Source organism: Actinoallomurus bryophytorum, from assembly GCF_006716425.1.
Taxonomy (GTDB): Bacteria; Actinomycetota; Actinomycetes; order Streptosporangiales; family Streptosporangiaceae; genus Actinoallomurus; species Actinoallomurus bryophytorum.
In genome coordinates this window covers 114,420-171,509 of record NZ_VFOZ01000001.1, presented here as the reverse complement: position 1 = coordinate 171,509, position 57,090 = coordinate 114,420, and the positions used below count along the sequence as shown (strand labels likewise).

Annotated in this window: 54 protein-coding genes and 3 pseudogenes (2 of these 57 running past the window's edge); 36 read left to right on the top strand and 21 right to left on the bottom strand. The window is 71.9% G+C overall.

Features of this window, described 5'->3' with window-relative positions:
- A protein-coding gene (gene aroF, locus FB559_RS00830) for a 3-deoxy-7-phosphoheptulonate synthase (RefSeq protein WP_141952186.1) crosses the window boundary here: on the bottom strand, positions 1–832 show its 5' portion. The gene continues 191 nt to the left of window position 1, outside the view; the window shows 832 of its 1,023 coding nt (coding positions 1–832); its start codon is at positions 830–832; its stop codon lies beyond the left edge, outside the window.
- A 254-nt stretch (positions 833–1,086) separates the two neighbouring features.
- Here aroF and FB559_RS00825 point away from each other — a divergent pair, with 254 nt between their 5' ends.
- Complete coding sequence (locus FB559_RS00825; protein ID WP_141952184.1) at positions 1,087–1,680, top strand: molybdopterin-dependent oxidoreductase; 594 nt, start codon at positions 1,087–1,089, stop codon at positions 1,678–1,680.
- Positions 1,681–1,782: 102 nt separating this feature from the next.
- On the opposite strand, the gene FB559_RS00820 is transcribed toward FB559_RS00825, so the two are convergent.
- Positions 1,783–2,139: a hypothetical protein gene (locus tag FB559_RS00820; protein WP_141952181.1), complete on the bottom strand. Its 357-nt coding sequence runs from the start codon at positions 2,137–2,139 to the stop codon at positions 1,783–1,785.
- A 42-nt stretch (positions 2,140–2,181) separates the two neighbouring features.
- On the opposite strand from FB559_RS00820, the gene FB559_RS00815 reads away from it, so the two are divergent.
- The 5 genes from FB559_RS00815 to FB559_RS00790 all read left to right on the top strand — a co-directional run bounded on the left by FB559_RS00815 (position 2,182) and on the right by FB559_RS00790 (position 8,366).
- Positions 2,182–3,381: a histidine kinase gene (locus FB559_RS00815; protein WP_141952179.1), complete on the top strand. Its 1,200-nt coding sequence runs from the start codon at positions 2,182–2,184 to the stop codon at positions 3,379–3,381.
- Between the two features lie 62 nt (positions 3,382–3,443).
- Positions 3,444–4,202 (top strand): LytR/AlgR family response regulator transcription factor, encoded by a 759-nt coding sequence (locus FB559_RS00810; protein ID WP_141952177.1) that lies wholly within the window; start codon positions 3,444–3,446, stop codon positions 4,200–4,202.
- On the top strand, positions 4,199–4,537 hold the full coding sequence (locus FB559_RS00805) for a DUF485 domain-containing protein (RefSeq protein WP_141952176.1): 339 nt from the start codon (positions 4,199–4,201) through the stop codon (positions 4,535–4,537). The genes FB559_RS00810 and FB559_RS00805 overlap by 4 nt, the downstream gene beginning before the upstream one ends.
- A 37-nt stretch (positions 4,538–4,574) precedes the next feature.
- Entirely contained in the window at positions 4,575–6,266 is a 1,692-nt protein-coding gene (locus tag FB559_RS00800; protein WP_141952174.1) for a sodium/solute symporter, read from the top strand.
- 1,236 nt (positions 6,267–7,502) lie between these two features.
- Positions 7,503–8,366 (top strand): deoxyribonuclease IV, encoded by an 864-nt coding sequence (locus tag FB559_RS00790; RefSeq protein ID WP_185791990.1) that lies wholly within the window; start codon positions 7,503–7,505, stop codon positions 8,364–8,366.
- Positions 8,367–8,670: 304 nt separating this feature from the next.
- Here FB559_RS00790 and FB559_RS00785 read toward each other — a convergent pair whose 3' ends face one another.
- From FB559_RS00785 to thiO, 6 genes and pseudogenes are all read right to left on the bottom strand, one after another.
- A complete protein-coding gene (locus tag FB559_RS00785; RefSeq protein ID WP_141952170.1) occupies positions 8,671–9,081 on the bottom strand; it encodes a hypothetical protein in 411 nt (136 codons plus the stop codon).
- A gap of 513 nt (positions 9,082–9,594) precedes the next feature.
- A pseudogene (locus tag FB559_RS00780) lies at positions 9,595–9,789 on the bottom strand (hypothetical protein); the annotation flags it as partial.
- 82 nt (positions 9,790–9,871) lie between these two features.
- Positions 9,872–11,842 carry a Stk1 family PASTA domain-containing Ser/Thr kinase gene (pknB, locus tag FB559_RS00775; protein WP_141952167.1) on the bottom strand — a complete coding sequence of 657 codons (1,971 nt, stop codon included), beginning with the start codon at positions 11,840–11,842 and terminating at the stop codon, positions 9,872–9,874.
- Positions 11,843–11,922: 80 nt separating this feature from the next.
- On the bottom strand, positions 11,923–12,699 hold the full coding sequence (locus FB559_RS00770) for a thiazole synthase (RefSeq protein WP_141952165.1): 777 nt from the start codon (positions 12,697–12,699) through the stop codon (positions 11,923–11,925).
- A 2-nt stretch (positions 12,700–12,701) separates the two neighbouring features.
- On the bottom strand, positions 12,702–12,902 hold the full coding sequence (gene thiS / locus FB559_RS00765) for a sulfur carrier protein ThiS (protein ID WP_141952163.1): 201 nt from the start codon (positions 12,900–12,902) through the stop codon (positions 12,702–12,704).
- A 9-nt stretch (positions 12,903–12,911) separates the two neighbouring features.
- Positions 12,912–14,024, bottom strand: coding sequence for a glycine oxidase ThiO (gene thiO / locus FB559_RS00760; RefSeq protein ID WP_141952160.1), 1,113 nt, complete (start codon positions 14,022–14,024; stop codon positions 12,912–12,914).
- A 166-nt stretch (positions 14,025–14,190) separates the two neighbouring features.
- Here thiO and FB559_RS00755 point away from each other — a divergent pair, with 166 nt between their 5' ends.
- The 4 genes from FB559_RS00755 to FB559_RS43555 all read left to right on the top strand — a co-directional run bounded on the left by FB559_RS00755 (position 14,191) and on the right by FB559_RS43555 (position 16,735).
- Positions 14,191–15,366, top strand: a complete 1,176-nt coding sequence (locus FB559_RS00755) for an NAD(P)/FAD-dependent oxidoreductase (protein ID WP_141952158.1) — start codon at positions 14,191–14,193, stop codon at positions 15,364–15,366.
- A gap of 67 nt (positions 15,367–15,433) precedes the next feature.
- Positions 15,434–15,811 carry an Rv2175c family DNA-binding protein gene (locus FB559_RS00750; RefSeq protein WP_246121282.1) on the top strand — a complete coding sequence of 126 codons (378 nt, stop codon included), beginning with the start codon at positions 15,434–15,436 and terminating at the stop codon, positions 15,809–15,811.
- Between the two features lie 39 nt (positions 15,812–15,850).
- Positions 15,851–16,552, top strand: a complete 702-nt coding sequence (gene thiE / locus FB559_RS00745) for a thiamine phosphate synthase (RefSeq protein ID WP_141952156.1) — start codon at positions 15,851–15,853, stop codon at positions 16,550–16,552.
- 18 nt (positions 16,553–16,570) lie between these two features.
- Entirely contained in the window at positions 16,571–16,735 is a 165-nt protein-coding gene (locus FB559_RS43555) for a hypothetical protein (RefSeq protein ID WP_185792632.1), read from the top strand.
- Between the two features lie 2 nt (positions 16,736–16,737).
- On the opposite strand, the gene FB559_RS43550 is transcribed toward FB559_RS43555, so the two are convergent.
- Positions 16,738–16,932, bottom strand: coding sequence for a hypothetical protein (locus FB559_RS43550; RefSeq protein WP_221639849.1), 195 nt, complete (start codon positions 16,930–16,932; stop codon positions 16,738–16,740).
- A gap of 92 nt (positions 16,933–17,024) precedes the next feature.
- Positions 17,025–18,083, bottom strand: coding sequence for a polyprenyl synthetase family protein (locus FB559_RS00740; RefSeq protein WP_246121281.1), 1,059 nt, complete (start codon positions 18,081–18,083; stop codon positions 17,025–17,027).
- Positions 18,084–18,132: 49 nt separating this feature from the next.
- On the opposite strand from FB559_RS00740, the gene metF reads away from it, so the two are divergent.
- A complete protein-coding gene (gene metF / locus FB559_RS00735; RefSeq protein ID WP_141952152.1) occupies positions 18,133–19,047 on the top strand; it encodes a methylenetetrahydrofolate reductase [NAD(P)H] in 915 nt (304 codons plus the stop codon).
- Positions 19,048–19,316: 269 nt separating this feature from the next.
- Positions 19,317–20,891 carry an immunity 49 family protein gene (locus FB559_RS00730; protein WP_141952150.1) on the top strand — a complete coding sequence of 525 codons (1,575 nt, stop codon included), beginning with the start codon at positions 19,317–19,319 and terminating at the stop codon, positions 20,889–20,891.
- 161 nt (positions 20,892–21,052) lie between these two features.
- Here the strand turns inward: FB559_RS00730 and FB559_RS00725 are convergent, their stop codons facing one another.
- From FB559_RS00725 to FB559_RS00705, 4 genes are all read right to left on the bottom strand, one after another.
- On the bottom strand, positions 21,053–21,640 hold the full coding sequence (locus tag FB559_RS00725; protein WP_246121280.1) for a GNAT family N-acetyltransferase: 588 nt from the start codon (positions 21,638–21,640) through the stop codon (positions 21,053–21,055).
- Between the two features lie 5 nt (positions 21,641–21,645).
- Positions 21,646–21,963: a hypothetical protein gene (locus tag FB559_RS00720; protein ID WP_141952148.1), complete on the bottom strand. Its 318-nt coding sequence runs from the start codon at positions 21,961–21,963 to the stop codon at positions 21,646–21,648.
- A gap of 115 nt (positions 21,964–22,078) precedes the next feature.
- A complete protein-coding gene (locus FB559_RS00715; RefSeq protein ID WP_141952146.1) occupies positions 22,079–23,155 on the bottom strand; it encodes a hypothetical protein in 1,077 nt (358 codons plus the stop codon).
- 558 nt (positions 23,156–23,713) lie between these two features.
- A complete protein-coding gene (locus FB559_RS00705) occupies positions 23,714–24,247 on the bottom strand; it encodes a CGNR zinc finger domain-containing protein (protein WP_141952144.1) in 534 nt (177 codons plus the stop codon).
- 84 nt (positions 24,248–24,331) lie between these two features.
- On the opposite strand from FB559_RS00705, the gene FB559_RS00700 reads away from it, so the two are divergent.
- On the top strand, positions 24,332–25,456 hold the full coding sequence (locus FB559_RS00700) for an epoxide hydrolase family protein (RefSeq protein ID WP_141952142.1): 1,125 nt from the start codon (positions 24,332–24,334) through the stop codon (positions 25,454–25,456).
- Positions 25,457–25,463: 7 nt separating this feature from the next.
- Here the strand turns inward: FB559_RS00700 and FB559_RS00695 are convergent, their stop codons facing one another.
- Entirely contained in the window at positions 25,464–25,928 is a 465-nt protein-coding gene (locus tag FB559_RS00695; protein WP_141952140.1) for a YbaK/EbsC family protein, read from the bottom strand.
- 356 nt (positions 25,929–26,284) lie between these two features.
- Between FB559_RS00695 and FB559_RS00690 the strand changes: the two genes are divergently transcribed.
- Together FB559_RS00690 and FB559_RS46995 are read left to right on the top strand one after the other, a co-directional pair.
- Positions 26,285–26,734 carry an SAV_6107 family HEPN domain-containing protein gene (locus FB559_RS00690; protein WP_246121279.1) on the top strand — a complete coding sequence of 150 codons (450 nt, stop codon included), beginning with the start codon at positions 26,285–26,287 and terminating at the stop codon, positions 26,732–26,734.
- A gap of 129 nt (positions 26,735–26,863) precedes the next feature.
- Positions 26,864–26,959, top strand: a pseudogene (locus FB559_RS46995) (tRNA adenosine deaminase-associated protein); the annotation flags it as partial.
- Between the two features lie 1,025 nt (positions 26,960–27,984).
- Here the strand turns inward: FB559_RS46995 and FB559_RS00685 are convergent.
- Positions 27,985–28,383: a zinc-binding dehydrogenase gene (locus tag FB559_RS00685; RefSeq protein WP_246121278.1), complete on the bottom strand. Its 399-nt coding sequence runs from the start codon at positions 28,381–28,383 to the stop codon at positions 27,985–27,987.
- A gap of 530 nt (positions 28,384–28,913) precedes the next feature.
- Positions 28,914–29,408, bottom strand: a complete 495-nt coding sequence (gene bldD / locus FB559_RS00680; protein ID WP_141961424.1) for a transcriptional regulator BldD — start codon at positions 29,406–29,408, stop codon at positions 28,914–28,916.
- 492 nt (positions 29,409–29,900) lie between these two features.
- On the opposite strand from bldD, the gene pyrR reads away from it, so the two are divergent.
- The 9 genes from pyrR to pyrF all read left to right on the top strand — a co-directional run bounded on the left by pyrR (position 29,901) and on the right by pyrF (position 40,153).
- Positions 29,901–30,437, top strand: a complete 537-nt coding sequence (pyrR, locus tag FB559_RS00675; protein ID WP_141952136.1) for a bifunctional pyr operon transcriptional regulator/uracil phosphoribosyltransferase PyrR — start codon at positions 29,901–29,903, stop codon at positions 30,435–30,437.
- Entirely contained in the window at positions 30,434–31,381 is a 948-nt protein-coding gene (locus FB559_RS00670) for an aspartate carbamoyltransferase catalytic subunit (protein ID WP_141952134.1), read from the top strand. Before pyrR ends, FB559_RS00670 begins: the two co-directional genes overlap by 4 nt.
- The gene (locus FB559_RS00665; protein ID WP_141952132.1) at positions 31,378–32,661 is read left to right on the top strand and encodes a dihydroorotase; all 1,284 of its coding nucleotides are present in this window, start codon (positions 31,378–31,380) and stop codon (positions 32,659–32,661) included. The genes FB559_RS00670 and FB559_RS00665 overlap by 4 nt, the downstream gene beginning before the upstream one ends.
- Before the next feature lie 37 nt (positions 32,662–32,698).
- Complete coding sequence (carA, locus tag FB559_RS00660; protein WP_141952130.1) at positions 32,699–33,805, top strand: glutamine-hydrolyzing carbamoyl-phosphate synthase small subunit; 1,107 nt, start codon at positions 32,699–32,701, stop codon at positions 33,803–33,805.
- On the top strand, positions 33,802–33,999 hold the full coding sequence (locus FB559_RS00655) for a hypothetical protein (RefSeq protein WP_141952128.1): 198 nt from the start codon (positions 33,802–33,804) through the stop codon (positions 33,997–33,999). The genes carA and FB559_RS00655 overlap by 4 nt, the downstream gene beginning before the upstream one ends.
- Positions 33,999–37,334, top strand: coding sequence for a carbamoyl-phosphate synthase large subunit (gene carB, locus FB559_RS00650; protein WP_141952126.1), 3,336 nt, complete (start codon positions 33,999–34,001; stop codon positions 37,332–37,334). The genes FB559_RS00655 and carB overlap by 1 nt, the downstream gene beginning before the upstream one ends.
- Before the next feature lie 13 nt (positions 37,335–37,347).
- Positions 37,348–38,220 carry a dihydroorotate dehydrogenase electron transfer subunit gene (locus FB559_RS00645; RefSeq protein WP_141952124.1) on the top strand — a complete coding sequence of 291 codons (873 nt, stop codon included), beginning with the start codon at positions 37,348–37,350 and terminating at the stop codon, positions 38,218–38,220.
- Between the two features lie 239 nt (positions 38,221–38,459).
- Positions 38,460–39,458: a dihydroorotate dehydrogenase gene (locus tag FB559_RS00640; protein WP_141952122.1), complete on the top strand. Its 999-nt coding sequence runs from the start codon at positions 38,460–38,462 to the stop codon at positions 39,456–39,458.
- Positions 39,455–40,153, top strand: coding sequence for an orotidine-5'-phosphate decarboxylase (gene pyrF / locus FB559_RS00635; protein ID WP_141952120.1), 699 nt, complete (start codon positions 39,455–39,457; stop codon positions 40,151–40,153). Before FB559_RS00640 ends, pyrF begins: the two co-directional genes overlap by 4 nt.
- A gap of 1,261 nt (positions 40,154–41,414) precedes the next feature.
- Here pyrF and FB559_RS00630 read toward each other — a convergent pair.
- Positions 41,415–42,008, bottom strand: a complete 594-nt coding sequence (locus FB559_RS00630; protein WP_141952118.1) for a hypothetical protein — start codon at positions 42,006–42,008, stop codon at positions 41,415–41,417.
- A 375-nt stretch (positions 42,009–42,383) separates the two neighbouring features.
- Here FB559_RS00630 and mihF point away from each other — a divergent pair, with 375 nt between their 5' ends.
- From mihF to FB559_RS00575, 12 genes and pseudogenes are all read left to right on the top strand, one after another.
- Entirely contained in the window at positions 42,384–42,710 is a 327-nt protein-coding gene (gene mihF / locus FB559_RS00625) for an integration host factor, actinobacterial type (RefSeq protein ID WP_141952116.1), read from the top strand.
- Positions 42,711–42,768: 58 nt separating this feature from the next.
- Positions 42,769–43,353 (top strand): guanylate kinase, encoded by a 585-nt coding sequence (gene gmk / locus FB559_RS00620; protein WP_141961423.1) that lies wholly within the window; start codon positions 42,769–42,771, stop codon positions 43,351–43,353.
- Between the two features lie 11 nt (positions 43,354–43,364).
- Positions 43,365–43,631 (top strand): DNA-directed RNA polymerase subunit omega, encoded by a 267-nt coding sequence (gene rpoZ / locus FB559_RS00615; protein WP_141952114.1) that lies wholly within the window; start codon positions 43,365–43,367, stop codon positions 43,629–43,631.
- A gap of 77 nt (positions 43,632–43,708) precedes the next feature.
- The gene (gene coaBC, locus FB559_RS00610) at positions 43,709–44,941 is read left to right on the top strand and encodes a bifunctional phosphopantothenoylcysteine decarboxylase/phosphopantothenate--cysteine ligase CoaBC (protein ID WP_141952112.1); all 1,233 of its coding nucleotides are present in this window, start codon (positions 43,709–43,711) and stop codon (positions 44,939–44,941) included.
- Between the two features lie 115 nt (positions 44,942–45,056).
- On the top strand, positions 45,057–46,250 hold the full coding sequence (gene metK / locus FB559_RS00605) for a methionine adenosyltransferase (protein ID WP_141952110.1): 1,194 nt from the start codon (positions 45,057–45,059) through the stop codon (positions 46,248–46,250).
- Between the two features lie 202 nt (positions 46,251–46,452).
- A complete protein-coding gene (locus FB559_RS00600) occupies positions 46,453–47,664 on the top strand; it encodes a cytochrome P450 family protein (RefSeq protein WP_246121277.1) in 1,212 nt (403 codons plus the stop codon).
- Positions 47,665–47,715: 51 nt separating this feature from the next.
- The gene (locus FB559_RS00595; protein ID WP_246121276.1) at positions 47,716–48,105 is read left to right on the top strand and encodes an MmcQ/YjbR family DNA-binding protein; all 390 of its coding nucleotides are present in this window, start codon (positions 47,716–47,718) and stop codon (positions 48,103–48,105) included.
- 532 nt (positions 48,106–48,637) lie between these two features.
- A pseudogene (locus FB559_RS46530) lies at positions 48,638–49,030 on the top strand (primosomal protein N' family DNA-binding protein); the annotation flags it as partial.
- A gap of 375 nt (positions 49,031–49,405) precedes the next feature.
- Positions 49,406–51,550: a primosomal protein N' gene (locus tag FB559_RS00590; RefSeq protein WP_425455101.1), complete on the top strand. Its 2,145-nt coding sequence runs from the start codon at positions 49,406–49,408 to the stop codon at positions 51,548–51,550.
- A gap of 46 nt (positions 51,551–51,596) precedes the next feature.
- Positions 51,597–52,142: a peptide deformylase gene (def, locus tag FB559_RS00585; protein ID WP_141952105.1), complete on the top strand. Its 546-nt coding sequence runs from the start codon at positions 51,597–51,599 to the stop codon at positions 52,140–52,142.
- Complete coding sequence (fmt, locus tag FB559_RS00580) at positions 52,142–53,068, top strand: methionyl-tRNA formyltransferase (protein ID WP_141952103.1); 927 nt, start codon at positions 52,142–52,144, stop codon at positions 53,066–53,068. The genes def and fmt overlap by 1 nt, the downstream gene beginning before the upstream one ends.
- Positions 53,068–54,468 (top strand): RsmB/NOP family class I SAM-dependent RNA methyltransferase, encoded by a 1,401-nt coding sequence (locus tag FB559_RS00575; RefSeq protein ID WP_141952101.1) that lies wholly within the window; start codon positions 53,068–53,070, stop codon positions 54,466–54,468. The genes fmt and FB559_RS00575 overlap by 1 nt, the downstream gene beginning before the upstream one ends.
- On the opposite strand, the gene FB559_RS00570 is transcribed toward FB559_RS00575, so the two are convergent.
- The 3 genes from FB559_RS00570 to FB559_RS00560 all read right to left on the bottom strand — a co-directional run.
- Positions 54,465–55,283: a class I SAM-dependent methyltransferase gene (locus FB559_RS00570; RefSeq protein ID WP_141952099.1), complete on the bottom strand. Its 819-nt coding sequence runs from the start codon at positions 55,281–55,283 to the stop codon at positions 54,465–54,467. The two genes, FB559_RS00575 and FB559_RS00570, sit on opposite strands and share 4 nt — an antisense overlap.
- A 41-nt stretch (positions 55,284–55,324) precedes the next feature.
- Positions 55,325–56,221, bottom strand: a complete 897-nt coding sequence (bla, locus tag FB559_RS00565) for a class A beta-lactamase (protein ID WP_141952097.1) — start codon at positions 56,219–56,221, stop codon at positions 55,325–55,327.
- A 320-nt stretch (positions 56,222–56,541) separates the two neighbouring features.
- Positions 56,542–57,090: the 3' portion of a pyridoxal phosphate-dependent aminotransferase gene (locus FB559_RS00560; protein WP_185791987.1), read on the bottom strand. Its footprint extends 741 nt past the window's final position; 549 of the gene's 1,290 nt are visible here — the last part of the coding sequence; the start codon falls outside the window, past its right edge; the stop codon is at positions 56,542–56,544.

Genomic DNA, 57,090 nt, shown 5'->3' with positions numbered 1-57,090 from the left:
CCCGGTGCCCGCCCGAATGTGACGGGTCGATGATGACCGGCAGGTGCGACAGCCGCTGCGCGACCGGTACCGCCGAGATGTCCAGGGTGTTCCGCGTCGCCTTCTCGAAGGTACGGATGCCGCGCTCGCACAGCACGATGTCGAGGTTGCCGCGCTGTGCGATGTACTCCGCCGCCATCAGCCACTCCTCGATGGTCGCGTTGAAGCCGCGCTTGAGCATGACCGGTTTCCCGGCGCCGCCGACCGCCTGGAGGAGGGCGAAGTTCTGCATGTTGCGCGTACCGACCTGGAGCATGTCGGCGTACGAGGAGACCAGTTCAACGTCGTGCGCGTCCACGACCTCCGTGACGATCGGCATGCCGGTCTCCGCGCGTACGTCGGCCAGGATCCGCAGGCCCTTCTCGCCCAGCCCCTGGAAGGCGTACGGAGAGGTACGCGGCTTGAACGCCCCGCCGCGCAGCAGCGTCGCGCCCGCGGCCTGGGCCATCTGCGCGGCCCCCAGCGTCTGCTCCGGCGTCTCCACCGCGCACGGCCCGGCGATCAGCGTCATCGTGCCCGGTCCGATCGGCACGCCGCCGACGCGTACGACCGAGCGGTCCGGGTGGTTCTCACGGCTGACCAGCTTGTACGGGACCGAGATCCGTACGACGTCGGCCACCCCGCGCATCCCGCGCAGGTTGAGCGTGCCGAACTGCTCCACGTCCCCCACCAGGCCGACGATCGTACGGTTGACGCCCCGGCTCACGAACGCCTCACCGCCCGCCGTCTCGACGAGCGTGACGACGGCCCGGACATCTGCTTCATCGGCCTCGGCGGCCATGACGACGACCATGCTGCTCTCTCTTCCAGAAACGACGAATGCCCCGGGCCAAATGGCCCGGGGCATTCGTCAGCGGTTGCCTTTAGTGCAGCGTCTTCCTGGCAGCCGCCCGTGACCCGGGCCCGCCATAGCTAAAGGAGAAGACGTTGCTCACGCCGCACAGAGTAGCCGATTCCGGGCGGTGCGCGTGCCGGAGGGGTCGCCCGGCCGGCCCCGTACGCGGGTGGCAGGATGGCCCGCGATGAGGAAACGCCCGGAGATACGCGATGGCTCCTGACGGGCGACTCCCGCCGGGGCAGTACGCCCCGCGAAGCTGGCCGGTCCTGCACTACGGGCCGGTGCCGAAGTTCCGTCCCGAACGATGGGACCTGCGGGTGCAGGGTGCCACCGCCTCCGGGAGTGAGGGCCGGTGGACCTGGGCCGGGTGGGACGCGATGCCGCGGGACCGGGTCACGGCCGACTTCCACTGCGTCACGAAGTTCAGCATCAGCGGCGTCCGCTGGGAGGGCGTCCTCGCGACAACGCTCGCCCGGCTCGTCCCGCCGGCCCCCGACGCCACCCACGTCATGGTCTGGGCGGAGTACGGCTACAGCGCCAACCTGCGGATATCGGACTTCCTCGCCAAGACCACGCTGCTGGCCACCCACCGGGACGGCGAACGCCTCGCCGCGGAGCACGGGGCGCCGGTACGCATGATCGTGCCGCACCTGTACGCCTGGAAGAGCGTCAAGTGGCTACGCGCCATCGAGTACCTGGTCGCCGACCGGCGCGGCTTCTGGGAGGAACGCGGCTACCACAACGTCGCCGATCCCTGGCTGGAGCAGCGTTACTCCTACCAGGAGGACACCCCGCCCGCCTGAGCGCCAGCGCACTCCAGGCGCCGGAACGGCGAGAGGCAACCCTTCGCCGGCGATCGCGGGGAACACCGGACAGGAACGGCCCGGCGGCGGACGAGGTCGCACTCACGGCCCAACGCCGGCGCCGGCCGCGCCCACCGCCCCCGGCCGACGTGCCGTACGTGCCCGCCCACCGCCCCCGGCCGACGTGCCGTACGTGCCCGCCCACCGCCCCCGGCCGACGTGCCGTACGTGCCCGCCCACCGCCCCCGGCCGACGTGCCGTACGCGGCCGCGTGCCGCCCCCGGTCGGCGTGCCGCCCCCCGGCCGCGTGCCGCCCCCGGTCGGCGTGCCGCCCCCGGTCGGCGTGCCGTACGCGGCCGGCGTGCCGTACGCGGGCCGCGCCGCGGCGTCTCGATGTGGCGCCCCGGTGAGGGTACGCACGCCCCCGGTGACGGGCAGATGATTGACCGGAGAGCGCAAAGCCCCACGCTATGCGTGACCGAGGCATTACCGTCTGCTGTCATGCTCGTGACTTCCGCTACCGCACTGCTCGCTGCGGCCTCCGCCGTGATCGTCGGCGCCGCCGGCTGGTCGCTGTGCGCCATGCGGCAGCGTACGGGCCGCGGAGCGCTGGCCGACGAGGCGACGTTCGCCGCTCTGCACACCGTCTCCGTCGCCTCCACCTCGCTGCGGGCCGGCCTCACCGAGGACTCCGCCCGCAAGGCGGTCCGGCACCTGCGCGAGCTCCTCGGCGTCCCGGTCCTCGCGGTCACCGACACCGAACGCCTGCTCGTCTGGGAGGGCGGCATCGCCCACTCCGACTCGACACTCCGCCTCGCCGGGCCGGTCATGACGGCCGGCCGGCCCCGGGTGATCGTGCGCGACCTCGATCCGTGCGGCGACCCGCGCTGCCAGGTCAGAGTCGCCATGATCGCACCGCTGACGATCGACGGCCGGGTGGCGGGTGCGCTCGCCGCGTACGGGGACCGGGCGCGTTTCCAGCGGCTGCGGATCCTCGGCGAGGTGGCCCGCTGGATGTCGGGGCAGCTCGAACTCGCCGAGCTCGACTCCTCCAAGGCCCGGCTGGTGGAGGCGGAGATGCGCGCCCTGCGCGCCCAGATCTCCCCCCACTTCGTCTACAACTCGCTGACCACGATCGCCTCATTCGTGCGTACCGACCCCGAGCGGGCGCGTGAGCTCGTGCTCGACTTCGCCGACTTCGCCCGCTACTCCTTCCGCAACCCGCGCGACTTCACCACGCTGGCCGAGGAGCTCCGCTCGATCGACCGCTACCTGCTCCTGGAGCGGGCGCGCTTCGGCGAGGAACGCCTGCGGTTCAGCGTCGAGATCGCCCCCGAGGTGCTACCCGTCGCCGTCCCGTTCCTGTCGCTTCAGCCCCTGGTGGAGAACGCCATTCGCCACGGTATGGAGTGCGGCATGCAGCGCTTCCACGTACGGATCGTCGCGCGCGACGCCGGCGCCGAGGCGGCGATCAGCATCGAGGACGACGGCGTCGGCATGGACCCGGACAAGCTTCGCGCCCTACTCGAATCGGGTGACGGCAGCGGTCCGTCGCACGGCATCGGCCTGCTGAACGTGGACGACCGGCTGCGTCAGGTCTACGGCGAGGAGTACGGCCTGGTCATCGAGACCGCGGTCGGCGCCGGCATGAAGGTCAGTCTCAGAGTGCCCAAATGCCACACGGGGCTATCCCATGGGTAAGAGTCGAGTATCACTCCGTGAAATTAGTTGCATACGGAGAGTAAAAGGGGGAGTCTCCTGCCATGCTGCGCGTGCTCGCCGCCGACGACGAGGCCCCGGCGCTCGAGGAGCTCACCTACCTCCTCCGCCGGCATCCTCGTGTGCAGATGGTCCGCCCGGCGGCCGATGCCGCCGAGGCGCTGCGCGACCTCGGCCGCATGATCACCGAAGGTGACCGGCTCGACGCGGTGTTCCTCGACATCCGGATGCCCGGCCTCGACGGGCTCGACTTCACGCGCCTCGTCACCGGGTTCGCCGACCCGCCCGCGGTCGTCTTCGTCACCGCCCACGACGAGTTCGCGGTGACCGCGTTCGAGCTCGGCGCCGTCGACTATCTCCTCAAGCCGGTCGACCCCGGCCGCCTCAACGAGGCCATACGCCGCGTCGAGCACGCCGTCCACCGCGACGCCGCGGCCGACGAGCCCGAGCCCGACGAGATGATCCCGGTCGAGCTCGGCGGCCGCACCCGCCTGATCCCGCTCGCGGGCGTGACCCACGCACAGGCCCACGGCGACTACGTCCGGCTGCACACGCTCGACGGCAGCTACCTCGTACGGGTGCCGCTGGCGGCCCTCGCCGAAAAATGGGGGCCGGTCGGCTTCATCCGCATCCACCGCAGCACGCTGGTCGCCGCCGCGCACATCAACGAGCTGCGCTTCGACGACGGACGCGCGGTCGTCCAGGTCGGTGACCGGCCGCTGATGGTGAGCCGCCGACATACGCGAGAGGTCCGCGACCTGCTCGTCCGCCGATTCCGGCAGGAGGCCCGCGGCCCGAGATGACCCAGCGCGTCACCGTAACCGTCTCCCGCGCCCGCCGCCGAAGACCCCCCGACGAGGGCTACGAGCCATACACGGCGCAGGTCAGGTCCCTGATCCGAACCCAGGCCCGGCTGGCACTGGCAACCAGCGCGATCGTGTTCGCGCTCCTCGCCGGCCTGCCGATGCTGTTCGCCCTCGCCCCAGGACTGTCCCACGTGCGGTTGCTGGGCATACGACTGCCCTGGCTGATCCTCTGCGGAGGCGTCCAGCCCATCTGGGTGGTGGCCGCCCGCCGGCACGTACGCCTCGCCGAGCGCGCCGAGCGCGCCTTCGCCGGACCGGCACGGCCCGAGTGAGACCAACAGGGGCGCCGGGCTCCGACGAGGAGCATTCATGATCACCGCTGTGGCGCTCGCGCTGCTCATCGTGTCCCTGGTGGGCGTGTCCGTGCGGACCAGGCCCGCACACGCCTCGGACCTGTACGCCGCCTCCCGCGAGGTGTCGCACTGGTGGAACGCCTCGGCGATCAGCGGGGAGTACATCTCCGCGGCCGCCTTCCTGGGCATGGCCGGTCTCGTCCTCGCGTACGGCGCGGACATGCTGTGGCTGCCGATCGGCGCCGCCGCCGGACACGTGGTGCTGCTGACGCTCGTCACGGCGCCTCTGCGCCGCTCGGGCGCGTACACCCTGTCGGACTTCGCTGCATGGCGGCTCGACTCGCGCCCGGTCCGCCACGCCGTCAGCGGCTGCGTCGTCATCATCGGCTGGTTCTATCTGCTCCCGCAGTTCCAGGGGGCCGGCGTAACACTCTCGGTAATAAGCGGCCTGCCCGTGTGGACCGGCTGGGTCGTGGTCGTGCTCGCCGTCGCCGCGCTCGTGCTGGGAGGCGGCATGCGCAGCATCACGGGGGTGCAGGCCGTCCAGTTCTGGCTGAAGCTCATCGCCGTGGTGGTGCCCGGCCTGATCTTCCTGGCCGTTTGGCGGCTCCAGAACGACGCCGACGCCGCACGCGCGCCGTACTTCCACCGGCCGACGACCGTGACCGCTGGGGCCAGCGCGGGGATCCAGCTCACCGCGCCCGCCTACGTGGCCGTACACGGCGTTCTGGACGGCCGGCGGCACCGGGGTGAGCGGGTACGGCTGGGCGCGGGGACCCATCGCGTACGCGCCGGAGCGCGGCTGCGGTTCCCGGCCGGCGCCATGGTGCCCCACACGTCACACCTCACGCTGCTGCGCGGCGACCGGTGGGCGACGCCGTTCTCGGGCGGGCGAAACCATCCGCTCGCCGCGACCTACTCGGTGCTGCTCGCCGTGCTGCTGGGCACGATGGGCCTGCCGCATCTCGTCGTGCGCTTCTACTCCAACGCCTGCGGCCGGGCGGCGCGCCGTACGGCGAGCATCGTGGTCCTGATGCTGGCGGCGTTCTACCTGTTCCCCGCCCTGTTCGGCACACTGGGCCGGCTCTACACGCCCGAGCTGCTGATGACCGGGGAGACCGACGCCACGCTGCTCATGCTGCCGCACCGCATCCTGCCGGGGCTCGCGGGCGACCTGCTGACGATCCTCGTCGCCACCGGGGCGTTCGCGGCGTTCGCGTCGACCTCCTGCGGCGTCGTCGTGGCCGTGTCCGGGAGCATCTCGCAGGGGTTCGGCGGCGGCGTGAGCGGCTTCCGGTTATCCGCCCTGATCACGATGGCGGTGCCGCTGGTCCTCGCATGGCTGACCTGCGCGCCGCAGTCGACCGCCCTCATCACGCTGGCCTTCGCCGTCGCGGCGTCGTCCCTGTGCCCGCTGCTGGTCCTCGGCGTGTGGTGGTGGCGGCTGACCCCGCCTGGCGCGGTGGCGGGCGTGGTGGCCGGCGGCGGCCCGGCCGCCGCGGCGGGCCTCGCCCGGATCCTGGGCGGCCAGCGGAGCGGCTGGCTCGGCATGCTCATCGAACAGCCCGCCATCGTCACGGTCCCGCTGGGGTTCGCCGCGATGATCGGCGTCTCACTGCTGACCCGCACGACCGTACCCGCCCACACGGACCGGGCGATGGCGCGCATGCACGTACCCGAGGAGGTCAGTCCGGAGCGCCCTGAGTGAGGCCGCCGTTCGTCGCACCGGACCGACCGCTCGCGTTTCGATTACCGAACGCATACCGCTGACTACTAACCGTTTACCGAGGCGAGGGCCTTATGGGTTTCGCCAGTGGACACAGGGACCCTAGTGTTTCGGCACAGCAACGTTCTCGGGACGGCCGCCAGGCTCCGACTCGGGGGGGTGGAGGCCAGGCGGCGGCGCCTGGGTGCTGCTGAACGGTCGGGGGGTTGTTCAGCGGCACCCAGGCCTTTTTCATGCCCGGGGCCTGTCGTGCCGGCAGGGGCCGAGCCGGATCCGGTATCGGCGGGGTACGAAGATCGCCTGTCGACCGCGGCGCGCTCGATGGCCGGCCCGCCGCTGTCATGGGACCGGAGCGGCGTGAGCGGTGGGCCTGCGGTGCCGGTCCCCGGGTGGGTGACCAGACCGATCTCGAGCGTCCGCGGCGGCCCGGCCGCCGTACGTGCGAGCTTGTGCCGCGACGCAGGCCAGCCGTCCCTCATCCTCAAGGCGCTTCACCTCGGCCAGCGCCGCCTCCGGGCCCGCGACCATCGACAAGGCGACCGCGCGGTCAGCGCCACTTGTCCGCCTTCGCCTGGCCGTCGTACGTGCGAGCTTGTGTCGTGACGTAACGCGTGTCCGCCCTGGCCCGGCCGTCGTAGGACATCCGAGCTTGTGCCGCATGACACACGTTTATCCAGCCTCGTCCGTTCACCCGTGCGCGCTCATGGCGACGCGCGGTCACGGAGGTCAGTGGGAGGCGGTCGATGAATGGTCGACGCTTGCGGTCCCAGGACGGTCCATGCGCGCCAGGACGGCCTATGTCCGCCAGAACGGACTATGCCCGCCAGGGCAGGCGGGGACTAGTGCACGACCAGCTCGCGGGCGGGCACGTCCCGGTCTGGTTCGTGATGGACACCAGTGGGGACGGACCGGTGGGGATCGATCGGCGGGGACGGACCGGTGGGGATCGATCGGCGGGACCGATCGGTGGGGACCGATCGGCGGGGTTCTCGCCCACGTCGCCTGGTGCAGTGGCTACGCACCAGGCGGGCCTGGGCCTGGGCCCGAGCCCAGGCCCGGGGCCGGGTATGCGGCGGCCGTAACGGTTCGCCCGCGGCGTCGTTGGGGTCCCGGCATTCTGCCCATCAAGGACCTTCACCGTGCCGTCCGTTCGCTGAGCCGGTGGTCGTTCGGGCCGGTCGTCGGCGGCGGCCGAGTGGGCACTAGGCTGGCTCGGTCATGGGTGTTGAGCTGAAGAGCCCCGTCGGGGCGCATGTGCCGGTCGCCGGGGGGCTCGCCACCGGTGGGCTGCGTTATGCGGCGCAGGTCGGGGCGGAGGCGATCCAGGTCTTCGTCAGCAACCCGCGCGGGTGGGCGATGGCCGTCGGGAAGCCTGCCGAGGACGAGCGGCTGCGGGCGCACAGTGAGGACACCGGGATGCCGGTGTTCGTTCACTCGCCCTACCTGATCAACCTCGGGTCGCCCAACCCGGACACGGTCACGAACTCCATCGCCATGATCCGGCACTCGCTGACGCGCGGTGCGGCGATCGGGGCGCGTGGTGTGGTGGTGCACACCGGCTCGGCCGTGTCCCAGCCGCGCGAGGACGCCATGCGGCAGGTGCGCGAGCATTTGCTGCCGCTGCTCGACGAGATCCCCGCCGACGGTCCGGACCTCCTGCTGGAGCCGATGGCCGGACAGGGCGCGATGCTGTGCGCGACCGTGCAGGACCTCGGGCCGTACCTGGACAACCTCGACCGGCACCCACGGGCCGGGGTGTGTCTCGACACCTGCCACACGTTCGCGGCGGGCCATGACCTCGCGGCACCCGGCGGCGTCGCCAAGACCCTGGAGGCGCTGGCCGCCACCGCCGGCGAGGGGCGGCTCAAGCTCATCCACGCCAACGACTCCAAGGACGCCTGCGGCTCGGCCAAAGACCGGCACGAGAGCATCGGCGCGGGACAGATCGGAGCCGAGCCGTTCGCCGAACTGTTCCGGCACCCGGTCAGCCGCGGTGTGCCGTTGGTGATCGAGACGCCCGGCCGCAGCGCCGACCCGCACCGCGCCGACATCGAGACCCTCAAGGCGCTGCGCGACACCTGAGTCGTACACCGGGTCAATGACCCACCGTGCCAGGTGGAGAAGACGAGACGGCCGCCGGCGCGCCGGGATCAGGACGGTGCGCCCGTGTCCGACGGGGGGCAGGCATGGCACGCGGGGCCGCGTCCCAGCTCCACAGGGGTCACGACGGCATCTGGGCCGTGCCGCTGCTCCACAGCGTCACGACGGCATCCGGGCGGCGCCCCTGCTCCGCAGCGGCCACGACGGCATCCGGGCCGCGCCGATCTCCCACACAATCCGCGCCGCGATCGGCACCCGGGCTGCCATGCGCCCGGACGCGAGGGCCTCAGCCCGGACCGCGGATTCCGCACAGCACCCGCCGACGCAGGTCCAGAGCACCGTCCGCACGCCCGTCCGGCCTTGTCACCGTCCGGCCGACCAGGATCTCCACCACGACCACCAGACCGGGCTGCGGGCGTGGCGAGGAGGCCCCAGACGCTGCCCAGGTGGCAGAGGTCTCTGGGGAGCCGGAGTCCTGAAGACGGTCGCCGGGGTACCGAATCCGTACCTGGGGCAGGATCGGCTCGGCCGCGCTTCGGTACGGCGGCCGTACCGCCATCACCTGGGGCCGGGCCGCACCCAGGTTGAGCGGTCGGCAACGGCTGCGCCGGACAGTGACGCCCGGAGACGCGCCGGCGCGCTGCCGGGCGGGGGCCAGGCAGGCAGAGGCCAGGAAGGTGCCGGTGGATTCGTCCATCGCGCGGGCTCATCAGCACGCCGAGCCCTGCGGCCGGTTGCCGCGCTGGACATCACGCGCTCGCCGGGGCCCGGCGCCAGGCGGCCTCCCGCACAGGGGGCGGAACCGCCGGCCGGGCAGGCCGAACCAGTCGATCACGCTCTCGGCCGGTCCCAGGGCGGGACCACAACAAAGATCCATCTGGCGTGTGAGGGTCATGGTCGGCCCCTGTCGGCCGTGCTGACCGGCGGCAATGGCAACGACTACACCATGTCCGAAAAGGTCATGGCCGGGACCTGCATCCACGCGGCAGCGGCCGGGACGGGCATGGAGGCGGCCGATCCGCGTGCTCGCAGGCAAGGGCTACAGCCCCCGCGTGATCCGCACCCACCTACGTCGTCGCCGTATCGCCGCGGCCATCCCCGAACCCCGTGACCAGCAGGCCGGCCGACTGCGCCGTGGCTCACAAGGCGGCCGGCCAAACGGACTTTGACCCACTGACCTACCGGCGAAGTACAAGACCACCCAGGCCTACCCCGAGGCGCGGTAGCGGCTGGCCCCTCGCTGGGCGGTGGTGACCGAGACCTGGAAGCGTTCGGCGGCCCGTCGTAGCGGCCAGCCGTCTTCGACGACACAACGGGCCAGGCGTAGACGCCCGGTCTCGCTCAAGGGTGCGTTACGGTGCGGCGTGCGGCATGAGGGGCTTCCTGGTCGGTGTAGATGTCGCAATCCACACCGAGCCAGAAGGCCCTCACCCAGCACAAGATCATCGGCCCCGTGTCGCCGTCACCAACCTCCGTGGTCAGTACAGCTAGTGCCAGATCGTGATCGTGGCGCCGTGCGGCTGCGGGGTGCCGGGCGGGGGGTTCTGGCCGGTGACGATGTCGCGGCCGTGGCCGCCGCTCACGTTCACCTGGAAGCCGTTCTGCCGCAGCAGCTGCCTGGCCTGCGGGATCGGCTGGCCGACGACCTGCGGGACCGCGCCCTGTCCGCCGTCGTTGTCCTTGCAGAACGGGTTCCACCACTGGCACTGGCCCTTGGTGACCGTCAGCTGGACCGGGGAGCCGCTGTTGACCTGCTGACCCGGCGGCGGGTTCTGCGCGATCACGGTGTTCTCGGGCTGGTTCGGGGCCGGGTCCTGCTCCTGCCACTGGACGTTCAGGCCCAGCTTGGTCAGGGCGGCGTTGGCCTGGTCGCGGCGCATGTTGACGAGGTTCGGCATCTTGATGCCGCTGCTCACGACCAGCGTGACCGGTTCGTCCGGGCTCTGGGTCTGCCCGGCGGCGGGCTTGGTCTTGATCACGTAGCCGCGCGGGACCGTGGTGCTTTCCTGCTGCACCTCGTCGCCGGCCTGCAGGCCGGCGCTCTTCAGCCGCTGCTTGGCCTGGTCGAGCGGGATGCCGTGCACGTCGGGTACGTCTACGGGCTTCTTGCCCTTGGAGAACACCAGCGTGAGCAGGGAGCCTTTCTTGACCTCCGTGCCGACCTTGGGCTGTACTTCGGCGACCTTGTCCTTCGGGACGTTGTCGTCGTACCGCGAGTCGCCGCGTTTGACCTTGAGCCCGACCTTGGCGGCCTGGACCCGCGCGTCCTCCTCGGACAGGCCGACGAGCTTGGGCACGTGCTCGGTGTTGCCGACCGTCACGGTGTAGACCAGCCCGCCGAGCAGGAGGATGACCACGACCGCGGCCGCGATCACCCCGTACAGGCCCGGCGGTCTCAGCAGGCGGTCCTTCAGGCCCGCGGGAGGCGGTGGCGGCGAAGGGTGGTCGCCGTGCCCGATCGCCATCGTGTGCGGGCCCAGCATCTGGGTCCCGGAGCCCGCGTTGAACGTGTGCGTCGCGCTGTCGGGCGTGGACGCGGCCGCCAGCGCGGGGGTGGTCGGGTTGGTGGCCGTGACCGGCGTGACGTCCGCGAGCGTCTCGTCGATGTCGCGCGGCAGGGTCCGGTAGACCTCGCCGGCGGCCGTGTGGAAGTGCACCGCGTCGGAGGGACGGCGGGCGGGGTCGCGGTTGGTCGCGCTGGCCACGAGCGCGTCGATCTGGGGCGGCAGCCCCGGGATCACGCTGGAGGGCAGCGGCACGACCTCGTTCACGTGCTTGTACGCGACGGACAGCGGCGTGCCGCCCTGGTGGGGCTGGCGTCCGGTCAGCAGCTCGAACAGCATGATGCCCGCGGAGTACACGTCGCTGCGGCTGTCCGCGTCGCCCGAGAGGACCTGTTCGGGAGCGAGGTAGCCGACGGTGCCGATGAGCATGCCCGTCTTGGTCTGCTTGCTCGCCGACTCCGTACGTGCGAGGCCGAAGTCGGCCACCTTGATGCGCCCGTCGGCGTTGAGGAGCACGTTTTCGGGCTTCACGTCGCGGTGGACCATCCCGGCGCGGTGCGCGGCCGCGAGCGCCGCGAGCACCGGCTGCATGATCTCCAGCGCCTGACGTGGCCCGAGCCGGCCGCGTTCGGTCAGCAGGGCGCGCAGCGTGCGTCCGGGGACGTACTCCATCGCGAGGAACACGTAGCCCTTGTCGGTGCCCTGGTCATAGACCGCGACCACGCTGGGGTGCGACAGGGCCGCGGCGTGCTTGGCCTCGGCGATGAAGCGTCGGACGAACTCCGCGTCTCCCACGAGGTTCGCGTGCATGACCTTGAGCGCCACCGTGCGCTCAAGCTTCGTGTCATGGCCGACATAGACCGTGGCCATGCCGCCCTGGGCGATCCGCGCTTGGACGCGGTAGCGCCCGTCGAGCACCTGCCCGACTAGTGGGTCCGCAACCGTCGTATCCATCAGGAGGGAGTGTATTCGGGTTCAAACCTCCAAGCCCCCGCCAGCCCACGGGAAAGCATGGATCCTTGATCTGATCGAGATCAACCGCCTGACGCGCTGAGCCCCTCCCAGGGCGACGAGGATTGCGCGTACCGCCGCTTGGGTATCCGCCCCGCCAGCCGTGCCATCCGGCCCGCCTCGACAGCGTGACGCATCGCTGAGGCCATCAGGGCGGGTGACTGCGCCCGCGTCACCGCGGTGGCGAGCAGTACGGCGTCGCAGCCCAGCTCCATCGCGAGCGCGGCGTCGCTGGCCGTGCCCACGCCCGCGTCGAGGATGACCGGCACCCCGGCGCTCTCGACGATCAGCTCGATGTTGTGCGGGTTGCGGATGCCGAGCCCGGACCCGATGGGGGAGCCGAGCGGCATCACGGCCGCGCAGCCGGTCTGCTCGAGCCGTCGGGCGAGCACCGGGTCGTCGTTGGTGTACGGCAGGACGACGAAGCCGTCGTCGACGAGCTGCTCGGCCGCGTCGGCCAGCTCGATCGGGTCGGGCAGCAGCGTCCGCTCGTCCGCGATCACCTCGAGCTTGACCCAGTTGGTGTTCAGCGCGTCGCGTGCGAGCTTGGCCGTCAGCACCGCCTCGCCGGCGGTGAAGCACCCGGCGGTGTTCGGCAGCACCCGGATGCCGCAGCGTACGAGCACGTCGAGCACGGAGCCGCGGGCGCCCGCGTCGACACGCCGCATCGCGACCGTGGTCAGCTCGGTGCCGGACGCGGTCAGCGCCTCCTCGAGCACGCTCATGCTCGGCGCGCCACCGGTCCCCATGATCAGCCGGGAGCCGAACGTCTCTCCGGCGATGACGAGCGGATCAGGCATGCTCAACCTCCCTGTACGGCGGTCAGCACCTCGATGCGGTCCGCCTCCCGCACGATCGTGGTCTTCCAGTCGGCACGCGGCACGACCTGGTCGTTCAGGGCGACGGCCACGCCGGCCGGCCGCACGGTCACGGAGGCCACGACGCCCGCGACCGAGGAGCCGTCCTCGGCCTCGTGCTCGGCGCCGTTAACGGTGATCTTCATACTCTCCTCTCAGAACCGGCCGGGTGAGAACGGCCGAGCCACCTCGGGCATCTCGCCGGTCGCCAGCAGCTCGGCCATGGCGTCGCCGGTCACCGGGGTGTAGAGCACGCCGTTGCGGAAGTGCCCGGTGGCGAGCAGCAGCCCCGGCATCGCCGTCGCGCCCATGATCGGCGCGTTGTCCGGGGATCCGGGCCGCAGCCCGGCAGTGACCTCGGTGAACTCCAGCTCGGTGATGCCCGGCACCAGCTCGCGGGCGTCGCGCAGCAGCTCCCACAGGCCGCCCGCCGTGACCGTCGTGTCGAAGCCCATCTCCTCCTGCGTGGCACCGAGGACGAGCTCCCCGTCGGTACGGGGGACGAGGTACACCGACGAGCCGCGTACGAGACCGCGGATGGACCGGCCCAGGATCGGTGTGGCGCTCCGCAGCCGTACGACCTGGCCCTTGACCGGGCGTACGGGCGGCAGCAGCCCCGGGGGTACGCCCTTGACGTCCTGGGTCCAGGGCCCCGCGGCGAGGACGACCTGGTCGGCGTGGATCTCCCCGCCGTTCTCGAGACGTACGCCGGTGGCGCGCCCGTCCCCGGTCAGCACCTCCGTGACGCGCTCGCGTACGAGGGTGCCGCCCAGCCGCTCGACGGCCGTCAGCAGCGCGGCCGTCAGGCGCCGCGGGTCGATGGAGCCGTCGGCGGGCGCGAGCAGCCCGCCGCGTACGGACGGGGCGAGCATCGGCTCCAGCCGCCGGCACTCACGGCCGGTGAGGGCCTCGGCGGGGATCCCGAGTGATTCTTGGAATCTGCGCAGCTTGTCGACCACGGCGAGGTCGTCGGCGTCGAGGGCGACCTTCAGAGTGCCGTCGTCGCGGTAGCCGGTCCGCTGCCCGGAGACCTCTTCCAGCTCCGCCACGAACGAGGAGTACCGGTCCCGTGAGGCGAGGCCCAGATGGAGCAGCGCCTCCTCGCCGTAGGAGAGCTCGCTGACCGGCGTGAGCATCCCGGCGGCGACGTGGGAGGCCTTGGTCGCGGGCTCGGGATCGGCGACCGTGACGCGAAGACCGCGTCCGAGTGACCGCCAGGCCGTCGCGAGCCCGATCACACCGCCACCGACGATGACCACGTCGTCCACTCTGGCGCTCCCTTCGCCGGCATGATCCGGATCAGGTCCAGAGCCCGGCGATATGCCGGGCTCTTGCGGTCGGCGGCCCATCTGCCGCCCTCTCAGCCCGGTATGCCGGACTCCCGCGCTTCGGTCTCCTAGCCTACGTCCTCGCGTGTCGCCTAAGGTCGCGTGCATGGAGCGCGTGATCATCGTAGGGGGCGGCCTGGCCGGGCTGCGGACCGCCGAGGCGCTTCGCGCCCAAGGTCACACGGGCGGCCTCACGCTCGTCGCGGGCGAGCCGTACCCGCCCTATGACCGCCCGCCGCTGTCCAAGGCCGTGCTCAGGGGTGAGACGGGGGACACGACGGTCGCCGCCGACTGGGAGGCACTGGGCTGCGAGCTGCTGCTCGGCCGCAGCGCGACCGGGCTGGGCGAGGACCTGGAGACGACAGAGGGGCCGCTCGGGTTCGACGGACTGGTCATCGCGACCGGCGCGAGCCCGATACGCCTCCCGGGCGACGGGCCCCAGCACGTCCTGCGCTCCATCGACGACGCCCGTACGCTCCGCGCCGGCCTGCGCACGGGCGCCCGGCTGGTCATCATCGGCGCGGGCTGGATCGGCGCCGAGGTGGCGACGGCGGCCACCGCGGCCGGGTGCCGGGTGACCGTGGTCGAGGCGGCCGACGCGCCGCTCGCCGGCGCCATCGGCGCCGAGGTCGGCTCGCGGACCGCCGCCTGGTACGCCGAGGCGGGGGTCGAGCTGCGCCACGGCCTCAAGGTCGCCTCGGTCCGGCCCGGCGGCCTCGAGCTCGCCGGCGGAGGCTCGATCGAGGCCGACGTGGTGCTGACCGCCGTCGGCGTACGGCCCGAGACCGCCTGGCTGGAGGGGTCCGGGCTCGCGCTGGAGAACGGCGTCGTCGCCGACGAGCGGCTGCGTACGACACGGCCCGGCGTGTACGCGGTCGGTGACTGCGCGGCGTGGTGGTCACCGCGGTTCGGCCGGCGGCTGCGCGTCGAACACTGGGACACCGCCCTGAACGCCCCCGACGTCGCCGCGGCCAACCTCCTCGGCGGCGAACGTGCCTACGACGCCGTGCCGTACTTCTGGTCCGAGCAGTTCGGGCGGATGGTCCAGTACGCAGGCCACCACCCGATCGCCGACGCGATGGTCTGGCGTGGCGATCCCGAGTCCGGGGGATGGGCGGTGTGCTGGCTCGCCGGGGACCGCCTGGTCGGTATCCTGACCGTCAATCGACCGCGTGACCTGCTGCAAGGGCGGCGGGCCATCGCGTCCGGCGCCTTCGTCGACGGCGCGCGGATCGCCGATCCGGCCGTCGCCGTCAAGGCGGCCGTACGCGCGGGCTCTTAACCGACCCGGCAGAGTCGAGACCACAAATGAGGTTTCAGATGGGGCACAAGATGGTAAGCAGGCATGCGTGACGCACACCGTTGCCGAAATCGAGATCGACCGACAGACCGACGCACTGGTGGGCGAGTGGCTCACCCTGCCTGAGACGGCCGAGAGCCTCGGCTTGGATCTCAAGCGCGTCAAGCAACTCCTCCGGGACCACAAGCTGCTGGGTGTCCAGCGCGAGGGCGGGCTGAGTGTTCCCGCCGCGTTCGTCCAGGAGGGCCAGCCCCTGAAGGGCCTGCAGGGCACGCTGACCGTGCTCGCGGACGCCGGCTTCGGCCGGGCCGAGGCGCTGAGGTGGCTCTTCACCGCCGATGACTCGCTGCCCGGGACGCCGGTGCAGGCTCTCGCCGAGCACCGGGTCAAGGAGATCAACAGGCGCGCGCAGGCGCTCGCCCTTTGAGGTCGGGCGGTCCCGCCCGGCAGGGGAGAGGATTCCGGCTTGCGTCTTCCCACTGACCGGGCGGTCGCCCTCCGGGCCAAGCTCGGCCGGGCACGTCTCTACCTGTGCACCGACGCGCGTGAGGCCCAGGGCGACCTGGAGGACTTCCTCGACGCGGCGCTGGGCGGCGGCGTGGACATCGTCCAGCTCCGGCAGAAGGGCCTGGAGGCCCGCCAGGAGCTGGAGCACCTCGCCGTCTTCCGCGCCGTGTGCGACCGGTACGGCGCGCTCCTCGCGGTCAACGACCGCGCGGACATCGCGCATGCCGTACGCGCCGACGTGCTGCACCTGGGCCAGGACGACCTGCCGGTACGGAAGGCACGCGCGATCGTCGGTGAGGACATCCTCATCGGCCGGTCAACGCATTCGGAGGAGCAGGCGGCCGCCGCCGCGGTCGAGCCCGGCGTCGACTACTTCGCCACCGGTCCGACCTGGCCGACGCCGACCAAGCCCGGCCGTCCGGCTCCGGGGCTCGGCCTGCTCTCGTACGTGGCCGGCCGCAAGGTCGCACGGCCGTGGTTCGCGATCGGCGGCATCGGCCTGGACAACCTCGACCAGGTGCTGGCCGCCGGGGCGAGCCGGGTCGTGGTCGTACGCGCGATCACCGAGGCCGAGGATCCGCGCGAGGCGGCGGCGGGTTTCGCGCGGAGACTGCGCCACGAGCGATTTTCACCCGCGGTTCACCCGGGAGACACACCCTGATGCGCGACAATGGTGTCCATGATCGGCAATCCTGACGACGAGCGCCCCGTCGAGCTCTCCGACGACGACGAGCTGGACGTGCTGCCGGATCAGACGCGGGACGACTCCGACACCGGATGGGGCGAGTGGCGCCAGGTGGACGAGGACGCCCGGCTTCTGGAGGAACGCCCGCCCCACTGGTGACGCTACTGGTGGATCGGCAGGCCCAGGCCGAGCAGGAACCCCGCCAGGATCACCAACGCCAGCGCGAGGACCAGCCGGCGGTTACGTCGCAAGCGAGGCGCGCGGGCGGCCGGACGCGTGCGTACACCTGCGGTCTCGCGCTCGGTGACGTGCTTCTGCTCTCCGGTGTCCAGTCTCATGCTGGTGCCGGTGCTCATGCTGACGTTCGGTCGGTCATGCCTCATTCTTAACCCGGCATGATCGTTATGTCCGGCGAACGCTCATGCCGGTCACATTGCCCGCCTTCGGCTCAAACAGTGCGTGCCGTCGCGACGACGGTGAGTCCCGAGAGCGCCTCGCGGCCCTCGGCGCCGAGGGGCGCGGCCGCCAGTGCCGCCTCGGCGTCCGCGGTGTACCCGTCGATCATCTTCTCGCAGGCGTCCAGCGCGCCGGTCGCCACGATGATCGAGCGGAGCGTCTCGACCCCGTCGAGGTCGAGCGCCGGGTCGCCCAGCAGGGTCTCCACGGTCTGCGCCTGCGCCGTCGTCGCCCGCTCCAGGGTCAGCGCGACGAGCACCGTCCGCTTGCCCTCGCGCAGGTCATCGCCTGCCGGCTTGCCGGTCTGCGCCGGGTCGCCGAAGACGCCGAGGACGTCATCGCGCAGCTGGAACGCGATGCCGAGCGGCATCCCGTACGCCGAGAGCTCCGCCACGGACTCCGATCCGGCCAGCGCGGCACCGAGCTGCAGCGGCCGCTCGATGGTGTACTTCGCGCTCTTGAAGCGCACGATCCGCAGGGCCTCCTCGACCATCGCGTGGCCCGCCAGGGGACCCCGCGCCTGGCCGCGCATGTCGAGATACTGACCGCACATCACCTCGGTGCGCATCAGGTCGAAGATCGGCCGGCCGCGCCGCAACGCCTCATCAGGCAGTCCGCTGCCCTGGAACATCTCGTCGCACCAGGTCAGGCACACATCGCCGAGCAGGATGGCCGCGCCGGCGCCGAACGCCTCCGCGGATCCGCGCCAGCCGGACTCGGCGTGCAGCCCCTCGAACCTCCGGTGCGCCGCGGGCTGGCCGCGACGCGTGTCGCTGCCGTCCATGACGTCGTCGTGGATCAGCGCACCGGCCTGCAGCAGCTCCAGCGAGGCCGCGGCGGTGAAGAGCTCCGGGCGATCTTCGCCTCCTGAGCCACGCCAGCCCCAGTAGCAGAACTCCGGACGGAGCCGTTTGCCGCCGGAGAGCAGTGAGTCGAGGGCGGCCAGCATCGGCGCCAGATCACCGGAGACGGCGTCGAGCAGGGGGCGCTGGCGGTCGACGAAGGCGTACAGCGCCTCGTCGACCTCTTTGCGTATTCGACTTGCGACCACGAACCTGAGACTAGTGGTCCGCCCGTACCGGCCCGTTACGCTGTTGGTCATGACTGCCGCTCGCCCCCGAACCATCCGAGAAGTCCTCGCCGCCGGAAAGACGACGTTCTCGTTCGAGTTCTTCCCTCCCAAGACCGAGCAGGGGGCGCGCAACCTCTGGCAGGCGATCAGGCGCCTCGAGGTGCTGCAGCCGACCTTCGTGTCCGTGACGTACGGCGCCGGCGGTGGCAACCGTGATCACACCATCGACATCGTCGAGCGGATCGCCACCGACACGACGCTCACACCCGTCGCGCACTTCACCGCCGTCAACCACTCGATCGCCGAGCTGCGCCAGCTCATCGGCAGGTTCGCGGCGGCGGGCGTCAGCGATCTGCTGGCCCTGCGCGGTGACCCGCCCGGCGACCCGATGGGGGAGTGGGTGCGCCATCCCTCCGGTGTCGAGTACGCCGAGGACGTCGTGCGGCTGATCAAGTCCTCGGGTGACTTCAGTGTCGGGGTGGCGGCGTTCCCGTACAAACACCCGCGTTCTCCGGACATCGAGAGCGACACGCGTTACTTCGTGCGCAAATGCGAGGCCGGAGCCGACTACGCGATCACGCAGATGTTCTTCCGCGCCGAGGACTACCTGACGCTGCGCGACCGCGTCGCCGCCCTGGGCTGCGACGTACCGATCATTCCGGGCATCATGCCGGTCACCCAGCTGAGCACGATCGAACGCTCGGAGCAGCTGTCCGGGGCGCCGTTCCCGCGGGAGCTGGCGGAGCGGTTCGAGGCCGTCGGCGACGACCCGGAGGCCGTACGCCGCCTCGGCATCGACCAGGCCGTGCAGCTGTGCCGCCGGCTGCTCGCCGAGGGCGTGCCGGGGATCCACTTCATCACGTTCAACAAGTCGACGGCGACGAGCGAGGTCTACTCGCGTCTGGAGATCAGCGGGAGCCGTCGCGACCTGTTGGTGCCGTAAGCGCTGTTCAGGCCACCAGTCGGGCACATGCGATGGCTGGGCCGGCGGTCATGCGAACCGTCGGCCCGAACCTTCCCTGCGAGTCCTGGGCCGTCTGACGCCGAACCGTGGTCGTCCATGACGTTACGTCGGTGGTTTGGGCGGAGATCCATTTTTCCGTGTACTGCCCGAAAGTGATTCGACCGGTATCCGGATCGCTACCCGGCGAGCGGAGGGCTTCTTGATGCCTTTTCTGCCGGGACTGCTGACGGTCGCTACGATCACGCCCCATGCGCGTTGATCGTCACAGCATTTCCGAAGAGTCCCTCGCGTTTGCCCTGGCGGCCGTCCCCGAGCGGCTGGGCCGGGACGCCAAGCTCGCCGAGAACGGCGGCCCGTTCGGCATCGAGATGCTCGCCGACATGCTGCTGGACTACGCGGCGGCGCGCACCGTCGAGATCGACCCGCGCGTCGAGACCCGGGAGACCTGGCTCGCGCTGACCTCGGCCGCGTCGCTGTACCGGGACTATGCGCGCGCCCGGACCGTCCCGGCCGGCGGGGAGGTCCGCGCCTTCGTCGACTACCTGGGCGTCGGGTTCGGCTTCCTGCAGGAGCGGGACGAGAGCCTGAGTGTGCACGACTGGGTCTGGGCCTACCAGGTGGCGCTCGCCGTCGGGAAGGACGACGTCCTGCTCGGCCTCTACCCGCTGGTCCAGTCCCTGCCCGAGGACGACGACCTTCAAGGCCTTCGCGCCTTCTGGGCGAAACAGCCCGCCGAGACCTACCCGGACTCCCCCGAGGGCCGGATGCTGCGCGCGATCGCCCAAGGCGACGCCGTCGCGTTCAACGCCGCTCTGGCCGCGACGCTGGAGCAGCACCGCGAGCGGGCCGGGAGGTACCCGCGTGACCTGATCGCCTGGGGACCGCTGGCCATGGCCACGCTCGCGCACGAGACCGAGCTGCCGATTGAGGTCGAGTCCGGCTACCTTCCCGAGCGGCTGTTCACGCGCGCTGGGCCCAAGAAGCCGAGCGCGGACGGCGCGATCGCCCGCCCCGGCTTCGACGGCGACCGCGCCGCCCGCTGGCTGGAGAACGCCGGCAAGCGTTCCGAACGGAAGGTGGAGTTCGCGTTCGACCCGGAAGTGCTCATCCAGTACCGGTTCTCGGCGATGGCCGATCCCGGGGAGCACATGATGATGGCGCTGTCGTTCCGCTCCGTGCTGGACCCGCGCGCCGAGAGCGCCGTGTACACCGACGGGCTGGTCCTGGCGAGCGAGTCGTTCGCGTCGGCGTTCCGGCTGGCTTCGGCCCCGCGCGGCACTGCGATCGCCGTCACGCTGGGCGGACGCACCGCGGAACTGCCCGCGTCCGGGCCGAACAGCGACGCCTCCGACTGGACCTACGCGCGGGCCGCCGCGCTGGCATGGACGTCCCGCAGGCAGGCGGACATCGCGATCCTGGCCGCGTTCAACGCCGGCGACCTTCACTCCACGATTCCGGACACGAACTCCTACGCGCACGCGTGCCACGCCGTCCTGCGCGGACAGGACCCGCGTCCGCATCTGCGGAAGGCGCTGGCCAAGACCTCCGGCGACGAGCACTGGGAGTGCCTGCGCGACCCCCGCGCCCGGCTGCTGGAGCGCATCGCCGATGACGACGCGGACGGCTTCAACGCCGTCCTCGCCGACGCTCTCGGCCTCTACCGCGACTACTACAGCGCGGGCGACCGCATCGACGACCCGGACGGGCAGCTCTCCTTCGACGCGCTCGGACTGGCCTGCCTCGCCCACGACCGAGGCATCCCGGTGCGGGTCGAGTCCGGCTACCTGCCGCGCGCGGTGATCGAAGGACTCAGCCCACGCTGAAGACCGGCCCGCTCGCCGAGACGCCGGTGCCGGCTGCGACCAGGCCAGGGGTGACCGGCAACGACCAATGGCAACTGCTCGTGGCAGCGGCTAGCGGGCGCCGGGCGCCGCAGGTGGCGGACGCGGTTCACGTTCAACAAGTCGACGGCGACGAGCGAGGTCTACTCGCGCTTGGAGCTCAGCGGCAGCTCGGCGCCCATCACGGCGTAGAGGGGGCCGCCGCCGGGGAACCGGAAGCCGGTTATCAGGTCGGTCAGACCCAGGGAGCCGTAGAGCTTGCGGGCCGGGGTCTGCGCGTCGAGCGTGGACAGCACGACCGTACGCTCGGGCCGGTCGGCGCACAGTGAGGTGATCAGCCCACGGCCGAGCCCTCGCCCCTGCGCGGACGGGTGCACGTGCAGCTCGGCCACCTCCCAGGTGTCGTCCAGCCAGTGCCGGGCGTGCGCATCCCCACCGGTCTTGCCGAGCTGGCCGCGTACGACATCGTGCCACCACTGCCCGGCCTCGCCGTGGAACCCATAACCGAAACCCACGACGGTCCGCCCACGCTCCGCGACGAACGCACGGAACGCGGGATGGCCGGCGTGCCGCTCCATGATCATGTGCCGGCCGGGCATCTGCTCTGGCGGGGGGAGCATGGCCGCCTCGTACGTGGCCAGGAGTACGTCGAGACGTCGCAGGAACCCGCGGCGGTCGATCTCACGAATCTGCGGCGCGGCCTCACGGCGTGCCCTGAATGCTGGTCTCACGTGCCTCACTTGGGAATGAACGGCGGAACCTTCGAGAGTGCGCCGTAAATGTCCCACAGAATCTGCGTCGCCGCCTTCTTCAGCTCGCCACGCTGTGTCTCCAGATCGTTCTGCCAGCCGCGAGCGGCGGGCCCGACCCAGGCGTCACCGGCGGTGCGTACGGGAGGGTCGAGCGCCTTCTCCAGCGTGTGGGCGCTCTCGAACGCTCGCTGATAGGCCTGGTAGAGGTCGGCGTATTCGGGATTGGGACGCTGGGTATCGCCGGCGGGTGGCGGGTCGGAGGGTGACCGCAACGTGCCCGGCGAGGGCGGGTAGGTGCTCATACGCGGGTCTTCTCGTCGCCCGCGGCCTGGTGATCCCCGGCGGGTCTCCATCTCTCGCCGTCGCCCGCTGGCGGCGCGTCGGAACGCGGCTCGCCGGGAGCGGTCGGGCCGGGGTTCACGCCGGGGTTCCGGATGGGCGGGTGGCATGGAAGCCGGCGAGGCGTTCGGCGTTCGCCCGTACGGCGGCCGGGTCGGCGTCGTGGGCGGTGGTGGCGTGGGTGACCAGGCGGGCGAGTGCCTCGGAACGCGGCCAGCCCTCCAGCGCCCGGTGAAGGGTCTCGGGATGGCGGGAGTACAGCTCGACGGCGGCGTGGGGGTCGTCCGCCGCGGGCGTGATCATCGCCTCGTGCGGCGGCCGCGGTGCCGGGATCAGGTGCTGAGGCGGGGGAGTCTCCGCGCCGCCGGATCGGGGCGGCTCCGGGTGTGCGCCGACCATCTCGGTCAGGCCGAGGTGGCCGAGCGCGACCCGTGCACGATGGCCGAGGCCGGCCTGGGCCAGGACGTGCACGGCATCGTCGCGTACGCCGGCGCGGCGTGCCTCGTCGAGCATTTCGCGCAGCCACTTCTCGTTCATCGTCATGTGGTGGCTGGCGACGCCCAGCGAGGTCTCGACCGTCTTCAGGTGCGCCTTGTCCGCCAGCGCCGCCTTGATCAGCCGCGCGGTGCCGGCCGGCCCGAGCCGGTCGTACATCCCATGTGCGTAGTCGGGGTCGTCGGCGTTGGCGGCCAGTCGCTTCCAGACCGCGGCCGGAACGGGATGGTGCGCCTCGCCCGCCGTGCGAATGGCCGACGCGTCGGCGGCCCCGGCCTTCAACGCCGCGTGAACGTCCGCGAAGTTGCCGGTATGCCGCCCAGCCCCCACCGCCGTCGTACGGTGCCGCCCCCCGCCGAACCCGCCCGCGCTGACGTGCGGCATCGGATGGCCGCCCTTGCTGAGGTGGGTGATGGCGTAGTTGCGGCGCCTGGTCAGCATCCCGGACTGCCCGCTGACCCAGGTGTGCACGGCCGCGGCCTGACGGAGCCCGGTACGCGGCACGCTGGGGGGCAGTGTCCCGTTGGTACGCAACCACGCGGAGATGGCATTGGAGGCGCCACCCATCTGATGGATGAGCTGCGCCATCGCGTCGATGTCCAGGCCGACGAAATCCTTGTCGCGCGCGGCGGCGGCACGCAGATTTTCCTGTCCAGCCATGGGCCGCTCCGGAGAGTGCGCTCGAGCCTCAGGTGACCGTTGTACCACCCTGCGTCGCCCGTGTCTGCATGGCCGAATCCGCATCGAATTACGGTCCTACCGCACGTCACATGGGGTGCAGCCGCTAACCGAAACCGCCTGGCCTCCCGGCCGCACGAGAACACCGCCGCCGCGGGCCGGAAGCTCGCGAGGCGCCGGGTCGCCCCGGCCTGGGCTCGGCGCGAGTTTTCCACAGCATCCCGGAACCTCTTGCCCCGCAAACCCGCAGGTCGGAAGGATAGGAGTGGGCTGGCGCCCCCAGGGCGGGCGGGGACGGACCGGCGGGGACGGACCGGCCCGAGACCGACCGGCCCGAGACCGACCGGCCCGAGACCGACCGGCCCGAGACCGACCGGCCCGAGACCGACCGGCCCGAGACCGACCGGCCCGAGACCGACCGGCCCGAGACCGACCGGCCCGAGACCGACCGGCCCGAGACCGACCGGCCCGAGACCGACCGGCCCGAGACCGACCATGGGCACCGTTCCCGGCTTCCGGTGCGACTGGACGGCGCGCGGGTCAGGGCTCGGTGGATTGGCGGCGCCGGTAGGCGCGCATGCGGGCGTTGACGCCGCAGCCGGCGACGTCGCACCAGCGGGCTGAGCGGTTTCGGGTGTGGTCGTAGAACGCGTAATGGCAGTCGTCGGCGGCGCAGGCCTTCATGCGTGGCCAGGTGCCGTCGGTCATCGCGGTGATCACGGCGGTGAGCAGCGGCGCCAGGAGGCGGTCGCCGGATGACCCGCCCGCCGCCGGCCAGCGCAGGTGTGAGCCGTCCGGGGTGATCTCCGGGTGCAGGCCGCATGCGGCGATCTCGGCGTTGACCATGTCCGCGGCCGCCTGATCGGGCGGGCCGCCGTTGTTGGCGAGCATCAGCGAGCGGAGCGACTCGCGCAGCCGCAGTGCCCGGTCGTACGTGCGCGGGCTCACCCCGCCTGGCAGAAGGTGGGCCGCACACCAGAGGTTCAGGTCGGCGGCCTTCGTGACCTCGTTCCGCGTCCGCAGGAACGCCTCCACCAGCGCGAGTGAACCGGGTGCGGACGGTCTGGCTCCCATGCCCGAGACGTTACACCTCTAATGACTTGACCCGTAACCGTCACAGGCATAGCGTCCTAGACCGTAACGAACAGGAAGGTTGTCATGTCCCTCATCGAGCCCTTCCGCATCGCGATCCCCGACGAGGTCCTCGACGACCTCGCCACCCGCCTGGAGCGGACCCGGATACCGTCACCGCCGATCCTCGACGGTGGCGAGAGCGTCAAGGTGATCACCGACATCGAGGACCTCGTCGCCTACTGGCGCGACGGGTACGACTGGCGGGCGCAGGAGCGCCGGCTCAACGCGGTGGCTCCGCACTACCGGACGACCATCGACGACATCGGTATCCACTTCATCCACGTTCGCGGCAAGGGCCCGAATCCGCTGCCCCTCCTCCTGGCGAACGGCTGGCCCAGCTCGTTCGTGGAGTACCTCGGCGTGCTCGGTCACCTGACCGACCCGGCGGCGTACGGCGGGGATCCGGACGACGCCTTCGACGTCGTCATCCCGGCCATGCCCGGGTACGGGTTCTCCGAGCAGTGCGCGAATCGGCACCTCGACCGAGTCATGATCGCCGGACTCTTCGACCGGCTGATGGTCGACCGGCTCGGCTACGACCGATACGTCGCGCACGGCGATGACATCGGCGGCGGCGTGGTCAACCGCCTCGGCATGCGCCACCCCGGCACCGTACGGGCCATCCAGACCGCGAACTGGCTCAAGCCCCACGGGGCCGTCACCGACGAGGACTACCTGGCCGCCGAGCGCCGATGGGAGAGCGAGCGCGGCGCGTACGCCCACGTGCAGGCGACGCGCCCGCAGATCCTCACGTACGGGCTGCTCGACTCGCCGATCGGGCTAGCAGCGTGGATCCTGGAGAAGTTCCTGACCTGGAGCGATCCGGCCACGCGCGACAATCTCACCGCCGACGACCTGCTCACCAACGTGATGATCTACTGGGCCAACCGCGCGATCGGCAACACCGTGCGTCTGTACGCGGTCGACTCTGGGCCGCTGGGCGCCGATGACGTGGTCTCCGTCCCGGCGTCGGTCCTCGTCACGAGGGAGCCGGAACTTCCGGTGCCCCCCGAGTCCTGGCTACGACAGGCGTACCCCCGGCTGACCCGGATCGCGACCGTGGAAGAAGGCGGGCATTTCCTCGCGCAGGAGTCACCGCTGGTCTTCACCGACGCGGTCCGTACGGCGTTCCGGCCCTACCGCGACTGAGCCGGGCTCACTCGACATCGGCGGGCGTACCGCCGGTGATGCGGACGAGCTCCTCGTACGACGTCGGGAACACCGTGTGCGGGTGGCCCCCGGCCGCCCAGACGACCTCGTGCCCGGCGAGCCACTTGTCCACGAGCGTACGGATCGGTGCCGGATGCCCCACGGGTGCGACACCGCCGATCGGCTGGCCGGTGGCGGAGCGTACGAAGTCGGGGTCGGCGCGCTTGACCTTCGCCACGCCGAGCTGCTCGGCGACCTTGGAGGTGTCGACGCGGTGCGCGCCGCTGGTGAGTACGAGCAGGGGCTCGCCGTCGGCGGCGAAGATCAGGCTGTTCGCGATCGCCCCGACCTCGCAGCCGAGGAGGGCGGCGGCGGCGACCGCGGTGGGTACGGCCTCGGTCAGCTCGCGTACCTCGCCATCCGCACCCAGCTCACGCAGGCGCGCGGCGACGTTCGCGGTGTTGGGATGCATGGCCCACACCTTAGGGGGTTCGGTACGGGTCCGGCGCGTGAGTTCGGCGCCGGCGTGGGGCCGGGTCGCGGGCGATGGCCGCCGCGTGTTCGTTTTTCGACGCCTCTGACCTGCGAAGACACGCCCTCATTCGAACATGTTGACGAATGCCGGTGGTGCCGGTTTACTGGACTCACGCTCGAACCTGTGTTCGAGTCTCGGGTGCGGGTTCTCGCGGGTTCGCGCCGGAGGGGTTCGTCTCGCTGGGCAGCGCAATGCCATGCGAGATGCGGCGGCCGGGCGGGACGAGGGGAAGCGTTTCGCCCGCGCCGTCCCCGGGTTCGTCCCGGGACCCGTCGAGCGGAAGGAGGCACGCCATGTCCGCAAGGTCCACGGCCGTCCCTCTGCGCCCCGTTCCACGGCGCAGGCCGGCACCGCCGGCGATCACACTGTTGCAGACGGCCCGGCACGGCCTGGCCGAGGCGGCCGAGTCCGCCGCGCCGGCGTCGCGCTATGTCGCGGCTCACCTGGCCGCACTACGCGCCGCGGCCGCGGTACTCGCGGCACGTGGCGACCCGGCAACGAGCCGCCGAGGCAGACCCCGCAGCGTGTGGGTCCTCCTCCCGGAGGTCGAGCCCGCCCTGCGCGAATGGGCGGCGTTCTTCGCCGCGGGCGCGGGCAAACGCGCGGCCGCCGAAGCCGGCCTCCCACGCGCCGTGACCACCCACGAGGCCAACGACCTGCTCCACGACGCGGAGGTCTTCGTCGCGCTGGTGGAGACCACTCTGGGCATCGACAGCCAGCCGATGCTCCCCGTCGCCGGCTGAGACACCACGCCGGCCCGCCGGCCCCTCCCGGCGGCGCTGGGTCTGGACCTACGGGTTCGCCGGCGGCCGTGGCCTGACCGGGCGACGGGCAGCCGTGGCCTGACCCGGCGACCGGCGACCGGCGACCGGCTGATCCATGCCCTGAGGCAGCAGCCCAGCATGGCGGGCACGATCGGGCTGGCCTCGATCGGAGACGATTTCTTCGTCGCGCTGCGGGTGACTGGTGGCTGGTGACCTGATCGGTGGGGTCATGCGTGGCGACTGATCGGTGGGGTGATGCGCGGCGGTTGACCAGTGGGGTGATGCGGGCGGCTGATCGGCCTGGGCCGGTTACGGTCTCGTAACTGCGACCCGGCGGCAGGTGTTGTCGCTTATGACTTGTCGCCGGTGGAGTCTGCGGTCAAGCGGGTCGCGCTGGGCCGGAGCTGGTGACCTGTGGCGCTGTCCTTGCGTTCTCTCGGCCCAGATCGGGCGAGTGAACGTCATCGCTTCGGCTTGCCGAGAGCTCGATCAATTGCAGGGACTCGCCGCCCCGTCCGGGCGCGCTGGGCGGGGCGGCGGTGGTACCTGGGACGCACGTGCTGACATTGCGGGATGTCCGGTGTGTTCCGGGCGGACCGGCGGTTTTCACCGGAGCGATCGGTCCGGCCGCGGGTCCCGCCGTGGTTCCCCCCGAAGCGGCGGGACTCGCCGGCTATCAACCCGGTGGGACCAGATCGGGGGAGCCGGCCATAGCGGCGGCGGCCCGTCCCGCTCGGCGGGTGCCGGTAGGGCAGCTTGGAGAACTGCGCGCACAGGCCGTGGGAACGCCTGCCAGTGCCGTCAATCTGGTGAATGCCATGCCATGCCGATGGCGCACGGGACGCCGATGGGCGCGCGATAGCGATGGGCACGGGACGCCGATGGCGCACGGGACGCCGATGGGCGCGATGGAGATCGGCGCGTGACGGTGATGGGCGCGTGACGGTGATGGGCGCGCGATGGTGATGGGCGTGCGAAGTCGGGCCGGTCGGCGGGCGAGGAATCGCCCGGCGCAGGCGGGACCCGCCGGTGGCGATAGATCCGGTTAGGCGGCGCGCGAACTCGGCTGGTCGAGAGGGACTCGGCTTGGCAGATGAGCCGGCAGGCGAAGACCCGTGCCAAAGGCAACCGCACGAATGCCGCTACGAAGATACGAACACCGGCCGGACTCAGGCGGTCTCGCCATTACACGGCGACGCCGCTCGGCGCAGCGGATTGCCTCGCCGACGTCAAGCCAGCCGTGGGCCGGCGGCGGCCGATGCGGGCTTTGTGGCAGGTGGGATCTCGCCGGTGGGCGGGTGTTGGGGGCTTTGTGGCAGGCGGGGCCCCACCGGCTGGCGGGCGATGCCGGCTTTATCGCAGACCAGTTCCCGCCGTCGGCTGTCGCGTTCGTTTTCTCCGGTCACCAGGAGGGTCCTTCCGACGACCGCGCGGGCCTCGATCGCCCTGTGTGCGTCGGCCGCGCGTTCCAGCGGGAACGTCTGCCCGATCACCGGCCGCATCCGTCCCGCCGGGGCCTCGGACAGCGCCCGCGGCAGCATCCGTCTCATGTCGTCGGGGGCGAGCTGGAGGTGCTCGATCCCGCGCACCGTCACCCCGCGTCTCTCCCGCTCGCCGGGATCCAGCACGGCGAACCCACCGGAAGGGGCGCCACCACGGGATCCGCTGTGGGCGGGTGTTGCGGGCGTTGAGATAGGCGGGATCTCGCTGGCGGGCAGATGGTGCGGGCGTTGAGGCAGGAGGGGCCCCATCGGCGGGCGGGCGATGTCGGTTTTATCGCAGACCAGTTCCCACCGGCGGCACCACGGGATCCGCTGTGGGCGGGTGGTGCGGGCTTTGAGGCAGGCGGGGCCTCGGCCGTGGGCGGGTGGTGCGGGCTTTGAGGCAGGCGGGGCCTCGGCCGTGGGCGGGTGGTGCGAGCTTTGAGGCAGGACGAGACCTCGCCCGTGTGCGGGTGGCGCGGGTGTTGAGGCAGGCGGAACTCACCGGCGGGCGTGTGACGCCGACTTCAGGGCAGATCAGACCGCACCGACGGCATCTCAGGGTCCGCTGTGGGCGGGCCGTGGCCAGGCCGGTAGACCAAGGGGGCGTTCGTCCGGTCCTCCCGGCGGTGCAGTGGTTCAGAATCGCGAATCACCGCACCGCCCGGTGGATCAGATCAGAAAGCCTCCACGGCGCGGCGTGCCTCAGGATCGAGGACACCCCAGCCGATGAGTTCTTCGGTGAGTTCTGTCGGTGACTTGTCGTAGATCACCGCCAGGGATCGGAGATCCTCCTGCCGGATGGACAGGACCTTCCCGTTGTAGTCGCCCCGCTGGCTCTGGATCGTCGCGGCGTAGCGGGCGAGTGGACCGGCCTTGTCCTTCGGAAGCTGCTGGAGTCGCTCGAGGTCGATGACGAGCTTCGGCGTCGGGCCGAGCGGACTCGGCGCGGCTCCGCCGGGTAGCAACTCAGACACCGGCACGCCGTAGAACTCGGCGAGCTCGGACAGCTTCTGAACGGTGACGGCGCGGTCGCCCCGCTCGTACGAACCCACGACGACGGCCTTCCAGCGGCCACGTGATTTCTCTTCCACACCGTGCAGGGACAGGCCCTGCTGGGTACGGATGGCGCGAAGTCTCGCGCCGAGAGCCTTTGCATATTCAGACGGCATCTTTGCGGCCCCCAGGCTCACTTTCTCGTCGTCGACGTTGGCCCTGGAGGGGACCAAGGGGCGTTGACCCCTGCCTCCCCGGAACGCGTGCGTCATGGGGCGCACTTTCAGCCGGCCAAGGGGGGCCGACCGCCGAGGGGTCCATCTCCTGGGATGGTTACGGACAGTGACGGTAAAACGGGTAGCGCTCCAGGTCAAGCCGATTGGAAAAAAGCGGTCGAATCCGTCATCGCTGACAGTCGCGTCTCCAGGGCCTCTGGAGACGCGAAAACCCCTGCCTCATATGACTTTACGGGGAAACCGAGCCGAGTGCGGGGCCGTGTTCACCTGCGGAAACTTAAGTGACACCGGGGTGGAGGCGCGCGCACCCGGTGCTGCTACCGTGAATTAGCCGATCCTTTAAGGCCCGTCCAGTGAGGCGGGAAAGGAGGTTCCACGGTGAGTGCTGCTTCTGTGCCCCCGCACAGGCCATCTCCCGATCCCGATGGTGACGTGAGTCACAAATCCGTTCTCGAGGCGCCGGACATACGCCGCGCGCTGACCCGGATCGCCCACGAGATCCTCGAACGCACCAAGGGCGGCCGGGACATCGTCCTCCTCGGAATCCCGACACGAGGGGTCACTCTCGCCCAGCGCCTGGCCCGCCGCATCGAAGAGGTCGAGGGGCACGCCGTCCCGCAGGGCTCTCTCGACGTCACGATGTACCGCGACGACCTGCGGATGCGGCCCGCACGTGCGCTCGGCCGTACCGAGCTGCCGCCCGAAGGCGTCGACGACCGTGTCGTGGTGCTGATCGACGATGTCCTGTACTCCGGCCGCACCGTACGCGCGGCCCTCGACGCCCTGAACGACCTCGGCCGCCCGCGAGCGGTCCAGCTCGCCACGCTGGTCGACCGTGGCCATCGCGAGCTCCCCATCCGCGCCGACTACGTCGGAAAGAACCTCCCGACGAGCGCGAGGGAGACCGTGCGGGTGCTGGTCGAGGAGGTGGACGGCCGCGACGCCGTCCTGCTGGAGGCCGGCAAGTGAAACATCATCTGATCTCCGCGGCCGACCTGACCAAGGACGACGCCCTGCTGATCCTCGACACCGCCGAGGAGCTCGCGAGCATCGCCGATCGGCCGATCAAGAAGCTGCCCACGCTGCGCGGCCGTACGGTCGTCAACCTCTTCTTCGAGGACTCGACGCGGACGCGCATCTCGTTCGAGGCGGCGGCCAAGCGGCTGTCCGCGGACGTGATCAACTTTTCCGCCAAGGGGTCCAGCGTGTCCAAGGGCGAGAGCCTGAAGGATACCGCGATGACGCTGGAGGCCATGGGCGCCGACGGCGTCGTGATCAGGCACGGTGCCTCCGGCGCGCCGCATCGGCTCGCCAACTGGGTGCGCGGCAGTGTCGTCAACGCCGGCGACGGCACCCACGAGCACCCCACCCAGGCGCTGCTCGACGCGTACACGATGCGACGGCGGCTCGGTGACCTCGACGGCAGGCGGGTCACGATCGTCGGCGACATCCTGCACAGCCGCGTGGCGCGTTCGAACGTCCTGCTGCTGAACACCCTGGGCGCCGAGGTCACGCTGGTGGCGCCGCCGACGCTGTTCCCGGTCGCGGTGGGCACCTGGCCGTGCGAGGTCGCCTACGACTTCGACTCGGTGCTGCCCAAGAGCGACGTCGTCATGATGCTGCGGGTCCAGCAGGAGCGGATGAACGCCGCCTTCTTCCCGACGGTGCGGGAGTACAGCCGCCGGTACGGCCTGGACGGCCGGCGCATGGCCACGATGCCGCAGCACGCGCTCGTCATGCACCCGGGCCCGATGAACCGCGGCGTCGAGATCGCCGCAGACGTGGCCGACTCGGCGCGCTCGACCATCGTCGAGCAGGTCGCCAACGGCGTCACCGTACGGATGGCCGTGCTGTACCTGCTGCTCGGCGGCTCCGAATCGGCGATCGCCAACTCACGGACGGAAGGCGAATGACGTACCTGATCAAGGGCGCCCGCATCCTCGGCGGGGACCCGCGCGACATCCTGATCGACGGCGGTGTCATCGCCGCGATCGGCACGGGCCTGGACGCGAAGGGCGCGGAGACGATCGAGGCCGACGGGCTCATCGCGCTGCCCGGCCTGGTCGACCTGCACACGCACCTGCGCGAGCCGGGCCGTGAGGACGCCGAGACCGTCGAGACCGGTACGCGGGCGGCCGCCGCCGGCGGGTTCACCGCCGTGCACGCCATGGCCAACACCGAACCCGTCGCCGACACGGCCGGCGTCGTCGAGCAGGTCTGGCGCCTCGGCCGCGAGGCCGGCCACTGCGACGTGCACCCGGTCGGCGCCGTCACCCGCGGCCTCGAAGGCCACAAGCTCGCCGAGCTCGGCGCCATGGCCGACTCCGCCGCACACGTGCGCGTCTTCTCCGACGACGGCCACTGCGTCGACGACGCGGTGCTCATGCGCCGCGCGCTGGAGTACGTCAAGGCCTTCGACGGCGTCGTCGCCCAGCACGCGCAGGAGCCGCGCCTGACCGAGCACGCGCAGATGAACGAGGGCGAGGTTTCCGGCCGTCTCGGCCTGGCGGGCTGGCCCGCGGTCGCCGAGGAGGCGATCATCGCCCGCGACTGCCTGCTCGCCGCGCACGTCGGCTCCCGCCTGCACGTCTGCCACGTCTCCACGGTCGGGTCGGTCGAGATCCTCCGGTGGGCCAAGAGCAAGGGCTGGCAGATCACCGCCGAGGTCACCCCGCACCACCTGTTCCTCACCGACGAGCTCGCCGAGACCTACGACCCGATCTACAAGGTCAACCCGCCGCTCCGTACGAAGGCCGACGTCGAGGTGCTCCGCGAGGCCCTCGCCGACGGCACCATCGACTGCGTCGCGACCGACCACGCGCCCCACCCGGTCGAGGCGAAGGAGACCGAGTGGGCGCCCGCGGCGATGGGCATGATCGGGCTGGAGACGGCCCTGTCCGTCGCCCAGGCCGCCATGGTCGACACCGGGCTGCTCGACTGGGCGGGCCTGGCCGACCGCATGTCCGTACGGCCCGCGCGCATCGGCCGGCTCGCCGGCCAGGGACACCTCCCCGAAGAGGGCGCGCCGGCCAACCTGACCCTGTACGACCCTGGCGCGCGTACGGTCATCGACCCGGCCGCCTCCGTGTCCAGGAGCCGCAACACGCCGTTCGCCGGGATCGAGCTGCCGGGACGCGTACAGGCGACGTTCCTGCGCGGGCGTCCGACCGTCCTGGAGGGCAAGCCGGTATGAGCGAGCGAGTGGGAACTCCCTCGGCGAAGGAGGGCGCGTGACCGCCAAGCAGGCACTGCTCGTCCTGGAGGACGGGCGCACCTTCCACGGCACCGCGTACGGCGCCGAGGGCGAGGCGTTCGGGGAGATGGTCTTCAACACCGGCATGACCGGCTACCAGGAGACCCTGACCGACCCCTCGTACCACCGGCAGATCGTCGCGATGACCGCCCCGCACATCGGCAACACCGGCGTCAACGACGAGGACGCCGAGTCCGGGCGCGTCCAGGTCGCCGGATACGTCCTGCGCGAGCCCTCGCGCGTCACGTCGAGCTGGCGGGCCGAACGCTCCCTGGAGGACGAGCTGCGCGCGTACGGCGTCATCGGCATCGCCGTACAGGGCACCCGCGCGCTCACCCGGCACCTGCGCGACCGCGGCGCGATGCGGGCCGGCGTCAGCACCGCGGAGACCGAGCCCGCCGCCCTCCTGGAGCGCGTGCTGGCCAGCCCGGACATGATCGGCGCCGACCTGGCCCGCGTGGTCTCGACCGCCGAGCCGTACGTCGTACGCCCCGATGGGCAGGTCCGGCACCGCGTCGCGGCCGTGGACCTCGGCATCAAGACGATGACGCCGCGCCGCATGGCCGAACGCGGCTGTGAGGTGCACGTCCTGCCCGCGACGGTCACCACCGAGGAGATCCTCGCGCTGGAGCCGGACGGCGTCTTCTACAGCAACGGGCCGGGCGACCCGGCCGCCTGCGACTACGCGGTCACCTCGATGAAGGGCGTGCTGGAGGCGGGCACGCCCGTCTTCGGCATCTGCCTCGGCAACCAGATGCTCGGCCGCGCGCTCGGCCTGGGCACCTACAAGCTGCGGTTCGGCCACCGCGGCGTCAACCAGCCCGTGCAGGACCGCGCCACCGGCCGGGTGCACATCACCAGCCACAACCACGGCTTCGCCGTGGAGGCGCCCCTCGACGGGCCGTTCGAGACCCCCTACGGCCGCGCCGAGGTCAGCCACGTCGACCTCAACGACGGTGTGGTCGAGGGGCTCCGCCTGCTCGACCGTCCCGCGTTCAGCGTCCAGTACCACCCCGAGGCCGCGCCCGGCCCGCACGACGCCACCGGCCTCTTCGAGTCCTTCTGCGAGCTGATGACCAGATGAGCGATGTTTCCAGCCACGAGGCCGACCACGCGTCCGACGCCACGTCGCACGGCCACGTCCCGGTCGACCCCAACGACGCGGTCCTGCGCGCCAAGGCGCCCAGCCCGCGCGCGCTCCTCCTCGCCGCCGCCGCGGCGCTCCTGACCGTGGTGGCCCTCCTGGCCGCCGCGATCGCGTCCGCACGGGGCGTCTGATGCCGCGGCGTACCGACCTGAAGTCGGTCCTCGTCATCGGATCCGGCCCGATCGTGATCGGCCAGGCCGCCGAGTTCGACTACTCCGGCACCCAGGCGTGCCGCGTCCTCAAGGCCGAGGGACTGCGCGTCTCCCTGGTCAACAGCAACCCCGCGACGATCATGACCGACCCGGAGATCGCCGACGCCACGTACGTCGAGCCGATCACACCGGCGACGGTGGAGCAGGTCATCGCCAAGGAGCGCCCCGACGCCCTGCTGCCCACACTGGGCGGCCAGACCGCGCTCAACACCGCGATCGCGCTGCACGAGTCCGGCGCGCTGGAGAAATACGGCGTCGAGCTCATCGGCGCGAACGTCGACGCGATCCAGGCGGGGGAGAACCGCGAGCGGTTCAAGCAGATCGTCGCCGACATCGGCGCCGAGTCCGCGCGCAGCGTGATCTGCCACGACATGGACGAGTGCTTCGGCGCGGCCGACACCCTCGGCTACCCGATGGTGGTCCGCCCCTCGTTCACGATGGGCGGCGCCGGGTCCGGCATGGCCTACGATGCCGACGACCTGCGCCGTATCGCCGGCGCGGGCCTGGCCGCCAGCCCGACCACCGAGGTGCTCCTGGAGGAGTCCATCCTCGGCTGGAAGGAGTACGAACTCGAGCTGATGCGCGACAAGCACGACAACGTCGTGGTCGTCTGCTCCATCGAGAACGTCGACCCGATGGGCGTGCACACCGGCGACTCGATCACCGTCGCGCCCGCCATGACGCTCACCGACCGCGAATACCAGCACATGCGCGACGTCGCCATCGACGTGATCCGCGCGGTCGGCGTCGACACCGGCGGCTGCAACATCCAGTTCGCGATCGACCCGCGTACGGGCCGCATGACCGTCATCGAGATGAACCCGCGCGTCTCACGGTCCAGCGCGCTCGCCTCCAAGGCCACCGGCTTCCCGATCGCCAAGATCGCCGCCCGGCTCGCCGTCGGCTACACCCTGGATGAGATCCGCAACGACATCACGCGGGAGACCCCGGCCAGCTTCGAGCCGAGCCTGGACTACGTCGTGGTGAAGGCACCGCGGTTCGCGTTCGAGAAGTTCCCCGGCGCCGACGAGACGCTCACGACGCACATGAAGTCCGTCGGCGAGGCCATGGCCATCGGCCGGTCCTTCACCGAGGCCCTGCAGAAGGCGCTGAGGTCGCTGGAGCGCCCTGGGGCGTCCTTCTCGTGGGCTCCGGGACCGGAGCTGCTCACGGCGGCCGAGCGCGACCTGCTCAGGGACGAGCTGCTCGAACGCTCCGCGCGTCCTCACGACGGGCGGCTGCGCGCAGTCCAGCAGGCGATGCGCGCCGGCGCGACGGTCGAGGAGGCGCACGAGGCGACCGCGATCGACCCGTGGTTCCTCGCCCAGATCGCCGCGCTCGACGAGATCGCCGCGACCCTCACCGGCGAGCAGCTCGACCCCGCGGCGCTCCGCGAGGCCAAGCGGCACGGGTTCTCCGACGCCCAGATCGCCGAGATCCGCGGCGTCTCGGGCGAGCTGATCCGCGGGCTGCGGCACGCGCTCGGCATCCGGCCCGTCTACCTGACCGTCGACACGTGCGCCGCGGAGTTCGCCGCCGAGACGCCGTACCTGTACTCCACCTACGACGAGGAGACCGAGGTCCCGCCCGGCGTCAAGCCGAAGGTGATCATCCTCGGCAGCGGTCCCAACCGGATCGGCCAGGGCATCGAGTTCGACTACAGCTGCGTGCACGCGTCGTTCACCCTCGCCGAGGCGGGCTACGAGACCGTCATGGTCAACTGCAACCCCGAGACGGTCTCGACCGACTACGACACCTCCGACCGGCTCTACTTCGAGCCGCTCACGCTGGAGGACGTCCTGGAGGTCGTGCACGCCGAGCAGGAGACCGGCGAGGTCGCCGGGGTGATCGTGCAGCTCGGCGGGCAGACGCCGCTCGGCCTCGCGCAGCATCTCAAGGACGCCGGGGTGCCGGTCGTCGGCACCTCGCCCGAGAGCATCCACCTCGCCGAGGAGCGCGGCGCGTTCGGCCGCGTCCTCGAACGCGCCGGCCTGCCCGCGCCAAAGCACGGCACCGCCATCACGTTCGAGGAGGCCGCCGCGATCGCCGGTGAGATCGGCTACCCGGTGCTCGTACGTCCCTCGTACGTCCTCGGCGGTCGCGGCATGGAGATCGTCTACGACGAGGGCACGCTGCGGGACTACATCGACCGGGCGTCGGGCGGCGGCGGGACCTGGAGCCCGGAGCACCCGGTGCTGGTCGACCGGTTCCTCGACGACGCGATCGAGATCGACGTCGACGCGCTCTACGACGGCACCGAGCTGTACCTGGGCGGCGTGATGGAGCACATCGAGGAGGCCGGCATCCACTCGGGCGACTCGGCCTGCGCGCTGCCGCCGATCACGCTCGGGCACGAGGACATCTCCCGCATCCGGTCCTCCACCGAGGCGCTGGCCAGGGAGATCGGCGTCCGCGGCCTGATCAACGTGCAGTACGCGCTCGCGGCGGGGGTGCTCTACGTCCTGGAGGCCAACCCGCGCGCCTCCCGTACGGTGCCGTTCGTGTCCAAGGCCACGGCGGTGCCGCTGGCCAAGGCCGCGGCGCGCGTGATGATGGGCACGCCGATCGCCCGGCTGCGCGAGGACGGCCTGCTGCCCGCGACCGGCGACGGGGGAGACCTGCCCCTCGACGCGCCCATCGCGGTCAAGGAGGCCGTGCTGCCCTTCGACCGGTTCCGCACCCCCGAGGGGCGCGGCGTCGATACGATCCTCGGCCCGGAGATGCGTTCGACGGGAGAGGTCATGGGCATCGACGCCGACTTCGGCACGGCGTACGCGAAGTCACAGGCGGCGGCGTACGGCTCGCTGCCGACCAAGGGCCGGGCGTTCGTATCAGTGGCGAACCGGGACAAACGCGCGATGATCTTCCCGGTCAAGCGCCTGGCTGACCTAGGTTTTGAGATTCTCGCAACCGAGGGGACCGCCGAAGTCCTGCGACGCAACGGCGTACGTGCCAAGATCGTTCGCAAGCACAGCGCCGGGTCCGGACCGGATGACGAGCCGACGATCGTCGGTCGCATTCTCGACGGCGAGGTCGACCTCATCGTCAACACTCCGTTCGGCAGCCCGGGGCAGTCCGGGCCGCGGCTCGACGGATACGAGATCCGCACGGCCGCGGTGCTTCGCGGCGTTCCGTGCCTCACCACGGTGCAGGCACTGAGCGCGGCCGTCCAGGGCATTGAGGCGATCACGGCCGGCAACGTCGGCGTCCGGTCGCTGCAGGAGCATGCCGAGCACATCAGGGGGAGTAGTTGAGCGGAGGAGGCGAGTGACCGACTCGTCGCCGGTGCAGGTGCCGGGAACCGTCCTCACGATGCGCCGCATCGGCACCTACCAGACGATGACGCTCGTCGCCCCTGGCGTGGCCGAACGCTTCCGGCCGGGCCAGTTCGTGGCGGTCGCGGTCGGCGGCGAGCAGTCCAGCATGCTGCTGCGCCGGTGCTTCTCCGTACGCGAGGTCAAGCCCGACTACGGCGGCACCGTCGAGATCGTCTTCGCGGTACGCGGCAAGGGCACCGAATGGCTGGCCGCGCTGCGCCCCCGCGACATCGTGGATGTGGCGGGGCCGCTCGGGCGTCCGTTCCCGCTGCCGCGCGACCCGGTCAACTGCGTACTGCTCGGGGTGGCGCACGGCAGCGCCGCGCTGTTCCCGCTCGCCGCCGTGCTCGGCCAGCGCGACTGCCGGCTGCACTTCGTCCTCGGCGGGGCGACCTCCGACGACGTGCTCGGCGCCCGCGGCGCGCGGCGTACCGGCGACTCCGTCGCGGTGGCGACCGAGGACGGCTCGCTCGGCTCCGCGGGTTCGGTCGGCGACCTGCTGCCCGGCGTGATCGAGGACGCACAGGCCGACGTGGTGTACGCCTGCGGCCCGCTCGACACACTGCGCGCGGTCACCCGTACCTGTACGGGGTACGGCATTCCCGCGCAGGTGGCGGTGGAGGAGCCGATGGCCTGCGGCACGGGCGTGTGCATGGCCTGCGTGCTCCCGGTGATCGGCGACGACGGCGGCACGCACATGGTGCGCACCTGCGTGGAGGGCCCGGTGTTCCGCGGCGAGCGGGTGCGCTGGGACGACGTCGGGACCATCCCGTTCGACGCACTCGGCGCGCCGCGCGCCCTACGGCTCGGAGAGCGCTCGTGAGGCGTTCGGGGGGACTCATGAGCGAGCGGTGCTCCGGTCGCGCCTCCACTGGAGGGCCCATGAGCGGCCTGAGTGAACACGGCGCCCTGGTCGCCCCTCCTACGGAGGAGGACTCATGAGCGGCCTGAGTCGACACGGCGCTCTGGTCCCTCCTCCGACGGAGGAGGGCTCATGAGTGAGCGGAGCGAGCGAATCAATGAACACAGCGCTCTGATCTCCCCTCCGACGAAGGAGGACTCATGAGCGTCGACCTGCGGACCCGGATCGGCGCGGCCTCGCTGCCGAACCCCATCATGACGGCGGCCGGCTGCGCCGGCATCGGGCGTGAGCTCGGGCGCTTCTTCGACGTCGCCAAGCTGGGCGCGTTCGTCACCCCGTCGATCACCCCCGAGGCACGCGCCGGACGCCCCGCGCCCCGGCTCGCGGAGACGCCGAGCGGCGTGCTCAACTCCACCGGGTTGCAGGGACCGGGGATCGACGCCTTCCTGGCCCGCGACCTGCCCTGGCTCGACGAGCAGCAGGCCCGCACGATCGTCTCCATCGCGGGGAACAGCGTCGAGGAGTACGCCGAGGTCGCCGGCCGTCTCGCGACGGCGCCGGGAGTGACGGCGGTCGAGATCAACACCGCCTGCCCGAACGTCGAGGACCGCGGCCTGATGTTCGCCGCCCACCCGACCGCCGCCGCGGAGGTCGTACGCGCCGTGCGCGCCCACACGCGCCGCGGCGTACCCGTACTCGCCAAGCTGTCGGCCGACGTCACCGACGTGGTCGGCGTCGCCATGGCGTGCGCGGACGCGGGCGCCGACGCCCTGTCGATGATCAACACATTGCACGGCATGGCCGTGGACACCTCGACGTTCCGCCCCCGGCTGGCCGGGATCACCGGCGGGCTCTCGGGCCCGGCGATCCGCCCGGTGGCCGTCCGCTGCGTGTACCAGGTGCACGCGGCGCTGCCCGAGGTGCCGATCATCGGGATCGGCGGCGTACGTACCGGGCTGGACGCGCTCGAGCTGGTCCTGGCGGGCGCGTCGGCCGTCGCCGTGGGTACGGCGAACATCCACGACCCGTCCGCGTGCGTACGGATCCTGCGCGAGCTCGACGCCGCGCTCCGCGAACGCGGCATCTCCCACCTCGCGGACGCGGTGGGGTTGGCGCACAAGCCCGCGGGCACGCTGATGCGACGCATCGACCCCAACGTCGGCGTGGCCGAGCCCACGGAACAGGAGACTCTGCAGTGAAAGCCCCCATCGCCGTCGCCCTGGACGCGCCGGACCTCGAGACGGCGGCTCGTTGGGCCACCCTGGTGACTCCGCACGTCAGCACGGTCAAAGTGGGGCTGGAGCTCTACCTGCGGTACGGACCGGACGTCGTCGCGAGCGTCCGCGGCGCCAGCGGGGTCCAGGTGTTCCTGGACCTGAAGCTGCACGACATCCCCGCGACGGTGGCCGGCGCGGCCCGCGCGGTCTCCCGCCTCAAGCCCGCGTACCTCACGGTCCACGCCGCCGGCGGCTCGGCCATGATCCGCGCGGCTGCCGAGGCGGCACCGAACACCAGGATCGCCGCTGTGACGGTTCTCACGTCGCTCGCGGAGGAGGACCTGACGAGCCTGGGCCTGGCGGGCCCCGCACTCGACGCGGTGCGCCGCCTGTCCGCCCTCGCGGTGGAGGCGGGCGCGAGCGCACTCGTGTGCTCCCCGATGGAGGCCGCGGCCGTGCGGGCGGAGGTGGGCCCAGAAGTGATCTTGATCACCCCGGGCGTACGCCCACACGGAGCGGCGACCCAGGACCAGGCACGCGTGGCGACGCCGGAACAGGCACTGGCGGCTGGCGCCGACCTCCTCGTGATCGGCCGCCCCATCACGGCCGCCCCGGACCCGGGCGCGGCGGCGGCGGGCATCGCCGCTGCCCTGCGCCGCACGGGCGGCGCCGCGTAGCGGGTCGCGTCCGTACGGGGCTTTTTGCGTGGGCCGTCGCCTTGGCGGCCGGGATGCCGGCGGCGATCCGTACAAGGTTCCGGAGCAGGGCCCGGTCGTTGGGGGTACGAGCACCTGCGCGCGGATCGTCAGGGGGGTCGTGACATGGTCACGGCGTGCCCGGCCTCCGTACGGGCCGGGCCTGTGCCGCGGGCTGAAGTGCTTGGGCCGCCGCGTCTTGAGCAGGTCCGCTGACCGGCTCGCAGGCGCCGGGCCCGTGTACCTCAGTCGGCACGGCCGCAGCCGAGGAAATGACGGGCGAGCCTCACCAGCGCACGACGAGCCCCGAAGCCGCGAGGGCCGCTCGTGATGCGTCGTGAGTGATCCGGTCTGGGCCACCTGGAGGCCGTGTAGGCCGCTCGTGGTGCGTCGTGAGGCCCTCAGGTGCCGTCGTGGGGGGTTCGGTCCGTGGTGAGCGCACTGGGGCGGCGTGGGTCGCTTGTGGTGCCGTCGTCGTGAGTGGGCCCGGCCCATGCGAGCCGTCTGGAGTCCGCGCGGGCCCTCTGTGGTGCCGTCGTGAGCGGTTCGGTTCGTGCGGGGTGCGTCGTGAGGCCCTCACGTGCCGTCGTGAGGGGTTCGGTCCGTGGTGGGCGCACTGGGGCGGCGTGGAGGTTGCTTGGGGTGCCGTCACCGTCAGCGGGCCCAGGCCCGTAGCGAGTCATCTGGAGTCCGCGGAGCCGCCCGCCGTGCCGTCCTGTGGGCGGGCTCGCACCGGGCACAGGGCGGGAGCCCTGCGTGGGTCGCCTGGGGTGCCGTCGTCGGTGGGCTCGGCTCGTGGCGGGCCACTCGGAACCCACGTAGGGCGCGCGGCCGGAACCCATGGAGGACGCGCGGTGTTGCCGCGGGCGGTCGCGTTTGGGTGGTTAGAGCCTTCGAGTGGTGATCTGTCCGTTGTGGCGCTGCCTCGGCGGCGTCAGGGCGGGGCGGAAGGAACCACGGTCGCTCGTTTTGCGGGCTCAGAGCGCGCCTGTCCCTCCAGAACGGTCTTAACGACCCGGAAGCCACGTCCTACCGTCCGGGGCCTTCAGGCGCGCTCTGCGGTCGCGTGGGTGGGAATCCGGGGAGTTATGAGCTTCACGCGGAATGCGGCGTTCGCGAACGCCGCCTGTGGGGCTCGGAGAGTCGTGGCGATTGCCCGCCGTTCGCTCCGACTCGCGCTCGTGCGCCTTGGCGGCCGGCGGCGCCATTGGGCCGATTCGTGATGGATGTGCCTGTTCTCGTGTCAGGGCCCCGTCCGCCGCAGCATCATTTCGGTGCCGGAGTGCCGGAGTGCCGGAGTGCCGGAGTGCCGGAGTGCCGGAGTGCCGGAGTGCCGGAGTGCCGGAGTGCCGGAGTGCCGGAGTGCCGGAGTGCCGGAGTGCCGGAGTGCCGGAGTGCCGGAGTGCCGGAGTGCCGGAGTGCCGGAGTGCCGGAGTGCCGGAGTGCCGGAGTGCCGGAGTGCCGGAGTGCCGGAGTGCCGGAGTGCCGGAGTGCCGGAGTGCCGGAGTGCCGGAGTGCCGGAGTGCCGGAGTGCCGGAGTGCCGGAGTGCCGGAGTGCCGGAGTGCCGGAGTGCCGGAGTGCCGGAGTGCCGGAGTGCCGGAGTGCCGGAGTGCCGGAGTGCCGTACCCCGCCGCCGTACCCCGCCGCCGTACCCCGCCGCCGTACCCCGCCGCCGTACCCCGCCGCCGTACCCCGCCGCCGTACCCCGCCGCCGTACCCCGCCGCCGTACCCCGCCGCCGTACCCCGCCGCCGTACCCCGCCGCCGTACCCCGCCGCCGTACCCCGCCGCCGTACCGGGGCGGGCCGAGCAGGCGGGGTGCGAACTGCCGACACATCCGCTCGCGGAGAGCGGCTGGAGAGCCTCCCGGAGGCCCGGAAGTGGCTCGCTCGGGCTAGATCGGCGTGTCGCGGCGCCGTTACCCGGGCGAGAAGAGCCTTCCGGCGGCGAAACGTGTCTCTCAGATCGCCCTTCGCCGCCGTTTCGTCTTGACTGAGCCGTTTGCCCCTCGCAAGAAACGCCAGGCCGTCGTACGGTTCGGGGTGAAGCAACCCCCCTGATTGGGTACTCTGCGTGTTCAGGACAGCTCATAGAGTGACATCTGCAATTTAATGACGGGCTAAACGGGCTTTCACGTTGCTTTATGGGCCCTGAACTCGCTAGGTTCCCGAGCCGTCCGACTCAATCGAGTGGAAACACGAGGTGACCCGGCGTGGCGCTTCCGCCCCTAACCCCTGAACAGCGCGCCGCAGCCCTGGAGAAGGCTGCCAAGGCCCGCAAAGAGCGTGCCGTGGTCAAAGACCGCCTGAAGCACGGTGGAACCTCTCTTGCCGAGGTTCTGAAAGATGGTCAGGCCGACGACGTAATCGGAAAGATGAAGGTGTCGGCACTACTGGAATCACTGCCTGGCGTCGGAAAGGTTCGCGCTAAGCAGATCATGGAGCGGCTCGGTATCGCCGAGTCCCGCCGCGTGCGGGGTCTTGGCGCCAACCAGCGCGCCGCTCTGGAGCGTGAGTTCGGCGGCGGTGGAAATCGCTGATCGACTTGCGCCGGACGGGCGCGGCGGCTCTGCCGCCGCGGCCGATTCCGCCGCATCAGTGGCGGGCGGCTCCATCCCGTCCAGGCGCCTGACGGTCCTTTCCGGACCGTCCGGCGTCGGCAAGAGCACGGTTGTCGCCGAGATCCGGCGAGCCCACCCCCAAGTGTGGCTGTCGGTCTCGGTGACCACCCGTGCGCCGCGTCCTGGTGAAGTCCACGGTGTGCATTACTTCTTCGCCGATGACGCCGAGTTCGATTGGCTCATTGCGGAGGACGAACTGCTCGAGTGGGCCGAGTTCGCGGGAAATCGTTACGGTACGCCGCGGCGAGCGGTGCTCGAGCACCTCGCCGCCGGCGTGCCGGCTTTGCTGGAGATCGACCTGCAGGGCGCTCGCCAGGTGCGTGCGTCCATGCGGGACGCACGGCTCGTCTTCCTGGCGCCCCCGTCCTGGGAGGAGCTCGTGCGCCGTCTCGTCGGCCGGGGCACCGAGCCGCCGGACGTGATCGAACGCCGTCTCGCCACCGCGCGGGCCGAGCTCGCGGCCGAGAAGGAGTTCGATCTCACCCTGGTGAACACTTCAGTCAAGGACGTCTGCTACGAGCTGATATCCTTGCTGGCTGTTCACCCATCTGATTCCGACTGAGAGGCGCGGGAGTGGCAAACGCCCCCGGCGGTGCCGATGGCATCACCAATCCGCCCATCGACGATCTGCTCAAGATCGTTGACAGCAAATACAGCCTTGTGATCATGGGGGCCAAGCGCGCCCGCCAGATCAACGCCTACTACGCGCAGCTCGGCGAGGGCCTGCTCGAGTACGTCGGCCCGCTCGTGGAGACCCAGGTCCAGGAAAAGCCGCTGTCCATCGCGCTGCGCGAGGTCCGCGAGGGCCTGCTCAACTCCGAGGCCATCGAAGGCGTTTAAGTGTTCCCCGGTGACCCGCACGGGCCGCGCCGAGCCGTCCGCGCTCGTGCCGTACGTGTCCGTGCCGTTCGTGGCCGATGACGACCACGACCGATGAGGGGCCGCGTGTCCTCTTGGGCGTCGGCGGTGGCATCGCCGCGTACAAGGTCTGTGAGCTCCTGCGGCGTCTGACGGAGTCGGGTCACCGGGTCCGCGTGATCCCCACTCGTGACGCGCTGCGCTTCGTCGGTGAGCCGACGTGGGCGGCGCTGTCCGGCGAGCCCGTCACCACCGAGGTCTGGTCCGACGTCGCGCAGGTGCCGCACGTACGCCTCGGGCAGGGCGCCGACCTGGTCTTCGTGGCCCCGGCGACCGCCGACCTGCTGGCCAAGGCCGCACACGGCATCGCCGACGACCTTCTGACCAACACGCTTCTCACCGCACGCTGCCCGGTCGTGTTCGCGCCCGCGATGCACACCGAGATGTGGGAGCACCCCGCCACCCAGGCCAACGTCGCGACGCTGCGGGAGCGCGGCTGCGTCGTCATCGAGCCCGCGGTCGGGCGGCTCACCGGCGCGGACTCCGGCAAGGGCCGGCTGCCCGACCCCGAGGCCCTCTTCGACGCCGCCCGGCGCGCACTCGCGCGCGGCGCCCCCAACACGGCGCGCGACCTCACCGGCCGCCACGTCGTCGTCTCGGCGGGCGGCACCCGCGAGCCGATCGACCCGGTCCGGTTCATCGGCAACCGCTCCTCCGGGCTGCAGGGGTACGCCCTGGCGCGTACCGCGCTGGCCCGCGGCGCGCGCGTCACGCTCGTCGCGGCGAACGTCGCGCTGCCCGACCCGGCCGGCGCCGACGTCGTCCCCGTCGGATCGGCGCGCGAGATGCGCGAGGCGGTGCTCAAGGCGGCGGCCGACGCGGACGCCGTCGTCATGGCCGCGGCGGTGGCCGACTTCCGTCCGTCCGGCTACGAGGACATGAAAATCAAGAAGACGGCCGGTGCCGAGCCGGCCCCGATCCGCCTCGTGGAGAACCCCGACATCCTCGCCGAGGTCGTACGCGCCTCGCGTGCCGTGGGAGCACGGCACCAGGTGGTCGTCGGGTTCGCCGCCGAGACCAACGACGTGCTCGAGAACGGCCGGCAGAAGCTCGCGCGCAAGGGCTGCGACCTGCTCGTGGTCAACGAGGTGGGGGAGCGTCTCACCTTCGGCGCACCGGACAACGCGGCCGTCATCCTGTCCGCAGACGGGGCCGCCGTCGACGTGCCGCGCGGGTCCAAAGACGCCTTGGCCGACGTAGTCTGGGACCTGGTCGCAGCCCGTCTCGTCTGATTCGAGCCAATGCGCCTCGACGTGACGTGACCCGTTCTCGCTAGACTTCGCCCCCGACATACGCAAGTCCATTTCTGCTACGTCAGTCAGCAGCCGCTGCAAGGAGTACACGCACGTGTCCCGTCGCCTGTTCACTTCAGAATCCGTGACCGAGGGTCACCCGGACAAGATCGCGGACCAGATCAGCGACGCGATCCTCGACGCGATGCTGAAGGACGACGCCAAGAGCCGCGTCGCCGTCGAGACCATGATCACCACTGGCCAGGTGCACGTGGCCGGCGAGGTCACCACCGAGACGTACGTGGACATCCCCGGCGTCATCCGGGAGAAGATCCTCGACATCGGCTACGACTCCTCCAGCAAGGGCTTTGACGGGCGTTCGTGCGGCGTGTCGGTGTCGATCGGCGCCCAGTCGCCCGACATCGCCCAGGGCGTCGACGACGCGTACGAGACCCGCGAGGGCGAGGGCGTCGACGACCTCGACCGCCAGGGCGCCGGCGACCAGGGCCTGATGTTCGGCTACGCCTGCCGGGAGACCCCGGAGCTGATGCCGCTGCCGATCACGTTGGCGCACCGGCTGGCGGCGCGGCTGTCCGCGGTCCGCAACAACGGCGTGGTCCCCTACCTGCGGCCCGACGGCAAGACCCAGGTCACCATCGAGTACGACGGCGACCGTGCGGTCCGCCTCGACACCGTCGTCGTGTCCTCCCAGCATGCTCCCGACATCAGCCTGAGCGACCTGCTGACGCCGGACATCAAGGAGCACGTCGTCGACCCGGTCATCGCCGACCTCGACATCGACACCGACGGCTACCGCCTGCTCGTCAACCCGACCGGCCGCTTCGAGATCGGCGGCCCGATGGGCGACGCGGGCCTCACCGGCCGCAAGATCATCATCGACACCTACGGCGGCATGGCCCGCCACGGCGGCGGCGCGTTCTCCGGCAAGGACCCGTCCAAGGTCGACCGCTCGGCCGCGTACGCCATGCGCTGGGTCGCCAAGACCGTCGTCGCCGCCGGGCTCGCCGACCGCTGCGAGGCCCAGGTCGCGTACGCGATCGGCAAGGCGCACCCGGTCGGCCTGTTCATCGAGACCTTCGGCACCGAGAAGGTCCCGACGACCAAGATCCAGGAGGCCGTGCTGTCGATCTTCGACCTGCGGCCGGCCGCGATCATCCGCGACCTCGACCTGCTCCGCCCGATCTACTCCCAGACCGCCGCGTACGGCCACTTCGGCCGCGAGGAGCCGGACTTCTCGTGGGAGACCACCCACCGCGCCGACTCGCTGCGCGAGGCCGCCGGCCTCTGAGTCCACGAAGGGCGGTCCCGGCCGGTCGGCCGGGGCCGCCCTTCCGCGTTCCCCGGAGCTTGGAGCCGTGTGCGGGCGGGCACAGAGAGTAATGCCGGGTCATCGCCCGGCACGGTGCGTCCGGGGCGACCTGATCTCGGGCGCCGTCAGCGGCGCGGGGGCCTCGCACGGCGGCACCCGCCACGTGCGCAGGAGGTGCCCGGTGGGTGAGCCGACGGTCTTCCCGTACGACGACCCGGCGTTCGTCGCGGATCCCTTTCCCTTCTACCGGACGCTGCGCGGCCAGGGTCCCGTACGCCGGGTGGTCGCCTCCCGTGGCGTGGAGGCGTGGCTGGTCACCCGGTACGAGGACGGGCTCGCCGCGCTGTCGGACCCAAGGCTCAGCAGCGACCTGCGCGACGCCGCCGACACCCGGTTGCTGGACCAGCTGCCGACGACCGAGCGTGAATCGTTCCTGCGCAGCATGATCCGCGTCGGGCCGCCCGACCACACCCGGCTGCGCCGCCTCGTCTCCAAGGCGTTCACCGCGCGCCGCGTCGCGGCGCTGCGCCCGCGCGTACAGGAGATCACCGACGGACTGCTCGACGCCGTGATCCCCACGGGCGCCGCCGACCTGGTCGCCGACCTCGCGTTGCCGCTGCCGGTCACCGTCATCAGCGAACTCCTCGGGGTGCCGGGTGCGGACCGTTCGGGGTTCCAGCAATGGACCGACGTCATGCTCGCGCAGCATCCGGACCACTTCGACAAGCAGGCGATGGACCATGCCTGGCACGAGATGTGGCGCTATCTCGAGGGGCTGATCGCGGCCAAGCGCGCGCGGCCGGCCGACGACCTGCTCGGCGCGCTCGTCTCCGCGCGTGACGAGGAGGGCAGCCTCGACGAGGACGAGCTCGTCGCGATGGCCTTCCTGCTGCTGGTCGCCGGCTACATCACGACGGTCAACCTCATCGCCGGCGGTGTCGCGGCGCTCCTCGCCCATCCGGGGCAGCTCAAGCTCCTGCGTGACGACCCGGGGCTCCTGCCCGGCGCGGTGGAGGAGTTCCTGCGGTACGACGGGCCGGTCAACCCCGGTGTGGTCAGGTTCCCCACCGAGGACGTGGAGATCGGCGGCGTGACCATCCCGCGGGGTGCGACCGTCATGATCGCGACGGCCGTCGCGGACCGCGACCCGGACAGGTTCGCCGATCCGGACCGGCTGGACGTCACCCGGACCGACAACGCCCACCTCGCGTTCGGGCACGGCGTCCACTACTGCCTCGGAGCACCACTGGCACGGCTGGAGGGGGAGATCGCGATCGGCACGGTACTGCGGCGCCTGCCCGACCTGGCCCTCGCCGTACCCCACGAGGACCTGGAGTGGCAGATCGGCGGCCTGCGCGGCCCCAGGCGGCTGCCGGTCACCTTCGCCCGCTGACGTCGGCGGCGTGACGCGGATCGTCGGTGCCACCCGGCCGCGAATGAGATCATGAGGGCCGGCGCGGAGGGGACGGTCCACATGGTCACGGTCGACGACATCCGGCGGGTGGCGTCCCGGCTGCCCCGCTCGGAGGAACACCTGATCAGGGACCGGGTGAAGTTCCGTATCGGGAAGATCGTCTATGTCGCGATCTCGCGGGACGAGACCATGATGGGCTGCGGCTTCCCCAAGGACGAACGCGAGGCGGCGATCGCCGCCGAGCCGGACAAGTTCGTCATGCCGAGTGTGGCGGACCAGCGCTTCAACTGGATCGAGGTGCGCATGGCCGCGCTCGACCTCGGCGAGATGCGCGAACTCATCCTGGACGCCTGGCGGGGCGTGGTACCCAAACGCGTGGCCGCCGCGTACGCGGAGAGCGCCGCGGGCGACGGCGTCTAGGCGCATGCCGGGGCGGTGGGCCCGGCATGCGCCGGCTGGTTCGCGTGGCACGTGCCGATGACGGACGTCGGTCTCGAACGGCGCGGACGGTGGGATGCCGTGCCGCCGGGGGTCGCCGGGACGTCGAGGCAGGACAGCCGTCGTCTGCTCGAAGCCACTGATCCGGCGAAGAGTTCCACCGCCTTCGCGGCGATCTCCGCGCAGACCGCCCGGCGGGTCATCTCCCGTGGTCCGTAGGGCCGTCCCATCCCTTCGAAGGAAAGGCGTCATGCCTCGTCACCACACCGTTCGACGCGAGCTCGGCCGCTGGACGCCGAGCGCTTCTGGGACGTGTCCCCGGCCATGCTCGCCTCCGCCAGGGCGGCCGTGGTCCCACGCCTGGATCGCGATGGGTGGGGAGGCGGGGCGTTCTCATCGGGATCCGGACCGGCTAGGGCGCCTCCGGGCGGCACGCCGTGAGGACCGTCCGTGCGGGCGTGGCGCCGCGACCGTGAGCGTCTGGTAGGACGGAGGCGTGACCGACGGCGTGGACATGGGTGTGCTTCCGGGGATGGGCGACCTCCCGGAACGGACGTCGCCCGTGCCCGCCGACGATCCCCCGACGTCCGGCCGGTCCACGGCCGCCCGCCGGAAGAGCGGCCGCAAGAAGGGCGCGAAGCAGCCCGCGGAGACGCTCCCGGTGGCGCGTGTCGCGGTGGACATGTCACTGCCGCACCTGGACCGCCCCTTCGACTACCTCGTCCCGGTCACGCTGGACGCGGTGGCGGTCCCCGGATGCCGGGTCAGGGTGAGGTTCGCCGGCCAGCTCGTGGACGGCTTCCTGCTCGACCGCGTCGAGAAGAGCGACCACGAGGGCAGGCTCGCCTACCTGGAACGGGTCACCTCGCCGGAGCCGGTCCTCGCGCCGGAGATCGCCGCCCTCGCCCGGGAGATCGCCGACCGCTACGCGGGAACCCTCGCCGACGTACTCCGCCTCGCCATCCCCCCCAGGCACGCTCGCGTCGAGGCCGAGGACGCCGACGAGTCCCCGGACGGTGCGGCACCTGTCGGCGAGGCGGATGAAGGACAGGCCGCGCCTCCGCCCAGCACCGAGGAAGAGCCGCCGGGGTACGCCGCTGCCGCTACTGCTGGTGCGGCCGGTGCGGCCGGGACGGATGTGACGAGTGCCGTAACATCGGCGCCAGGTGCCGGCGTCCCCTCCGAGGGCGAGCCACCTGGGCGAGGAACCGAGGCGGTGGCACCGGCCGGCGCCGCGCGTGCCGTCGCCGGCGAAGGCGAAGAAACCGGTGTCGGCGGCGCTATCCCGAACCCCGGGCACCCTGCCGCCCACCCGGCGGGCCCCGAAACCGAAGGTGAGCACGGCCGACCGGCCGAAGAGGGCGACGCGACGGCCCCTGACGCGTCGGTGGTGGAGGAGGCGCCGCGCCCGGAGCCGTCCGAGGAGCGGCCGGGCGAGGAGCAAGCGGGGCCTGCGGGGCGGGACACGTCTCGCGAGCGGCCGGGTGAAGTAGCCGGTATGACGGCCCCGGGCGCGTCGGAGCTGCCGTTGCGGGCGGGCGAGGAGCGGCCCGGGTCTGCGGGGCGGGGTGCCTCTCGGGGCCGGCGGAGTGACGGAGCCGGCGTGACGGCGCCTGGCTCGCCGGTGGTCGAGGCGCCGCCACGCTTGGTGCCGTCCTCGGAGCGGCCGCTGCGGGCGAGCGAGGAGCGGCCCGGATCCGCGGGGCGGAACACGTCCCGCGATCGGCCGGGCGAAGCAGCCGGCGCGACCGCCCCCGGCCCGTCAGCGGTGGGGGAGCCGCCGCGCCTGGTGCCGTCCTCGGAGCGGCCGATGCCGGCGGACGAGGGACGGCCGGTGGCCGGCGGCGCGTCCGCGGGCAGGGACGCCTCGCGGACATCGGCGGGCGTCGAGCCCGGCCCGTGGGCGGCGTATCCGGCGGGGCCGTCGTTCCTCGACGCCGTCGAGGCCGGGCGCGGGCCGCGGGCCGTCTGGAACGCGCTGCCCGGGGCCGACTGGACCTCGGCGATCGCCCGCGCGGCGAAGGCGACGCTGGCCGGTGGCCGCGGCGTGCTGATCGTCGTGGCCGACGGCCGTGACGTGGCCCGCGTCGACGCCGCGCTGACGCGTGAGCTCGGCGAGGGCCGGCACGTCGCGCTCACCGCGGAGCTCGGGCCGGCCGAGCGCTACCGCCGCTGGCTCGCCGTACGCCGAGGGCGGGTGCGGACCGTCGTGGGTACGCGGGCCGCCATCTTCGCTCCCGTGCGCGATCTCGGCCTCGTCGTCCTGTGGGACGACGGGGACGACGTGCACGCCGAGCAGCACGCGCCCTACCCGCACGCCCGTGAGGTGCTCGCGCTGCGCGCGCACCGTGCCGGGGCGGGCGCGCTCATCGGCGGGTTCACGCGCACCACCGACGCCACGCAGCTTCTCGCGGCCGGCTGGGCGCATCCGCTCGTTCCCGACCGCGAACGGCTGCGCGCCTCCATGCCCTACATCCGGCCCTCCGGCGACGACGCCGACCTCGCACGTGACGAGGCGGCCCGCAGCGCGCGCCTTCCGCACCTGGCGTTCCGCACCGCGCGGCAAGGACTCGAGCACGGCCCCGTGCTCGTACAGGTGCCACGCCGCGGATACGTCCCGGCGCTGGCCTGCTCCCGCTGCCGCGGGCCCGCGCGCTGCACCGAGTGCGAAGGGCCCCTGTCGCTGAGGTCCTCGCACGCGGCGCCGTACTGCCGGTGGTGCGGGCGGATCGCCGGCGCGTGGACCTGCCCCGAGTGCGGCGGCCGTCAGGTGAGGGCCGTCGTCGTCGGTGCCCGGCGTACCGCCGAGGAGCTCGGCCGGGCCTTCCCCGGGGTTCCGATCCGTACGTCGGGGCGGGACGGCGTTCTCGACGGGGTGACCGGCGAGCCCGCGCTGGTCGTCGCCACGCCCGGTGCCGAGCCGGTGGCCGAAGGCGGGTACGCGGCCGCGCTGCTGCTGGACGGATGGGTCCTCCTCGGGCGCGCCGACCTTCGCGCCGGCGAGGAGGCGCTCCGCCGCTGGATGAACGCCTCCGCCCTCGTACGCCCGCGCGGCCCGGTCATCGTGCTCGCCGACGGCTCCCTGACCACCGTCCAGGCGCTGATCCGCTGGGACCCGGTCACGTACGCCGAGCGTGAACTGGCCGAACGCCGCGATCTCGGCTTCCCGCCGGCCGTGCGGATGGCCTCCCTCACCGGCGCCCCGCAGTCGGTCCGCGAGCTCGTCGACGCCGCCGGCCTGCCCCAGGACGCCGAGGTGCTCGGGCCGGTCGAGGTGGGCGAGGGCCAGGAACGCGCGCTCGTACGGGTCGAGCGTGCCCGCGGCGTCGCGCTGTCACGGCTCCTCAAGACCGCCCAGGCAGCCCGGAGCACCCGCAAGACCGCCGACGTGGTGCGCGTCCGTGTCGACCCGCTCGAGCTGATCTGAACCGTAGACTGGTCTCGCCCAATACGAGTCGTGAACGGAGCCGTACGTGGCCGTCAAGCCCATCCGTCTCTTCGGTGACCCGGTGCTGCGCACACCGGCCGATCCGGTGAAGGACTTCGACAAGGAGCTACGCGCGCTCGTCAAGGACCTGTCCGACACGATGCTCGAAGCTCCCGGTGTCGGTCTCGCCGCACCGCAGCTCGGCGTGGGTCTGCGAGTGTTCACCTACTACGTCGACGACGTTCTGGGCCACGTCGTCAACCCCACCCTGAAGCTGTCCGACGACGAGGAGGAGGGCGACGAGGGCTGTCTTTCGCTGCCCGGCCTGGTCTTCCAGGCCAAGCGCGCCGTCGGCGTGGTGGCCAAGGGCTTCAACATGTACGGCGAGCCGATCGTCGTCGAGGGCACCCACCTGATGGCCCGCTGCGTCCAGCACGAGACCGACCACCTCGACGGCATCATCTTCGTCGACCGGCTCGACGCCGAGCAGCGCAAGGCCGCGATGAAGGCCATCCGCGAGGCCGAGTGGTTCGGCGAGCCCGCGCCGATCGTCAAGGACTCTCCGCACGCGATGTTCGGAAAGGCTCTCTAGTGCGGCTCGTCTTCGCCGGTACTCCCGAGGTCGCCGTCCCGGCCCTCGAAGCCCTGCTCGAGTCCAGGCACGAGGTCGTCGCCGCGATCACGCGGCCCGACGCCCCGGCCGGTCGTGGGCGCAAACTGACCGCGAGCCCGGTCGGGCAGCGCGCGGCCGAGGCCGGCATCGAGGTGCTCAAGCCCGCAAAGGCCAAGGACCCCGAGTTCCTCGACCGGCTGCGCGCCATCGCGCCGGACTGCTGCCCCGTCGTGGCGTACGGCGCGCTCATCCCCGGCGTGGCGCTCGACATCCCCCGGCACGGCTGGATCAACCTGCACTTCTCGCTGCTGCCCGCCTGGCGCGGAGCCGCCCCCGTACAACGGGCCGTCCTCCACGGCGACGAGATCACCGGTGCCGCGACGTTCCAGATCGAGGAGGACCTCGACACGGGGCCGGTGTTCGGCGTCGTGACCGAGCCGATCCTGGCCGGCGACACCAGCGGTGACCTGCTCGGACGCCTTGCCCAGACCGGCGCGCAGCTGCTCGTCGCGACGATGGACGGCGTCGAGGAGGGCGAGCTGGAGCCCCGTCCGCAGCCCTCCGACGGTGTCTCGTTCGCCCCCAAGCTCACCCCAGAGGACGCCCACGTCGACTGGACCCTGCCGGCCCACCACATCGACCGGCTGATCCGCGCCTGCACCCCGGCGCCGGGGGCATGGACGACGTTCCACGACGACCGGCTCAAGCTGGGCCCCGTACGCCCGGCTCCGGACGGTCCGGCGCTCGTGCCGGGCGAGCTGCGCGCGACCAAGACCGAGACGTTCGCCGGCACCGGCACCCACCCGGTCGTCCTCGGCGACGTGCAGCCGCAGGGCAAGCAGCGCATGGCGGCGACCGACTGGGCGCGCGGCGTACGCCCGGCCGAAGGGGATGCGCTGCGCTGATGCCTCAACCACGATCCGCCGGACCACGCCAGGGACCACGCCAGGGACCTCGTCAAGGACAGCGCCAGGGACAGCGGCGGCCCAAGGCCCCCCGCGACCCCGTACGCCGCACCGCCTTCGACGTCCTGCAGGCCGTCGACGACCGCGACGCGTACGCCAACCTCCTGCTGCCCTCCCTCCTGCGCGAACGCGGCCTGTCCGGACGCGACGCCGCGCTCGCCACCGAGCTGACCTACGGCACGCTGCGCGGCCGCGGCACCTACGACGCCGTGCTCGGCATGTGCAGCGACCGGCCGGTCGCCAAGATCGACCTGCCGCTGCTGAACGTCCTGCGCCTCGGCACACACCAGCTTCTCGGCACCCGCATCCCGCCGCACGCGGCCGTGGGCACCGCCGTCGACCTGGCCCGCTCGGTCTCCGGTCCCGGGCAGGCGAAGTTCGCCAACGCCGTGCTGCGCAAGGTGGCGGCCCGCGACCTCGACGCGTGGCTGGGCATCATCGCGCCCAAGGACGAGACCGGCCGTCTCTCCGTCGTGCACAGCCATCCTCGCTGGATCGTCAACGCCCTGCGCGACGCGGCCGGCGCCGGGGAGGTCGAGGCGCTGCTCGCCGCCGACAACGAGCGCCCGCGCGTCACGCTGGTGGCCAGGCCGGGCCGCTCGACCGTGGCCGAGCTCGGCGGCGAACCCGCCGCGTACTCCCCGTACGCCGCCTACCTCGCCGAGGGCGACCCGGGCGCCGTCCTCGCCGTCAGGGAGGGCCGCGCGGCCGTACAGGACGAGGCGAGCCAGCTCGTCGCCCTCGCCCTCACCCGCGTCGAGGCCGGCGGGCCGGACGCGCGCTGGCTCGACCTGTGCGCGGGGCCGGGCGGCAAGGCCGCACTGCTGTCCGGGCTGGCGGGGGAGCGCGGCGCCCACCTGCTGGCCTGCGACCTCCAGCCGCACCGGGCCCGGCTCGTACGGGGCACCATCGACCCGCGTGCCGGAGTCGCCGTCGCGGACGGCACCCGTCCCGCCTGGGCGCCCGGATCCTTCGACCGGGTCCTGGCCGACGTCCCGTGTAGCGGCCTCGGAGCGCTTCGCCGCCGTCCGGAGGCACGCTGGCGGCGCGGCCCGGAGACCATCGCCGAGCTGGGGCCGCTGCAGCGGCGCCTCCTGGCCTCGGCGCTCGACGCCGTACGGCCCGGCGGCGTGGTCGCCTACGTCACCTGCTCACCGCATCTGGCCGAGACCCGCGTGGTGGTCGACGACGTGCTGCGGGGACGCGACGACATCGAGCGCCTGAACGCCCCGTCCTACCTGGAGGGCGTCCCCGGCCTGGGCGAGGGCCCGTACGCGCAGTTCTGGCCGCACCGCCACGGCACCGACGCGATGTTCCTCGCCCTGCTCAGGCGTTCTTAGCCGGCGAAGCGGACCTCGACGATCGGCATCCGGAGCCTGCGGATCAGCGGCACGTACCCCACCCACGGGGCGAGGGCGAACAGTCCTCGTCCGCGGGGGTAGCGCAGGTCACGGGTGCCGGCGATCTTGGGGGAGTACTCCATGACCTTGTCGTGCTCGCCCGGGTCCAGGCTCCAGTGCCAGGCCGGCGCGCGGTAGGCCGCGCCGGTGTCCAGGTCCTCCCGCCGGCTGCGCTCGGCCAGCGCGTGGGGGACCGCGTCGAAGACCAGCGTGCCGCCGGGGAATCGCTCGGCGCACGCGGCGATCAGCGACCTCACCTCCTCCGGCTGGAGGTACATCAGCAGGCCCTGTGTCGTGATCAGGACGCCCGCGGACGCGTCGACCTCGTCCATCCAGGTGAGGTCGAGTGCCGAGCCGGGCAGCGTACGGCGCCGGGGCGGGTCGTCCGGGAGCAGCCGCCGCCGCACCTCGACCGTCTCCGGCAGGTCGACGGTCAGCCAGCGCACCCGCCCGTTGTCGATCCGCCAGAACTGGGTCTCCAGCCCTTCGCCGAGCGCCACGACCACGCCGTCGGGGTGTGCCTGGAGGAACCGGCCGACCGCCCGGTCGAAGCAGAGCACGCGCAGCGCGTGCCACTGCGCCATCCGCGGCTCCCCGAACCGCTCGAACGGGAAGTCGATCGAGTCGACCAGTTCGATCGCCCGCGGATCCTCCAGCACCGCGTCCGGCCGCCGCGCCTCGGCGGCCCGGTGGTAGAGGTTCCAGAGCAGGGTCCCGGGCACGCCATCGAGCTCGACCTTGATCTTTTCGGTCATCACTCCACGATGTCAGAATCCGGTCGTCACGGCCGGAGCACTCACCGGAGGGCGGCGAGGGCCGCCTTCGTGGCGTCGGCGATCAGGGCGTCGTCGGAGGGGGCGTCCTTCACGCCGCGGTCGGACTGGACGGCGATGACGACCGGCGCGCCGCCGCCCGGCGGCCAGGCGATCGCGATGTCGTCGCGCGTGCCGTAACCGCCGTTGCCGGTCTTGTCGCCGACCTTCCAGCCGGATGGGACGCCGGCCCGGATGTACGGGCCGCCGGTCGTGTTCGTCACGAGCCAGCCCGTGAGCGGTTTCCGCCGGCTCACGGGCAGAACATCTCCAAGGACGAAACGGCGCAAATCGGTGCCAAGTGCGCGCGGTGTGCTGGTGTCGCGGATGTCGCCGGGGGTCGCCTCGTTCAGCGACGGCTCGGTCCGGTCGACGTGCGTCGTGGTGTCTCCCAGGCGGCGGAGTCCGGCCTGGACGGCGTGGGGTCCGCCGATCCGCGCCATCACCAGGTTGGCGGCGGTGTTGTCGCTGTAGCGCAGCGCGGCGGCGATGAGGTCGCGGACCCGCATCCCCGTCCGTACGTGCTCGGAGGTGATCGGCGCGTACTCGAGCAGGTCCGACTCGCGGTAGCGGACGACCTGGTCGAGCCGGCGGGCCGTGGTGTGCTCGAGCAGGATTCCGGCGGCGAGGGCCTTGAACGTCGAGGCGTACGCGAAGCGTTCGTCCGCCCGGTACGCCACCGTGCGACCCGTGCCGGTGTCCACGGCGTACACGCCGAGGCGGGCGTGGTAGCGGTGCTCGATCCGTGCCAGGGCACCGGGCGCGGAGGTCCGCGGGGAGACGGTCGCCGCGCTCGGCCCGGCGTCGCGGCCGCATCCGCTCAGCGAGCCGAGTGCGAGAGACGCGGCGAGCAGCGCGGTGGGGTACCTGGGAGAACGCATGCCCGGCAGCCTGCCGCCGGTGGTCGATACCGTCAAAGACCAAAAAGCGGGACTCCATGCTGTTTCCGCATGAGCCTGCCTCGCGGATTTCGCGGGAGCGGGCCGGGCGCCTACCGAGGCCGACAGAGTCGTACGGGAGGGCGGCGCGGTCCGGCACCGCTCAGGCGAGCCGGTCCAGGTCCCGGCGGAGCGCTTCGGCCTGGGCGAGGTGCGGGTGCACCTCGCCCACTCTTTCGCGGTCGGATCGCGGACGCCGTGATCCGACCGGCCGCCGAAGCGCTCCTGGCCCCGGTCGCGCGTGCGATCTCTGGACGAGGCCGTCAGGCGATGACGGCGACCCTCTCCCGCTCGTCACACGCGGCGCTCCCCAGGCCCGCGGTGAGGTCGGTGAGCACCTCGGTCGCGCGGTCCAGCGAGGCGGCGATCCACGGGAGGCCGGCCGGGTCCTGGGCGTTCAGCGCGGCGTACCGCTGCTCGTCGGTCTCGCCGTAGAGCAGGCTGGTGGCCACCCGCAGGCGCAGCGCCTCCGGCGGCTCGCCGAAGGCACTGCCGGGCAGGACCCCTACGCCGTACCGGTCGAGAAGGAGCGCTGAGAGTTCGGCGGACGTGTGGACACCGAGCCGATCGCGCAGGTCCTCGAAGTCCGGATAGAGGTAGAAGCCCCCTTCGGGTCTCGCGACGCGCGCCCCGGCCGCGGTGAACCGCTCCGTCATCGCCTTCACCACGGTCTCGTGCAGCCGGCGGCTCGTCGCGATGCGCTCGACGACCTCGGGCGGCTCGGCGAAGGCGTACGCGGCGGCCTGCTGGGTCGGGCCCGACGTGCTGGACCAGATCTCACTGGCAACGCCGGCGAGGCGGTCACGCAGGGC

Coding starts and splice junctions, on each gene's coding strand:
- FB559_RS00825 (WP_141952184.1), top strand. CDS start 1,087: ATGGCTCCTGACGGGCGACTCCCGCCGGGGCAGTACGCCCCGCGAAGC.
- FB559_RS00815 (WP_141952179.1), top strand. CDS start 2,182: ATGCTCGTGACTTCCGCTACCGCACTGCTCGCTGCGGCCTCCGCCGTG.
- FB559_RS00810 (WP_141952177.1), top strand. CDS start 3,444: ATGCTGCGCGTGCTCGCCGCCGACGACGAGGCCCCGGCGCTCGAGGAG.
- FB559_RS00805 (WP_141952176.1), top strand. CDS start 4,199: ATGACCCAGCGCGTCACCGTAACCGTCTCCCGCGCCCGCCGCCGAAGA.
- FB559_RS00800 (WP_141952174.1), top strand. CDS start 4,575: ATGATCACCGCTGTGGCGCTCGCGCTGCTCATCGTGTCCCTGGTGGGC.
- FB559_RS00790 (WP_185791990.1), top strand. CDS start 7,503: ATGGGTGTTGAGCTGAAGAGCCCCGTCGGGGCGCATGTGCCGGTCGCC.
- FB559_RS00785 (WP_141952170.1), bottom strand. CDS start 9,081: ATGGACGAATCCACCGGCACCTTCCTGGCCTCTGCCTGCCTGGCCCCC.
- pknB (WP_141952167.1), bottom strand. CDS start 11,842: ATGGATACGACGGTTGCGGACCCACTAGTCGGGCAGGTGCTCGACGGG.
- FB559_RS00770 (WP_141952165.1), bottom strand. CDS start 12,699: ATGCCTGATCCGCTCGTCATCGCCGGAGAGACGTTCGGCTCCCGGCTG.
- thiS (WP_141952163.1), bottom strand. CDS start 12,902: ATGAAGATCACCGTTAACGGCGCCGAGCACGAGGCCGAGGACGGCTCC.
- FB559_RS00755 (WP_141952158.1), top strand. CDS start 14,191: ATGGAGCGCGTGATCATCGTAGGGGGCGGCCTGGCCGGGCTGCGGACC.
- FB559_RS43555 (WP_185792632.1), top strand. CDS start 16,571: ATGATCGGCAATCCTGACGACGAGCGCCCCGTCGAGCTCTCCGACGAC.
- FB559_RS43550 (WP_221639849.1), bottom strand. CDS start 16,932: ATGAGCACCGGCACCAGCATGAGACTGGACACCGGAGAGCAGAAGCAC.
- metF (WP_141952152.1), top strand. CDS start 18,133: ATGACTGCCGCTCGCCCCCGAACCATCCGAGAAGTCCTCGCCGCCGGA.
- FB559_RS00730 (WP_141952150.1), top strand. CDS start 19,317: ATGCGCGTTGATCGTCACAGCATTTCCGAAGAGTCCCTCGCGTTTGCC.
- FB559_RS00720 (WP_141952148.1), bottom strand. CDS start 21,963: ATGAGCACCTACCCGCCCTCGCCGGGCACGTTGCGGTCACCCTCCGAC.
- FB559_RS00715 (WP_141952146.1), bottom strand. CDS start 23,155: ATGGCTGGACAGGAAAATCTGCGTGCCGCCGCCGCGCGCGACAAGGAT.
- FB559_RS00705 (WP_141952144.1), bottom strand. CDS start 24,247: ATGGGAGCCAGACCGTCCGCACCCGGTTCACTCGCGCTGGTGGAGGCG.
- FB559_RS00700 (WP_141952142.1), top strand. CDS start 24,332: ATGTCCCTCATCGAGCCCTTCCGCATCGCGATCCCCGACGAGGTCCTC.
- FB559_RS00695 (WP_141952140.1), bottom strand. CDS start 25,928: ATGCATCCCAACACCGCGAACGTCGCCGCGCGCCTGCGTGAGCTGGGT.
- FB559_RS00690 (WP_246121279.1), top strand. CDS start 26,285: ATGTCCGCAAGGTCCACGGCCGTCCCTCTGCGCCCCGTTCCACGGCGC.
- bldD (WP_141961424.1), bottom strand. CDS start 29,408: ATGCCGTCTGAATATGCAAAGGCTCTCGGCGCGAGACTTCGCGCCATC.
- FB559_RS00665 (WP_141952132.1), top strand. CDS start 31,378: ATGACGTACCTGATCAAGGGCGCCCGCATCCTCGGCGGGGACCCGCGC.
- FB559_RS00655 (WP_141952128.1), top strand. CDS start 33,802: ATGAGCGATGTTTCCAGCCACGAGGCCGACCACGCGTCCGACGCCACG.
- carB (WP_141952126.1), top strand. CDS start 33,999: ATGCCGCGGCGTACCGACCTGAAGTCGGTCCTCGTCATCGGATCCGGC.
- FB559_RS00640 (WP_141952122.1), top strand. CDS start 38,460: ATGAGCGTCGACCTGCGGACCCGGATCGGCGCGGCCTCGCTGCCGAAC.
- FB559_RS00630 (WP_141952118.1), bottom strand. CDS start 42,008: ATGTGTCGGCAGTTCGCACCCCGCCTGCTCGGCCCGCCCCGGTACGGC.
- coaBC (WP_141952112.1), top strand. CDS start 43,709: ATGACGACCACGACCGATGAGGGGCCGCGTGTCCTCTTGGGCGTCGGC.
- FB559_RS00595 (WP_246121276.1), top strand. CDS start 47,716: ATGAGGGCCGGCGCGGAGGGGACGGTCCACATGGTCACGGTCGACGAC.
- FB559_RS00575 (WP_141952101.1), top strand. CDS start 53,068: ATGCCTCAACCACGATCCGCCGGACCACGCCAGGGACCACGCCAGGGA.
- FB559_RS00570 (WP_141952099.1), bottom strand. CDS start 55,283: ATGACCGAAAAGATCAAGGTCGAGCTCGATGGCGTGCCCGGGACCCTG.
- bla (WP_141952097.1), bottom strand. CDS start 56,221: ATGCGTTCTCCCAGGTACCCCACCGCGCTGCTCGCCGCGTCTCTCGCA.